This window comes from Nocardiopsis terrae, assembly GCF_014651695.1.
Classification (GTDB): Bacteria; Actinomycetota; Actinomycetes; order Streptosporangiales; family Streptosporangiaceae; genus Nocardiopsis; species Nocardiopsis terrae.
In genome coordinates this window covers 1-56,723 of the sequence record NZ_BMXJ01000005.1, presented here as the reverse complement: position 1 = coordinate 56,723, position 56,723 = coordinate 1, and the positions used below count along the sequence as shown (strand labels likewise).

At 71.5% G+C, this 56,723-nt stretch carries 50 protein-coding genes and 1 CRISPR repeat array; of the genes, 29 read left to right on the top strand and 21 right to left on the bottom strand.

Annotated features, from left to right (window positions below):
- Nucleotides 1-295 precede the first annotated feature (295 nt).
- Nucleotides 296-1,447 carry a S1 family peptidase gene (locus IE195_RS14670; RefSeq protein WP_191271724.1) on the bottom strand — a complete coding sequence of 384 codons (1,152 nt, stop codon included), beginning with the start codon at nt 1,445-1,447 and terminating at the stop codon, nt 296-298.
- 666 nt (nt 1,448-2,113) lie between these two features.
- On the opposite strand from IE195_RS14670, the gene IE195_RS14665 reads away from it, so the two are divergent.
- From IE195_RS14665 to IE195_RS14640, 6 genes are all read left to right on the top strand, one after another.
- Nucleotides 2,114-2,314 (top strand): ubiquitin-like protein Pup, encoded by a 201-nt coding sequence (locus IE195_RS14665; RefSeq protein WP_191271722.1) that lies wholly within the window; start codon nt 2,114-2,116, stop codon nt 2,312-2,314.
- Nucleotides 2,315-2,480: 166 nt separating this feature from the next.
- The gene (prcB, locus tag IE195_RS14660) at nt 2,481-3,326 is read left to right on the top strand and encodes a proteasome subunit beta (RefSeq protein WP_191271720.1); all 846 of its coding nucleotides are present in this window, start codon (nt 2,481-2,483) and stop codon (nt 3,324-3,326) included.
- Between the two features lie 55 nt (nt 3,327-3,381).
- The gene (prcA, locus tag IE195_RS14655) at nt 3,382-4,137 is read left to right on the top strand and encodes a proteasome subunit alpha (RefSeq protein ID WP_191271718.1); all 756 of its coding nucleotides are present in this window, start codon (nt 3,382-3,384) and stop codon (nt 4,135-4,137) included.
- Nucleotides 4,138-4,250: 113 nt separating this feature from the next.
- Nucleotides 4,251-5,609 carry a Pup--protein ligase gene (gene pafA, locus IE195_RS14650; RefSeq protein WP_191271715.1) on the top strand — a complete coding sequence of 453 codons (1,359 nt, stop codon included), beginning with the start codon at nt 4,251-4,253 and terminating at the stop codon, nt 5,607-5,609.
- A 191-nt stretch (nt 5,610-5,800) separates the two neighbouring features.
- Nucleotides 5,801-6,925 (top strand): FKBP-type peptidyl-prolyl cis-trans isomerase, encoded by a 1,125-nt coding sequence (locus IE195_RS14645; protein ID WP_191271713.1) that lies wholly within the window; start codon nt 5,801-5,803, stop codon nt 6,923-6,925.
- Between the two features lie 168 nt (nt 6,926-7,093).
- Nucleotides 7,094-8,140, top strand: coding sequence for a methionyl-tRNA formyltransferase (locus tag IE195_RS14640; RefSeq protein WP_191271711.1), 1,047 nt, complete (start codon nt 7,094-7,096; stop codon nt 8,138-8,140).
- On the opposite strand, the gene IE195_RS14635 is transcribed toward IE195_RS14640, so the two are convergent.
- On the bottom strand, nt 8,127-9,221 hold the full coding sequence (locus IE195_RS14635; RefSeq protein WP_191271708.1) for a DUF3866 family protein: 1,095 nt from the start codon (nt 9,219-9,221) through the stop codon (nt 8,127-8,129). The two genes, IE195_RS14640 and IE195_RS14635, sit on opposite strands and share 14 nt — an antisense overlap.
- A gap of 100 nt (nt 9,222-9,321) precedes the next feature.
- On the opposite strand from IE195_RS14635, the gene IE195_RS14630 reads away from it, so the two are divergent.
- From IE195_RS14630 to IE195_RS26600, 11 genes are all read left to right on the top strand, one after another.
- Nucleotides 9,322-11,364, top strand: a complete 2,043-nt coding sequence (locus IE195_RS14630) for a helix-turn-helix transcriptional regulator (RefSeq protein ID WP_191271706.1) — start codon at nt 9,322-9,324, stop codon at nt 11,362-11,364.
- Nucleotides 11,365-11,424: 60 nt separating this feature from the next.
- Complete coding sequence (locus tag IE195_RS14625; protein ID WP_191271704.1) at nt 11,425-11,610, top strand: hypothetical protein; 186 nt, start codon at nt 11,425-11,427, stop codon at nt 11,608-11,610.
- A 66-nt stretch (nt 11,611-11,676) separates the two neighbouring features.
- Nucleotides 11,677-12,006: a Sec-independent protein translocase subunit TatA gene (gene tatA, locus IE195_RS14620; protein WP_191271702.1), complete on the top strand. Its 330-nt coding sequence runs from the start codon at nt 11,677-11,679 to the stop codon at nt 12,004-12,006.
- A 263-nt stretch (nt 12,007-12,269) separates the two neighbouring features.
- Nucleotides 12,270-13,121 (top strand): twin-arginine translocase subunit TatC, encoded by an 852-nt coding sequence (gene tatC, locus IE195_RS14615; protein WP_191272636.1) that lies wholly within the window; start codon nt 12,270-12,272, stop codon nt 13,119-13,121.
- 153 nt (nt 13,122-13,274) lie between these two features.
- Complete coding sequence (locus IE195_RS14610) at nt 13,275-13,700, top strand: DUF397 domain-containing protein (protein ID WP_191271701.1); 426 nt, start codon at nt 13,275-13,277, stop codon at nt 13,698-13,700.
- Between the two features lie 92 nt (nt 13,701-13,792).
- Nucleotides 13,793-14,689 (top strand): diacylglycerol/lipid kinase family protein, encoded by an 897-nt coding sequence (locus tag IE195_RS14605; RefSeq protein WP_191271700.1) that lies wholly within the window; start codon nt 13,793-13,795, stop codon nt 14,687-14,689.
- A 12-nt stretch (nt 14,690-14,701) separates the two neighbouring features.
- Entirely contained in the window at nt 14,702-17,539 is a 2,838-nt protein-coding gene (locus tag IE195_RS14600) for a DEAD/DEAH box helicase (RefSeq protein WP_191271698.1), read from the top strand.
- A 196-nt stretch (nt 17,540-17,735) separates the two neighbouring features.
- The gene (gene panD / locus IE195_RS14595) at nt 17,736-18,140 is read left to right on the top strand and encodes an aspartate 1-decarboxylase (protein ID WP_191271696.1); all 405 of its coding nucleotides are present in this window, start codon (nt 17,736-17,738) and stop codon (nt 18,138-18,140) included.
- A 152-nt stretch (nt 18,141-18,292) separates the two neighbouring features.
- Entirely contained in the window at nt 18,293-18,559 is a 267-nt protein-coding gene (locus IE195_RS14590; RefSeq protein WP_191271694.1) for a hypothetical protein, read from the top strand.
- A gap of 104 nt (nt 18,560-18,663) precedes the next feature.
- Nucleotides 18,664-19,971 carry an MFS transporter gene (locus IE195_RS14585; RefSeq protein ID WP_191271692.1) on the top strand — a complete coding sequence of 436 codons (1,308 nt, stop codon included), beginning with the start codon at nt 18,664-18,666 and terminating at the stop codon, nt 19,969-19,971.
- Between the two features lie 157 nt (nt 19,972-20,128).
- Complete coding sequence (locus IE195_RS26600) at nt 20,129-20,665, top strand: hypothetical protein (protein ID WP_308428430.1); 537 nt, start codon at nt 20,129-20,131, stop codon at nt 20,663-20,665.
- 67 nt (nt 20,666-20,732) lie between these two features.
- On the opposite strand, the gene IE195_RS14575 is transcribed toward IE195_RS26600, so the two are convergent.
- Entirely contained in the window at nt 20,733-21,593 is an 861-nt protein-coding gene (locus IE195_RS14575) for a ferric iron reductase (RefSeq protein ID WP_191271690.1), read from the bottom strand.
- Nucleotides 21,594-21,832: 239 nt separating this feature from the next.
- Nucleotides 21,833-22,648 carry a DUF2306 domain-containing protein gene (locus IE195_RS14570; RefSeq protein WP_191271688.1) on the bottom strand — a complete coding sequence of 272 codons (816 nt, stop codon included), beginning with the start codon at nt 22,646-22,648 and terminating at the stop codon, nt 21,833-21,835.
- A gap of 133 nt (nt 22,649-22,781) precedes the next feature.
- On the opposite strand from IE195_RS14570, the gene IE195_RS14565 reads away from it, so the two are divergent.
- Nucleotides 22,782-23,558: a TetR/AcrR family transcriptional regulator gene (locus IE195_RS14565; protein WP_191272634.1), complete on the top strand. Its 777-nt coding sequence runs from the start codon at nt 22,782-22,784 to the stop codon at nt 23,556-23,558.
- A 34-nt stretch (nt 23,559-23,592) separates the two neighbouring features.
- Here the strand turns inward: IE195_RS14565 and IE195_RS14560 are convergent, their stop codons facing one another.
- Both IE195_RS14560 and IE195_RS14555 read right to left on the bottom strand, forming a co-directional pair.
- Nucleotides 23,593-24,795, bottom strand: coding sequence for a JmjC domain-containing protein (locus tag IE195_RS14560; RefSeq protein ID WP_191271686.1), 1,203 nt, complete (start codon nt 24,793-24,795; stop codon nt 23,593-23,595).
- 288 nt (nt 24,796-25,083) lie between these two features.
- The gene (locus tag IE195_RS14555) at nt 25,084-27,357 is read right to left on the bottom strand and encodes a prolyl oligopeptidase family serine peptidase (RefSeq protein ID WP_191271684.1); all 2,274 of its coding nucleotides are present in this window, start codon (nt 27,355-27,357) and stop codon (nt 25,084-25,086) included.
- Between the two features lie 172 nt (nt 27,358-27,529).
- Here IE195_RS14555 and IE195_RS14550 point away from each other — a divergent pair, with 172 nt between their 5' ends.
- A complete protein-coding gene (locus IE195_RS14550) occupies nt 27,530-28,027 on the top strand; it encodes a TspO/MBR family protein (RefSeq protein ID WP_191271681.1) in 498 nt (165 codons plus the stop codon).
- Nucleotides 28,028-28,156: 129 nt separating this feature from the next.
- Here the strand turns inward: IE195_RS14550 and IE195_RS14545 are convergent, their stop codons facing one another.
- On the bottom strand, nt 28,157-29,377 hold the full coding sequence (locus tag IE195_RS14545) for an ABC transporter ATP-binding protein (RefSeq protein WP_191271679.1): 1,221 nt from the start codon (nt 29,375-29,377) through the stop codon (nt 28,157-28,159).
- Between the two features lie 620 nt (nt 29,378-29,997).
- Here IE195_RS14545 and lnt point away from each other — a divergent pair.
- Both lnt and IE195_RS14535 read left to right on the top strand, forming a co-directional pair.
- On the top strand, nt 29,998-31,653 hold the full coding sequence (gene lnt / locus IE195_RS14540) for an apolipoprotein N-acyltransferase (protein ID WP_191271677.1): 1,656 nt from the start codon (nt 29,998-30,000) through the stop codon (nt 31,651-31,653).
- 94 nt (nt 31,654-31,747) lie between these two features.
- The gene (locus IE195_RS14535) at nt 31,748-32,362 is read left to right on the top strand and encodes an FxsA family protein (protein WP_191271675.1); all 615 of its coding nucleotides are present in this window, start codon (nt 31,748-31,750) and stop codon (nt 32,360-32,362) included.
- Nucleotides 32,363-32,466: 104 nt separating this feature from the next.
- Here the strand turns inward: IE195_RS14535 and IE195_RS14530 are convergent, their stop codons facing one another.
- Nucleotides 32,467-33,180, bottom strand: a complete 714-nt coding sequence (locus IE195_RS14530) for a potassium channel family protein (protein WP_191271673.1) — start codon at nt 33,178-33,180, stop codon at nt 32,467-32,469.
- A gap of 299 nt (nt 33,181-33,479) precedes the next feature.
- Between IE195_RS14530 and IE195_RS14525 the strand changes: the two genes are divergently transcribed.
- The 4 genes from IE195_RS14525 to IE195_RS14510 are packed head-to-tail and all read left to right on the top strand — an operon-like array spanning nt 33,480 to nt 37,715.
- Entirely contained in the window at nt 33,480-34,076 is a 597-nt protein-coding gene (locus IE195_RS14525) for a (2Fe-2S)-binding protein (RefSeq protein ID WP_191271671.1), read from the top strand.
- Nucleotides 34,076-35,077 carry an FAD binding domain-containing protein gene (locus IE195_RS14520; RefSeq protein WP_191271669.1) on the top strand — a complete coding sequence of 334 codons (1,002 nt, stop codon included), beginning with the start codon at nt 34,076-34,078 and terminating at the stop codon, nt 35,075-35,077. Before IE195_RS14525 ends, IE195_RS14520 begins: the two co-directional genes overlap by 1 nt.
- Nucleotides 35,074-37,329 (top strand): xanthine dehydrogenase family protein molybdopterin-binding subunit, encoded by a 2,256-nt coding sequence (locus IE195_RS14515; RefSeq protein WP_191271667.1) that lies wholly within the window; start codon nt 35,074-35,076, stop codon nt 37,327-37,329. The genes IE195_RS14520 and IE195_RS14515 overlap by 4 nt, the downstream gene beginning before the upstream one ends.
- Before the next feature lie 59 nt (nt 37,330-37,388).
- A complete protein-coding gene (locus IE195_RS14510; protein WP_191271665.1) occupies nt 37,389-37,715 on the top strand; it encodes a nuclear transport factor 2 family protein in 327 nt (108 codons plus the stop codon).
- A gap of 56 nt (nt 37,716-37,771) precedes the next feature.
- Here the strand turns inward: IE195_RS14510 and IE195_RS14505 are convergent, their stop codons facing one another.
- Nucleotides 37,772-38,260: a nucleoside deaminase gene (locus IE195_RS14505; protein WP_191271663.1), complete on the bottom strand. Its 489-nt coding sequence runs from the start codon at nt 38,258-38,260 to the stop codon at nt 37,772-37,774.
- 105 nt (nt 38,261-38,365) lie between these two features.
- Here IE195_RS14505 and IE195_RS14500 point away from each other — a divergent pair, with 105 nt between their 5' ends.
- Together IE195_RS14500 and IE195_RS14495 are read left to right on the top strand one after the other, a co-directional pair.
- Nucleotides 38,366-38,845, top strand: a complete 480-nt coding sequence (locus IE195_RS14500; protein ID WP_191271661.1) for a GNAT family N-acetyltransferase — start codon at nt 38,366-38,368, stop codon at nt 38,843-38,845.
- A gap of 7 nt (nt 38,846-38,852) precedes the next feature.
- Complete coding sequence (locus IE195_RS14495; RefSeq protein WP_191271659.1) at nt 38,853-39,488, top strand: class I SAM-dependent methyltransferase; 636 nt, start codon at nt 38,853-38,855, stop codon at nt 39,486-39,488.
- On the opposite strand, the gene IE195_RS14490 is transcribed toward IE195_RS14495, so the two are convergent.
- The 4 genes from IE195_RS14490 to IE195_RS14475 all read right to left on the bottom strand — a co-directional run bounded on the left by IE195_RS14490 (nt 39,461) and on the right by IE195_RS14475 (nt 45,316).
- Nucleotides 39,461-41,488: a heavy metal translocating P-type ATPase gene (locus tag IE195_RS14490; RefSeq protein WP_191271657.1), complete on the bottom strand. Its 2,028-nt coding sequence runs from the start codon at nt 41,486-41,488 to the stop codon at nt 39,461-39,463. The two genes, IE195_RS14495 and IE195_RS14490, sit on opposite strands and share 28 nt — an antisense overlap.
- Nucleotides 41,481-41,927: an ArsR/SmtB family transcription factor gene (locus tag IE195_RS14485; RefSeq protein WP_191271655.1), complete on the bottom strand. Its 447-nt coding sequence runs from the start codon at nt 41,925-41,927 to the stop codon at nt 41,481-41,483. Before IE195_RS14485 ends, IE195_RS14490 begins: the two co-directional genes overlap by 8 nt.
- A 62-nt stretch (nt 41,928-41,989) precedes the next feature.
- Nucleotides 41,990-42,586 (bottom strand): NUDIX domain-containing protein, encoded by a 597-nt coding sequence (locus IE195_RS14480; protein ID WP_191271653.1) that lies wholly within the window; start codon nt 42,584-42,586, stop codon nt 41,990-41,992.
- Between the two features lie 147 nt (nt 42,587-42,733).
- The gene (locus IE195_RS14475; RefSeq protein ID WP_373295660.1) at nt 42,734-45,316 is read right to left on the bottom strand and encodes an HAD-IC family P-type ATPase; all 2,583 of its coding nucleotides are present in this window, start codon (nt 45,314-45,316) and stop codon (nt 42,734-42,736) included.
- Between the two features lie 251 nt (nt 45,317-45,567).
- On the opposite strand from IE195_RS14475, the gene IE195_RS14470 reads away from it, so the two are divergent.
- Nucleotides 45,568-46,347 (top strand): NRDE family protein, encoded by a 780-nt coding sequence (locus IE195_RS14470; RefSeq protein ID WP_191271651.1) that lies wholly within the window; start codon nt 45,568-45,570, stop codon nt 46,345-46,347.
- A gap of 74 nt (nt 46,348-46,421) precedes the next feature.
- Here the strand turns inward: IE195_RS14470 and cas2e are convergent, their stop codons facing one another.
- The 7 genes from cas2e to casA are packed head-to-tail and all read right to left on the bottom strand — an operon-like array spanning nt 46,422 to nt 52,760.
- A complete protein-coding gene (gene cas2e / locus IE195_RS14465) occupies nt 46,422-46,760 on the bottom strand; it encodes a type I-E CRISPR-associated endoribonuclease Cas2e (protein WP_191271649.1) in 339 nt (112 codons plus the stop codon).
- On the bottom strand, nt 46,760-47,728 hold the full coding sequence (cas1e, locus tag IE195_RS14460; RefSeq protein WP_191271647.1) for a type I-E CRISPR-associated endonuclease Cas1e: 969 nt from the start codon (nt 47,726-47,728) through the stop codon (nt 46,760-46,762). Before cas1e ends, cas2e begins: the two co-directional genes overlap by 1 nt.
- 17 nt (nt 47,729-47,745) lie before the next feature.
- Nucleotides 47,746-48,450, bottom strand: a complete 705-nt coding sequence (gene cas6e, locus IE195_RS14455) for a type I-E CRISPR-associated protein Cas6/Cse3/CasE (protein WP_191271645.1) — start codon at nt 48,448-48,450, stop codon at nt 47,746-47,748.
- The gene (cas5e, locus tag IE195_RS14450; RefSeq protein WP_191271643.1) at nt 48,447-49,220 is read right to left on the bottom strand and encodes a type I-E CRISPR-associated protein Cas5/CasD; all 774 of its coding nucleotides are present in this window, start codon (nt 49,218-49,220) and stop codon (nt 48,447-48,449) included. Before cas5e ends, cas6e begins: the two co-directional genes overlap by 4 nt.
- Nucleotides 49,217-50,350, bottom strand: a complete 1,134-nt coding sequence (cas7e, locus tag IE195_RS14445; RefSeq protein WP_191271641.1) for a type I-E CRISPR-associated protein Cas7/Cse4/CasC — start codon at nt 50,348-50,350, stop codon at nt 49,217-49,219. Before cas7e ends, cas5e begins: the two co-directional genes overlap by 4 nt.
- Nucleotides 50,347-51,165, bottom strand: a complete 819-nt coding sequence (locus tag IE195_RS14440; protein ID WP_191271639.1) for a type I-E CRISPR-associated protein Cse2/CasB — start codon at nt 51,163-51,165, stop codon at nt 50,347-50,349. Before IE195_RS14440 ends, cas7e begins: the two co-directional genes overlap by 4 nt.
- The gene (casA, locus tag IE195_RS14435; protein ID WP_191271637.1) at nt 51,162-52,760 is read right to left on the bottom strand and encodes a type I-E CRISPR-associated protein Cse1/CasA; all 1,599 of its coding nucleotides are present in this window, start codon (nt 52,758-52,760) and stop codon (nt 51,162-51,164) included. Before casA ends, IE195_RS14440 begins: the two co-directional genes overlap by 4 nt.
- A 115-nt stretch (nt 52,761-52,875) precedes the next feature.
- Here casA and IE195_RS14430 point away from each other — a divergent pair, with 115 nt between their 5' ends.
- Nucleotides 52,876-53,034, top strand: coding sequence for a hypothetical protein (locus tag IE195_RS14430; protein ID WP_191271635.1), 159 nt, complete (start codon nt 52,876-52,878; stop codon nt 53,032-53,034).
- Nucleotides 53,035-53,105: 71 nt separating this feature from the next.
- Here IE195_RS14430 and cas3 read toward each other — a convergent pair whose 3' ends face one another.
- Complete coding sequence (gene cas3 / locus IE195_RS14425) at nt 53,106-55,922, bottom strand: CRISPR-associated helicase Cas3' (RefSeq protein ID WP_191271634.1); 2,817 nt, start codon at nt 55,920-55,922, stop codon at nt 53,106-53,108.
- Between the two features lie 163 nt (nt 55,923-56,085).
- A CRISPR array of direct repeats spans nt 56,086-56,663; the repeat unit is 29 nt; unit sequence GTGAGCCCCACGCACGTGGGGATGGACCG.
- Nucleotides 56,664-56,723 lie beyond the last annotated feature (60 nt).

The following is a 56,723-nucleotide window of genomic DNA, read 5'->3' as shown; positions in this document are numbered from 1 at the left end:
GTTCGGTGTGGGGAGATCCGATGACGGGCCCAAAGGCGGTCGCGGAACGTGTCCGCATGGTGGCCCACCTTGAGGTTGTCGGAGCCGAACCGTTACCGACTGAATTCGGACGTGGGGAGCAAGGGGGGTTTTCTGGCCACATCCGGACAGTGGTACCACGTACCAAACGTGTTCGTCCGGACACACAGTCGTAACACCCGTGGTCAGGGGGGCGTGATGGGGCCCTCTGGCGTATGGGGACGCCCCCGCCCGCTGATGCGGACGGGGGCGCCGGGTTGACGGACCGCTGGAGTGCCTAGCTCGTCACGAGGCTGAGGTTCCAACTGCTCAGCGCCGGGTTGATCTCCTGGTAGTAGGTGGTGCCGCCCCAGGTGCAGTTGCCGGAGCCGCCGGAGGTCATGCCCTGGGCCTGGTCACCGGAGATGAACGAGCCGCCGGAGTCGCCGGGCTCGGCGCACACGTCGGTCCGGGTCATGTCGTTGACCGTGCCCTGGGGGTAGCTCACGGACTGGCCGCGGGCCTGGATGGTCCCGCAGTGCCAACCGGTGGTCGAGCCGGAGCGGCACACGGCCGAGCCGATCGGCGCCTGGCTGGAGCCGCCGACGGCCTGGGTGCCGCCGGAGTTGTACATGTTGACCAGGTTGGTCACGGTCCAGTTGGACGTGGCCCGGACGAAGGCGGCGTCGTTGCCCGGGAAGACGGACTCCGCGAAGGTGCCCGACCCGGTGCGGTCCGAGCTCTCGGCGGAGGTGCCGACCGTGCCGCAGTGGCCGGCCGTCACGAATCCGTCGTTGCCCGAGCTGTCGGTGGCCGCGAAGCCGACGGAGCAGCGTCCGCCGCCCATGTAGTACGCGTCTCCGCCGATGATGTCGGCATACAGCTGAGGCGTCTGGTCGGTCTCCTCCACCTGGACGGCGGAGGAGTCCACGCCCGCGGTCTCGATCAGGTCCTCGGCGCCGGCGGTGTCGGTGGCCTCGATGACGACCGTGTCGTTCGCGACGTCGGGGTACCAGCCGACGACGCCCGGCTGGGCGCCGACCGCGTCGAGCTCGTCGATGATCGTGTCGAGGCCTTCGGTGCCGTGTGAGACCACCTCGGCCTCGGCGCCGGCGGCCTCCACGGCTCCGGCTGCGCTGGAGTCGGTGACCAGGACGGTCAGTTCCATGGTGTCGGTGTCGAACACGGAGCCGCCGTAGGCGTCTCCGGCGGCCTCGGCCGCGGTCTCGTCGAGGCCGGAGGCCTCGTGCTGGGCGTCGAGCAGGTCCTCGGCCTCGAACGGGGTGAGGCCGAAGTCCCTCTCAAGCGCTTCCTGCATGGTGGCGGCCTCGCCCTGGGGCGAGGGCTCGGCGGGCACGGTCGCGGCGGTGGCTCCCGGCGTGACCGAGAGCGCGAGACCGAAGGCCAGGGCTCCGGTGCCGATTGCGGAGACAACGGGGGAGGGTCGCATTGATCCCTACTCTCCTTGGGGAATTGACGGGGGTCGGGGTTCGGTTTCCGCGGGGGAGGCCGACCCCGTGTGCTAGCCCCGGACGGGCCGGGGTCACTTCGTTTGCCGAGACATTCGGTAAACGGTCACAAACCATAAGTGAACATCTTGGACAGTAAAAGCCTTGGAAGTTGGTAATTCACCCAAGTGGGAATCGGGTCATAGGATCAGAGGGCAAATAAGTGCTCCTGACTCCGGGTGACGGGGCGTTTGACCTTGACTTTCCGTAGCGGGGTGTATGTGAATCAAGGACACATAAGAATGGCAAGAGGCCTAAAGTGGCCAGATGCGGACACTGACACCCCGTACCATCCGTGACCGTCTGGATGCGTAAACGTAACTCCCTTGGTCAGGGGGTCGTCCTGGGCGAAGGCCGTGTGCTCAATGAGAATGGATGTGCGCACAGCGCCCATGCCTGGAGGCCGTGTGTGCGAAGCGTGCGCAGTGCCCGACCCGGCCCCGGCCGGGGACACGCCCGAGCCGGATCCGCGCCCCCGCTGCGCCCCGTGCGCGCGAACACGGGACGATTCGAGGTAACTAGCGGGTATCGGGCTCCGGGAAGGGGGTTGAGCCGGGTGCTGTTGGGCCAAGATAAGGGCGAGAGCCCCGAACGGGAGGTAGTGAGCGATGGCGAATGACAACGGTGGTCAGAAGCACTCGTCCCGCCGCGACGAGGAGGTCGAGGAGACCGAGGCCGCGACCGAGACCCAGGAGCGCAACGAGCAGCTGGACGAGGACGTCGACGACATCCTGGACGAGATCGACGACGTCCTGGAGAGCAACGCCGAGGACTTCGTTCGGCAGTTCGTGCAGAAGGGCGGTCAGTGACCTCCGGGTTCGCTGACAGCGCACCCGGGTGCCGCTGACCCCGGGGTGCGCGGAGTTAGGGTCAACCCCATCGGCCGGGTCACCCCCCGGCCCGCAGACAGACAGACGGACGACAGGCGCCCCATCCGCCCCCGAGACGGGGTGGGGCGCGAGTGGAGGGAGTCGCGTGTTCGAAGGTTTCGAGGGCGGACGGATGTCGGCCGCTTTCATGAGTGCGGGGACCTCGTCCTTCACCGAGTTTCTTCGGGAGGTCAACCCCGAACTGCTCCCCGGGCAGCACCTGGGCACGGGCGGCGGCACCACCGAGCACCTCACCCCGGACGCGACGACCATCGTCGCCCTGACCTTCCCCGGGGGCGTACTGCTGGCCGGCGACCGACGCGCCACCCAGGGCAACGTCATCGCCAACCGTGACATGGACAAGCTCTACCGGACGGACGAGTTCTCCGCGGTGGCCATCGCCGGTTCGGCCGGAATCGGCATCGAGATGGCCAAGCTCTACCAGGTCGAGCTGGAGCACTACGAGAAGCTGGAAGGCCGTTCCCTTTCCCTGGAGGGTAAGGCGAACAAGCTCGCCCAGATGGTCCGCGGCAACCTCGGCATGGCCATGCAGGGCTTCGTCGTGATCCCCCTGCTGGTCGGTTTCGACGAGAACACCGAACAGGGCAGGGTCTTCAGCTACGACGCGGTGGGCGGCCGCTACGAGGAGCACCGCTACCACTCCATCGGCTCCGGGTCGGTCTACGCCAGGGGCTCCATGAAGAAGCTCTACCGGGAGGACCTGGACGAGACCACGGCGATCAGGGTGGCGTTGGAGTCGCTCTACGACGCCGCGGACGACGACTCCGCCACCGGCGGTCCCGACCTGCACCGCAAGATCTTCCCCCTCGTCGACGTCATCACCGAGGACGGACACCGGCGGGTCTCCGCCGAGGAGGTCGCCCGACTGGCCACGGAGGTGGTCGAGGGGCGGGCCGCCGACCCCGACGGTCCCACCGCCCGGCTGAGCTGAGCCGGCCGCAGCCCCCACGACAGACCTCTCCCGACTAGGTAAGGAACGATCCGCGGTGTCGATGCCGTTCTACGTCGCCCCCGAACAGCAGATGAAGGACAAGGCGGACTACGCGCGCAAGGGCATCGCGCGCGGCCGCAGCGCCGTCGTCCTGCAGTACGAGGGCGGAATCCTGATGGTGGCGGACAACATGTCCCGCACACTGCACAAGATCAGTGAGATCTACGACCGCATTGGTTTCGCCGCGGTCGGCCGCTACCCCGAGTTCGAGAACCTACGCCTCATGGGTGTCCGCTTCGCCGACGTGCGCGGTTACCAGTTCGACCGCCGTGACGTCAGCGGCCGCCAGCTCGCCAACATCTACGCCCAGACCCTGGGCACCGTCTTCAGTGAGAGCCTCAAGCCCTGGGAGGTCGAGATCGTCGTCGCCGAGGTCGGCGACACCGCGGCCGACGACGAGATCTACCGCATCACCTTCGACGGCTCCATCGTCGACGAGCAGGGCTTCGTCGCGGTGGGCGGTTCCTCCGAGCACGTGTCCACCCAGCTCAAGGACCGGTTCGCCGCGGACGCTCCGCTCAGTGCCGCCCTGAACTCGGCCACCCACGCCCTCGCCCACGAGAACGGCGAGGAACGTGAACTGGAAGCCACCAACCTGGAGGTCGCCGTCCTGGAGCGGGACAGGCAGCACCGCAAGTTCCGTCGCATCCACGGCAGCCGCCTGGCCTCCCTCATCGCGGAGGGCAAGCGGGGAACGGCCGAGAACGCCTCCGGCGACGGGAACAGCACCGAGGACGAGGCCGACGAGTGACCTGTAAGCGATGACCACGGTGCGGCGCCGCCCGGGCGCCGCACCGTCCGGGCGGGTGTGGGCGACGCGGCCCCGTCGTCCACCCCACGGTGACGGGAAGTTGGTGAGGCCGCGTGGAACGACGGATCTTCGGGCTGGAGAACGAGTACGGGGTCACGTGCACCTTCCGGGGGCAGCGCCGTCTGTCACCGGACGAGGTCGCCCGCTACCTGTTCCGGCGGGTGGTCTCCTGGGGGCGCAGCAGCAACGTGTTCCTCCGCAACGGCGCCCGCCTGTACCTGGACGTGGGCAGTCACCCCGAGTACGCCACCCCTGAGTGCGACAGCCTCGTGGACCTGGTGGCGCACGACAAGGCCGGCGAGCGCATCCTGGAGGGGCTGCAGGTCGACGCCGAGCAGCGCCTGCACGAGGAGGGCATCGCCGGGGACATCTACCTGTTCAAGAACAACACCGACTCGGCGGGCAACTCCTACGGGTGCCACGAGAACTACCTCGTCGGCCGGCACGGGGAGTTCGGCCGTCTCGCAGACGTCCTCATCCCCTTCCTGGTCACCCGGCAGATCATCTGCGGCGCCGGCAAGGTGCTCCAGACCCCCCGGGGCGCGCTGTTCTGCGTCAGCCAGCGCGCCGAGCACATCTGGGAGGGCGTGTCCTCGGCGACGACCCGCTCCCGCCCCATCATCAACACCCGCGACGAACCCCACGCCGACGCCGAGCGGTTCCGCCGCCTGCACGTCATCGTGGGCGACTCCAACATGAGCGAGACCACCACCCTCCTCAAACTGGGCTCCACCGACCTGGTGCTGCGGATGATCGAGGCCGGTGTCGTCATGCGGGACTACACCCTGGAGAACCCCATCCGGGCGATCCGCGAGATCAGCCACGACATGACAGGTCGTCGCAAGGTGCGCCTGGCCAACGGCCGCGAGGCCAGCGCACTGGAGATCCAGCGCGAGTACCTGGACAAGGTGCAGAGCTACGTGGACCGGCACGGGACCGACGCCGTGGGCAAGCGCATCCTGGACCTGTGGCAGCGCACCCTGGAGGCGGTCGAGACCCAGAACCTGGAGACGGTCTCCCGCGAGATCGACTGGGTCGCCAAGTACCTGCTGCTGGAACGCTACCGGGACAGGCACGACCTCTCCCTGTCCTCTCCGAGGGTGGCCCAGCTCGACCTCACCTACCACGACATCCACCGTGAACGGGGTCTGTTCTACCTGATGCAGCAGCGCGGGCAGATGGACCGGGTCGTCGAGGACCTGAAGATCTTCGAGGCCAAGTCGGTGCCCCCGCAGACCACCCGCGCCCGGCTGCGCGGCGAGTTCATCCGCAGGGCCCAGGAACAGCGACGGGACTTCACCGTCGACTGGGTCCACCTCAAACTCAACGACCAGGCGCAGCGCACCGTGCTGTGCAAGGACCCCTTCAAGTCCGTGGACGAACGGGTGGAGAAGCTGATCGCGGGTATGTGACACCGACGTGCGGGCGGGGCCCCGCGGGCGGACCGGAGACGGTTTCCCGCGGGGCCCCGCTTTCGGAGAGGCCACCGCTCACCCTCCCTCCGGCCGAAATTCCCCGGATGGGTGCTCCCGGGGGGCTGGCCACACTCCGACTGTTCGGTAGTGTGACCCTGTCCTGAGCCGGAAATCAGAGGTTGTGACCCATGCACCGACGTGCTGCCGCCCTCGCGGTGCCAATGACCGCCATCGCCTTGGTGGTCTCCAGCTGCGCATCGATCCCGGAGGAGTGGCGTACCCCCGCCTTCCTCCGCATGAACGACGACGCACTCGACTCGCGGTTGCCCGAGGTCACCGGCGAAGTCGGTGAGGAACCCGAGATCACCTTCCCCGACATCGAGCCTCCGGACGAGGAGATCTCCGGTGTCGTCAGCAAGGGGTCGGGCGAGGACGTCCTCGTCGGCGCGGACGACCTGGTCGTCGCCAACGTCGTCCAGTACCAGTGGACGGCTCCCGGAGAGGGCGAGAAGGTCGAGGGCCAGTCCAGCTACGAAAACGGCGCTCCCGACCTGGTGCGTATGGAGCAGATGCCGGACTACATCACCGAGACCCTGGTCAGCCAGCCCCTGAACAGCCGTGCGGTCTACGTCTTCCCGCCGCTGACCTCCGAGGAGAGGGAGCAGGCCGAGGCGATGGGGCAGCCGGCGCCCGAGGGAGCCAGCGTCCTGGTCATCGACATGGTGGACCGCTTCAGCAAGGGCGCCGTCGTTCCGGGCGAGCAGACCACCAACGGCGGCGGCGACCTGCCCACGGTCACGCAGGACGGCCACAGCCAGCCCGAGATCGAGATCCCCGAGGACACCGAGGCCCCCGAGGACCTGGAGGTCGTCCCCCTCATCGAGGGCGACGGCGCCGAGGTCGAGGAGGGTCAGCAGATCATCGCCCAGTACACGGGCGTGCGCTGGGAGGCCGACGAGAACGGCAACCACCCGGTCTTCGACTCCAGTTGGAGCCGCGGGGGCGACCCCCTGGACGCCACGCTCGTGAGCGGCGAACAGGGCGGCCTCATCGAGGGCTGGGTCGAGGGCATGGCCGGCCAGAAGGTCGGCAGCCGCCTGATGCTGGTCGTGCCGGGTGACATGGCCTACGGCGAGACCACCGAGGAGGCCCAGGGCAGCCCGGCGGGCACCCTGGTGTTCGTGGTCGACATCCTGGGCGCCTACGACAACCCGCCGCCGCCCGAGCCCGCGGAGGAGGAAGGCGGCGAGGAGGCCTCGGACGAGGAGGGCGCCGCCGAGGACGGGGCCGACGAGGAGTCAGCCGAGGAGTGAGGACTCCGGTGGGGTGAGACCCCGGAACTCCGGGCCCCGTGGGCGAGACCGCCCACGGGGCCCTGTCATGGGCGGTACCGACACTCCCGGCCCCCGCGAACGTCCCCGGTGAGTCCGACTCCGAGCGTAGAGTTGATCACTCAGGGTGAGTATGGGCGAGGGGGAACCATGCCAGACCAGCGGCGGTACTGCTACGTGTCCGGGCTGAGCCTGGGTGTTCCGGCGCTGGAGGAGCTCTGCGCCCAGGGACGCCCGCCGGCCCTGGTGGTCTCCTACCCGGCCGAGCTGGCGCACCGCTCCGGCTACTTCGACTTCGAGGAGGTCACCCGCCGTCACGACCTGCCGCACCTGCGGGCGGCCGACATCAACACCGACGAGGTGCGCGACGCCCTGGTGGCGCACCGGATCGACCTGATGGTCGTCGCGGGCTGGTCGCAGTTGGTACACGAGCAGGTCCTGACCTCGCTGCCGTTGGGCGGGGTCGGCCTGCACCCCTCCCCGCTGCCGGTCGGCCGCGGACGCGCCCCCATCCCCTGGACGATCCTGCGCGACATGCGCTCCAGCGCCGTCACCCTCTTCCACCTGGAACGGGAGGCCGACGCGGGCGACATCGTGGACCGGATCTGGTTCGACGTGGCCCCCGACGTCACCGCCACCGGCCTGTACGAGAGGACCGGGCGCCTGCAGTCCGAACTGCTCCTGCGCAACCTGGGCGCGCTCCTGGAGGGGTGTGCGCCCCGCCGCCCCCAGAGCGGCCACGTCTCGGTGTGGCCGCGCCGCCGCCCCAGCGACGGCCGCCTCGACCTGACCGCCGCGGGGCGGGACGTGGACCGGATGGTGCGCGCCCTGGCCGCCCCCTACCCCGGCGCCTTCGCGATGTTCGGCGGGGCCCGGATCACCCTGTGCTCAGGAACGCTGTCCGAGGAGGTCGTGGGTGGTGACCCCGGACAGATCGTCTCCGCGGGCCCCGGGCGTGAATGGGGTGTGACCTGCGGGGACGGCAGTGTTTTCGTGCCCGAGACCGTGCGGGTGGACGAGGGGGTGCTCGCCGACCCGACCTCCCTGGCCATGTTCCGGCCGGGGCGCTACTTCGACGCCCCCTCCGAGCACATGCTGGCCGCGACCCGTCGCACCCCGGTCCCGGGCAACGGGGACGCCGAACACCGCCGCCCCGCCGCCCGGCTGACCGGCGAGCGGGACCTCAACCACCGATGAGGGTGGCGGCGTGGCGCCCCGCGGCGGCCGCGCTCAGGAAGGCGGCCCGGTCCTCCTCCAGCCCGCGCCCCATCGTCGACACCTTGACCGGCAGGGCGAGCAGTTCCTCCTCCAGGCCGGTGACCGGCACCTCCACCAGCGTGTGCCGCTCCGCAAGGCTCCAGGCCTGGTCGCGGACGCACTCGCCGAAGAACCCGGGAAGGCTCGGAACCACCACGTCGGCGGGGGCCAGGGCCACCCGGCCGTAGGCGGTCAGGCTGTGGTGGGACACCCCGCGGTGCCTTCTGCGCTGGTCGGCCTCGCTGATCCGCAGGCTGGCAACCGGGCGCCCGCCCAGGACGGCGGCCGCGTTCACCGCCTCGCCGCAGGCCACCCCGGAGAACCCCCACGGGGTGCCGGTCCCCAGGTTTCCCGGCCCCTGGCAGACCACCGCGACGTCGGCCCCCAGCACGTGCCGGGCCGCGAGCAGCCCCGAGTGCACGGTGACCGCCTCCAGGTCACCGCCGAAGGCCTGCCCGGTCGTCACGCACCCTGCGAGCAGCCCCTCCTCCCGCAGAACCCCGACGAGCTGGGAGAACACGGCAGGTAGGGCACCGCCGTCGAGCATCACGTTGACCACCCGGGCGCCCGGGCGTTCGGCGCGGATCCCGGCGAGGACGGCGGGAAGCGCGGAGTGCAGGTCGGCGACGACCACGGGCATCCCGTCGACCCCCTCGGCCGAGCGCAGCGCCCCGTGGTGCTCGGACCCCTGCTCGTCCGCGCCCAGGACGGTGGCCTGGAGCGGGGTGTAGCGGGCCTTGACCAGGTGTCCGGGGCCCTCGCGGTCGGCGGGCAACCGGTCGGGAAGGGCCACCACCAGGGCGTATCCGCCGGTGCCCAGGCCCAGGTCCAGGGCGCCGGTGTTGAGCAGGACGGTGTCGCCGACCTCGGGTGCGCCGACCAGGTCGGTGTAGGCCAGCGCACGGCAGACGGGGGGCGGTGCCGACCCCTCCCCGCCGGCGCTCACCGAGACCGCGCACAGGCGGACCCCGGGCCACGAGGGCAGGACCTGACGGACTTCACCACGGCGCCACCGGATCATGCTGGGCACGGTACCGTCGGAGCTGAACCGGAGGTGGGAGGACGCGCCCTCGCGGCCCCGCCCGGTCCATCCACCACAGCGGGCAAGAGGAGTGCGGACAATGTCGCGCAGGAAGACCGAACGGCAGCTCAACCTGGTCATCTGCCTGTTGTCCACGCGGCGCCACCTGACCGCGCAGGAGATCCGTGCGACGGTGCAGGGGTACGCCGAGGCCGACACCGAGTCGGCCTTCAAGCGTATGTTCGAGAGGGACAAGCGGGAGCTGCGGGACAGCGGTATCCCCATCCAGGTCGGCACCGGGGACGCCTTCAGCGGGGAGGAGGGGTACCGGATCTCCCGCTCGGACTACGAGCTGCCCGAGATCGAGCTCCTGCCCGACGAGGCGGTCGTGCTGGGCCTGGCGGCCCGGGCCTGGCGCCACGCCTCCCTGGGTGAGGCCGCGGCCAACGCCCTGTTCAAGCTCCGTTCGGCCGGAGTCCCGGTCGACTCGGAGGCGGCCCCGGGACTGACCCCGGCGATGCGGACCGACGAGCCGGCCTTCGGGCCCGTGTGGCAGGCGGTCCGGGACCGGCGGCCGATCTCCTTCGACTACCGCAAACCGGGCCAGGAGCGGGCGCAGCGGCGCGAGGTCGAACCGTGGGGCATCGTGAACCTGCGCGGCCACTGGTACGTGGTGGGCCATGACCGGTTGCGCGACGCCCAGCGGGTGTTCCGCCTCGGGCGGATCCAGGGCGGGGTGGACGTGGTGCGCACCGGGCCCGACGTGGTCGTCCCCGAGGGGGTGGAGCTGCGTTCGGTGGTCTCCCAGCAGAGCGCCGTGCCCGAGCGGACCGCGACCCTGCGCGTGCGCACCGACTCCGCGCACGCCCTGCGCCGCCGTGCGCTGCGCGTGGTCCCGGGGGAGCGCGACGGCGCCGGCAGCGGCTGGGACACCCTCACGCTGCCCTACACCGACACCGGCGGGCTGGTGCGGCAGGTGGCCTCGCACGGTTCACGGGCGGTCGTGGTGGAGCCGCCGCAGGCCCGGGCGGCGGTGGCGTCCCACCTGGCCGGGGTGGTCGAGGGGGCCGCCGCGGCGGAGGAGCCCGGCGCCGTCGGTGCCGCGGAGGGGGAGGACGCCCCCGCCCGGGGCCCCCGCTCCGCCGACCAGCTCCGCCGGCTCCTCATGCTGGTCCCGTACGCGCTCGGCCGCGACGTGCGGGTACCCGAGGTGGCGCGGCACTTCGGGCTCAGTGAGAAGCAGGTGGTCTCCGACCTGAGCCTGCTCTGGATGTGCGGCCTGCCGGGGTACACCCCCGGTGACCTGATCGAGGTGGACCTGGACGCGGCCAAGGAGACCGGTGAGATCATCATCGGCAACGCCGACACCCTGGCCCAGCCGCTGCGGCTCACCGCGGACGAGGCGGCCAGCCTGGTCGTGGGCCTGTCCCTGCTGGAGGCGCTGCCCGAGGCCCAGGGGGTCGAGGGCGGCGCCCTCAAGAGGGTGGGGGAGAAGCTGCGCACCGCAGCCGGGACGGCCGTGAGCAGCCTCGCCGACGCGGTGCAGGTCCGGGTTGAGCTGGACGAGCAGGTCGCCCAGACCCAGCGCCGCTGCGCGGACGCCCTGGGCGCCGGGCAGCGCCTGCACCTGCGCTACCTGTCGGGTTACCTGGACCAGGTCACGGAGCGGGACGTCGATCCGATGGGGCTGGTGGTCCAGGACGGCCACACCTTCCTGGAGGGGTACTGCCACCTGCGGCGGGACGTGCGGCTGTTCCGCCTGGACCGGGTCCTGGAGCTGACCGTGCTGCCCTTCGCGGCCGAGGTGCCCGAGGGGGTGGGCCGACGCGACCTGTCCGGCGGGGTGCTCCAGCGCTCCGAGCGCGACGCCCTGGTGACCCTGGTGCTGGAACCCTCCGCTCGGTGGGTCACCGAGGACTACGTGTGCGAGTCGGCGGTCGAGCTCCCCGGGGGCGGGGTGCGGGCGACCCTGCGCACCCCCGCGCCGGCGTGGGTGGCCCGGCTGGCCCTGTCGTTGGGACGGGAGGGGCGCCTGGTGTTGCCGGAGGGCCTCGCGGAGGAGGTCCGGGCCGAGGCGGAGCGGGCCCTGCGGCACTACGGGACCCCCGGAGAATTGGTTGAGACCACTTCGTCGCCGGAGTGAGGCTCACCTGTTCACCCGGGGGTGGGGTGTAGGTCAGCGCGGAAGGGATATGGTGAGAGCGTGATCGCCCTCGCTGTCCTTTTCGGTGTGTTCTGTGCCGGAGCCTGTACCGTCGGCGCCCTCGCCCTGAGAGCGCGCCGCGAGGCCTGCGCCCTGTCCGAAGAGGTGACACGGGCGGCGGGCGGGTACCAGGCGAGCAGCGCCGACCTGCGTGAGCGCATCAGTCGTGGCGGTGCCGACACATGACGGACCCGCTGACGGACGCGCGTACCATCAGAGGCGCTTGGTCGCGCCCCGTAGAGAGGTAGAACCATGGGACCGTTCAACGGACCTACCATCGCCATCCTGGTGATCGTCGCCATCCTTCTGTTCGGAGCCAAGAAGCTTCCGGACCTGGCCCGCTCCCTGGGTCGCAGTGCCCGGATCCTCAAGGCCGAGAGCAAGGGCCTGGTCGACGACGAGGAGACCAAGGGCGAGGAGGAGCCGAAGGCGCAGCAGGCCCAGGACCAGCAGCCGCAGCAGGCCCCGCAGCCCGACAGCGCCCAGGGCGCCAACCAGCAGCAGGGTTACCCGCAGCTGCCCCCCGGCCAGCGCATCGTCAACGAGTCCGGTGAGCGCAGCAACCAGACCCACAACAACTAAGTGCCGGATCGGCGCCCCCGCTCCGCCGCGGCGTGCCCGGGTGCCGAGAAGGCGGGGGAGGAACCCTCCCGGCGCCCGAACGAAACCCCCCGGGGCCGAGCCGCGGAGCCCGGCCCCCGGTCGGATCCACGCGCGGCACCCGCAGGTGCCGCGCCGGACGGCTGTCGTCAGCGGGGAGTCCGCGCCCTCGGCGCGGGCCCGGATGAGAAGAGAGTGACCGCACGATGAGGTCCCGAAGCCGAACGGCGAACCCGGACGCCCGGATGCCGCTCATGGACCACCTGCGCGAGCTGCGCAACCGGTTGGCCAAGGCACTGCTCATCCTGGCCCTGGGTGCGGTGGTCGGCGCCGTCTTCTACGACCAGGTGTGGAACTTCCTCACCGAGCCCTACTGCTCGCTCCCCGCCTCCCAGGTCGTCGAGGGCGGCGGCTGCTCCCTGATCGTCACCGGGCCCTTCGACGCGTTCTTCGTCGCCTTCAAGGTCTGGCTGTTCGTCGGAGCCCTGGTCACCGCGCCGCTCTGGCTCTACCAGCTGTGGGCCTTCGTCGCCCCGGCGCTGCACGGCAGCGAGAAGAAGTACGCCTACATCTTCGCGCCGCTGGCCGGTCTCCTGTTCGTCTCGGGCGCGGCCCTGGCGTACTCGATCACCGCGCTCGCCCTCCAGATGCTGTTCGGCTTCCTGCCCGAGGACGCGGACCCGTTCCTCACCATCGGCGAGTACCTCAGCTACATGCTCATCATGATGGGCATGTTCGGTCTCGGCTTCGTCATGCCGCTGCTGGTGGTCCTGCTCAACATCGTCGGCATCCTCAGCCACGAGGCCATCGTCAAGTGGCGTCAGGTCATCATCTTCTCCGCCTTCCTGATCGCGGCGGTCGTCACCCCGGCCGAGCCCATCTCGATGCTGGCCCTGGCGGTCCCCCTCATCATCCTCTTCGAGCTCGCCGAGCTGTTCTGCTTCTTCAACGACCGCCGCAGAAGGCGCAACGACCCCGCCGGCGACCTCAGCGACGACGAGATCTCCGACCTCGACGACCAGCCCTCCGACCTGGACTACACGCCCTCCTCACTGGACGATCCCGACTCCGAGGGCGAATCGAGCAAGCGCTCCTGAGACCGTTCGGGAAGCGCTAGGGTTCGGCTGGGAACAGTCGGCGGCAGGCCCGGGCTCCCACACGCCCCTGGTCCGCCGTCGCCCCGGACACCGCTGCCAGAGCGAGCTCCACCCACACCGAGCTCCAGGAACCAGGAAGACCAGGAAGAGCTGATGAGCGAGCAGACCGAGGGCAAGAGGGAACTGCCGCCCGAGGCCATGGGCAACGAGAAGTGGCACGACACCACCCACGCCGTGTGGATGCGTTCCTCCCTGTCCAAGCCGGACTCCGAGGCGGTCGTCGAGGTCGCCGAGTTCGACGACGGCTTCCGCGCGGTGCGGGACGGCAAGTCACCGGAGAAGGGCACCCTGTTCTTCACCCCCGCCGAGTGGGAGGCCTTCGTCCTGGGGGCCCGTGACGGCGAGTTCGACATCCCCGAGGAGTACCTCACCGAGGAGGAGATCGCGATCCAGCGCGGTCAGGCCGAGGTCGAGGCGACCTGGGTGCCCTCCCCGCTGAACACGCCGGAGGCGATGGAGGAGTACCATCGCCGCCAGCGTGAGGAAACCGAGCAGGGGTCCGCGACCCGGGACGACTGAGCGGCGCCTGCGCCCGGGCGCGGGTGTGCGGGTACCTCACCCGGCCCCGTACACCCCTTTGACCCCGGATCCGGGTAGTTAAGGACCGGCATATGCCCCCTCACATCGCCCTTCTGGTCAACCCGGCCTCAGGCCGGCGCCGCGCCGCCGTCATCGCGGTGCGCCTGAAGGCGGCCCTGCGCGACGCGGGCGCGCGTGTGCACGTCTACACCGGCCGCTCCGCGGCGGACAGCCGTCGCCTGGCCCGCCTGGCCGCCGCGGACCGCCCCGACGCACTGGTCGCGGTCGGCGGTGACGGCCTGGTGCACCAGGCACTCCAGGGCGTGGTCGGTACCGGCGTGCCCCTGGCGGTGATCCCGGCGGGAAGCGGCAACGACGTGGCCCGTGCCTTCGGCGTCCCGCGCGGCTCCGCGCACAAGGCGGCCGAGGCGATCCTGGCCGGCCGCACCCGCCCCAGCGACGTGGTCCGCCTGACCACGGCCGACGGCACCCAGCGCTACTACATGAGCGTTCTGGCCTGCGGTTTCGACGCCCGGGTCAACGAACGGGTGAACAACTTCCGCTTCGGTGCCGGCCGTGCCGGCTACCTGGTCGGGCTCCTCGCCGAACTGCGCTCCTTTCAGCCCGTCGACTTCGAGATCGACATCGACGGACACCGGATCGCCGAACCCGGCATGCTGGTGGCGGTCGGCAACACCAGTGCCTACGGCGGCGGCATGCACGTGTGCGCCGAGGCCGTCCCCGACGACGGGCTGCTCGACGTCGTCTTCGTCAGGCAGGGGCCGCTCGGCCGCTTCCTGCGCATGTTCCCCAAGGTCTTCACCGGAAGCCACCTCGGTCTCGACGAGGTGGTCTCCGTGCAGGGGCGCACCGTCACCATCCGGGGCGACGCGGGGGCGGCCTACGCCGACGGGGAACGCATCGGACCGCCGACACTGGTGTGCGAGGTGGTGCCCAAGGCGGTCGAGATGTTGGAGCTGACCTCATAGGCTGGGAGACCTATGAGTAGTCACTCCGAGCGTTACGCCGCCTTCCGTCGGCGCCAGAGCGCCTCCAGCGCCGCGATCGAGGCCTTCCAGGGGCTCTACGGGTTCGAGTTCGACCCCTTCCAGATCAGGGCCTGCAAGGCTCTGGAAGGCGGACACGGGGTGCTGGTCGCCGCGCCGACCGGATCCGGCAAGACCGTGGTCGGCGAGTTCGCCGTGCACCTGGCCCTGGCCGAGGGCACCAAGTGCTTCTACACCACGCCGATCAAGGCCCTGTCCAACCAGAAGTACAACGACCTGGTCAAACGCTACGGCGCCGACCAGGTCGGGCTGCTGACCGGTGACAACAGCGTCAACGGTGAGGCGCCGGTGGTCGTGATGACCACCGAGGTGCTGCGCAACATGCTCTACGAGGGTTCGTCCACCCTGGGCGGACTGGCCTACGTGGTCATGGACGAGGTGCACTACCTCGCCGACCGGTTCCGCGGCGCGGTCTGGGAGGAGGTGATCATCCACCTGCCCGAGTCGGTGCGCATGGTCGCCCTGTCCGCGACCGTCAGCAACGCCGAGGAGTTCGGTGAGTGGCTCCAGCAGGTACGCGGCGACACCACCGTCATCGTCGACGAGAAGCGGCCCGTTCCGCTGTGGCAGCACGTCATGGTGGGCAACCGGATCCACGACCTGTTCGTCGAACAGCAGGAGGAGCCCGAGGACGCCGAGGAGGGGGGCGGCCGCAGCCGGCGCAAGCGGGAACGGCGCCGGCTCCAGCACCGGCGCCCCCAGGAGATCCGGGTGGGCGGGCAGAAACTGCTCATCAACCCGTACCTGAGCCGTACCGCCGAGGACGACGCGCGCACCACCCAGTTGGCCAACCGGCGCCGCCACCCGCAGACCAGGGCCCGCGGCAACGTGCGTCCGCGCACCCGGTTCGCCCCGCCCACACGGCCGATGATCATCGAGGAACTGGACTCCGAGGGGCTCCTCCCGGCGATCACCTTCATCTTCAGCAGGGCGGGCTGCGACGACGCCGTCCGCCAGTGCGTGGCCTCCGGCCTGGTGCTCACCACCCCCGAGGAGGCCGACCAGATCCGTGAGTACGCCGAGACGCGCTGCGCGGACATCCCGCGCGCGGATCTGAGCGTGCTCGGCTTCGACTCCTGGCTGCGCGCCCTGGAGGCGGGGATCTCCGCGCACCACGCGGGCATGCTGCCCACCTTCAAGGAGATCGTCGAGCACCTGTTCTCCAAGGGTCTGATCCGGGCGGTCTTCGCCACCGAGACGCTGGCCCTGGGCATCAACATGCCCGCCCGCACCGTGGTGATCGAGAAGCTCGACAAGTGGAACGGCGAGACCCACGCCGCGCTCACCCCCGGCGAGTACACCCAGCTCACCGGGCGGGCCGGGCGGCGGGGCATCGACGTGGAGGGGCACGCGGTCGTGGTCTGGCAGGCCGGGACCGACCCCGAGTCGGTGGCCAGCCTGGCGGGCACCCGCACCTACCCGCTCAACTCCAGCTTCCGGCCCTCCTACAACATGGCGGTCAACCTGGTCGGCCAGGTCGGCCGCCGGCGCAGCCGCAACATGCTGGAGGCCTCCTTCGCCCAGTTCCAGGCCGACCGGGCCGTGGTCGGACTGGTCAGGCAGCTGCGCAAACACGAGGAGGCCCTGGAGGGCTACGCCAAGGCGGCAGAGTGCCACCTGGGCGACTTCATGGAGTACGCGGGGCTGCGCCGGGCCCTGAGCGACCGTGAGGCCGCGCTCGCGAAGAACCGTTCGGCCCAGCGCCGGGACGAGGCCCTGGAGAGCCTGGAGCGGCTGCGCACCGGCGACATCATCCGCATCCCCTCGGGCCGCTTCTCCGGGCACGCCGTGGTCCTGGACCCCGGGTTGCGCCACGACCTGCCCGCTCCGCTGGTCCTGACCGCGGACAAGCAGGTCAAGCGGGTCAACGCCAGTGACTTCAACATCCCGGTGCACCCCTCGGGGCGGATGCGCATCCCCAAGTCCTTCTCCGCGCGTTCCCCGCGCTCGCGCCAGGACCTGGCCTCGACCCTGCGCAACAAACTCAGGGAGCAGGGCACCGACCCCTCCTACGAACGACGGGGCGGCCGTCGCGACCAGCAGGAGGACCCCGAGGTCCGCCGGCTGCGCTCCGCACTGAAGAAGCACCCCTGCCACGGCTGTTCCGACCGTGAGGACCACGCCCGCTGGGCCGAGCGCTACTTCCGGCTGCAGAAGGAGACGGAATCGCTGCGCCGCCGTGTGGAGGGGCGGTCGCACGTCATCTCCCGTACCTTCGACCGGGTGTGCGGTGTCCTGGAGGACCTGGAGTACCTGTCGGGCGACGAGGTCTCCGAGGAGGGCGGCAAGCTCGCCAAGATCTACTCCGAACTGGACCTGCTGGTCGCCGAGTGCCTGCGCCGGGGCGTGTGGGACGACCTCAACCCGGTGGAGCTGGCAGCGTGCGCCGCGGCCCTGGTCTACGAGGCGCGCCGGAACGACGACGCCTTCCCGCGCCTGCCGGAGGGAAAGGTCGAGGAGGCCCTCACCGAGATGGTGCGGCTGTGGGGGGAGCTCAACGAGGTGGAGGCCCGGAACCGGGTCTCGTTCCTGCGCCAGCCCGACCTCGGCTTCGTGTGGACCGCGCACCGCTGGGCGCGCGGTGACCGGCTCGACGCGATCCTGCGCCAGTCGGAGATGACCGCGGGGGACTTCGTGCGCACCGCGAAGATGCTGGTGGACATGCTCAGCCAGATCGCGGGGGCAGCCGCCGACCCCCAGATGCGGTCCAACGCCCGCAAGGCCTCGGACCTGGTCCGCCGCGGGGTGGTCGCCTACTCCTCCTTCAACTAGGTCCCCGGCCCCGACCGCGGTGGCCCCGCTTCCGGTGTCCGCGGGGCCCGCGGAACAACCGGGCGGGGGCGGGCGTTCGAGGCGTAACGGGGCCCCGGTGGTCGAATCGGGTCACCGGGGGCACCATCATGGGATAAGCACGGGACCCCGAACGGGGCCTGTAGTCCGCAAGACGTCCTGAAACGAGGCTTCAGCAGTGCTGCGCACCCTCATGAACGGCAAGATCCACCGTGCCACGGTCACCCAGGCCGACCTGCACTACGTGGGCTCGGTCACCATCGACGCCGACCTGATGGACGCCGCCGACATCGTCGACGGCGAGCAGGTCCACATCGTCGACATCGACAACGGAAACCGCCTGGTCACCTACGCCCTCGTCGGTGAGCGGGGCAGCGGCGTCATCGGGATCAACGGCGCGGCGGCGCGTCTGGTGAGCCCCGGCGACCTGGTCATCCTCATCGGTTACGCCCAGGTGGACGAGAGGGAGCGTGCCGACCACGTCCAGCACATCGTGCACGTGGACCGCGACAACAAGATCGTCGCACTGGGCAACGACCCGGCTGAGCCGGTCCCCGGCAGCGGTCTCGTCGCCGGTCGCTGAACCGTATCCGCAGTGCCACGAACGCCCGTGCCCCGGCACGGGCGTTCGTGTTCGGCGGGTTCCGCCGCGGGCCGGGGAGGCCGGGAAACCCCGCAGCCTGGCCGATTCCGGCCTGATCGGTCCTCCGGACGCCGGGTATGCCCAGAGGCGGCATGGACGAACGGGACGAGGAACGGCGTCGGGTCGCCGAACACATCGAGTGGCAGAAGCAGGGAGCGTGGGTCGTCCTCTGGGGGGTCTACACCCGGTGCTTCTGGGCGTACGCCTGCTGGCCGGTGATCCCGGAGGGCGGGGTGGTCGTCCACGCGCAGGACCCCGACCTGCTGTACGCCGAGATGCGCTACGTCGAGCGCGAGCACGACTTCCTGCGGTGGCGGTACGGCAGGGGGAGGTCTCGGGCCGGGCTTCCCGGTGGGTGAGCGGCCCGCACCCCGCAATTCATCCCTTTTGCCCCGCATGATCCGTGGAAATGCCAGCGAGCTACGATTCGTCTGTCAGGCGGATGAATCGGAGTGTCGGTCCAGTGTCCACAGGAACCACCCGGGGCGGGAACGCCCTCACCGAGGCGGGACGAACCAGGCTGCAACGGCGTACCGTCCTGGTCCTCATGATCGCCCAGGTCGTCGGCGGTATCGGTATGGGCGCCATGCTGGCCGTGGGCGCGCTCATCGCCCTGGACCTGAGCGGTTCGGACACCTGGTCCGGGATGGCCACCACCATGATCACCCTGGGTGCGGCCGTCTTCGCGCTGCCCCTGGCCGCCACCGCCGCCCGGAGGGGCCGTCGCCCCGGTCTCGCCCTGGGCTGGCTCCTGGGCGCCCTGGGCGGGACCGTCGTCATCGCCGCCACCGTGTGGGAGCTGTTCGCGCTCTTCCTGGCCGGGATGGTGCTGATCGGTGCGGGGACCGCCACCAACCTCCAGGCCCGGCACGCGGCGGCCGACCTGGCCACCGAACGCACCCGCGGCCGCGACCTGTCCGTCGTGGTCTGGGCGACCACCGTGGGCGCCGTGGTCGGCCCCAACCTGATCGGCCCCACGGGTGGCCTGGCCGAGTCCCTGGGGCTGACCGACCTCCTGGGCCCGGTCCTGCTCACCACGGCCGGTTTCCTGGGAGGCGCCGCCCTCATCGGCGGGCTGCTGCGCCCCGACCCCCTGCTGGCCGCCACGGCAGAGGCCGAACGGGTCGAACGCGACCGGGGCGGGGCCCCGAAGGCGAAGCTCACCCTGGCCGACGGCCTCCGGGCGATCGGCAGCAGCCCGGACGCGCTCCTGGCCGTGGTCGGCATCGTGGCCAGCCACACCGTGATGGTCGCGGTGATGACCATGACTCCGGTGCACATGTCGCACCACGGGTCCGCGCTCACCGTCATCGGGCTGACGATCTCCCTGCACATCGCCGGCATGTACGCGTTCTCCCCGCTCGTGGGCTGGCTCGCGGACCGTTTCGGGCGGGTCCCCGTGCTCCTGGCCGGGCAGGTGGTCCTGCTCGCGGCCACCGCCGTCTCGGGCACCGCGGGGCACGACGAGGCGCTGGTGACCACCGGCCTGGTCCTGCTCGGTCTGGGCTGGTCCTTCGGCCTGGTGTCCGGCAGCACCCTGCTCGCGGAGTCGCTCTCCGCCGAGGTGCGACCGCGCGCCCAGGGCTTCAGCGACCTGGCGATGAACCTGGGCGGCGCGTCGGCCGGCGCGTTCTCCGGCGTGGTCCTGGCGATGGCGGGGTTCGGTGGCCTGAACGTGTTCGCGGCCCTGTTCACCGTCCCGGTGTTCGTGCTCGCGGTCCGTGCCCTGCTCTCCCGCGGCCGTGCCGACCGGGACCTTCGCGCGGACTGACCGGGCGGCGCTACCGGCCCGGGGCAAACACATCCGGACCTTTACCGGAAACGCCCGGTGAGCTTTCCTCAAACCTCTCTTTACGCGGTTACGGTGCAGTTTCGAGGCGTCCGCCGAGGGAGGCGGGCTCGTGCCGCCGGACGAAGGGGTGTTCTCATTGAGTGACCGGGGACCCGAGGAGGGGGCCGGGGAGCGGCCGGAACGGGATCCGGTGAACCACCGTCCGCCGGAGGAGTGGCGGCCGGGCGACCCCGGTGACCCGAGCGGGGGCGGTCCGCAACCGCCCGGGGAGCCGGAACACGGATCCACCGCGTGCGAACCCCCTCCCGGCGACCCCCGGCCGTACGTCGGCCCGCCCCCGGATCAACTGCCCCACGGGTACCCGACGGGGCACCCCACCGGTGCGCAGCCCGGACCGGTGGACCCGGGGGAACTCTCGGAGGGGCCGAACGGGCCGGCTCAGGCCGGGTACGAGCACGCGGGCTACGCCCCCGGTTACGGCGAGTACCCCGGAGCGCCGGGCACGTACCAGACCCCCGGCGGGTACGGCGGCCCGGGCGGGTTCCGCCCGCCACCGCCCAGGCAGACGCCGTGGGGCAAGATCATCGGGATCGGCTGCGGTGTCCTGCTCCTGCTGCTCCTGGTTCTGGGCGGTTGTGCCGCGCTGGTCCTGATCGCCGCAGGCGGCTCCTAGACGGACGCCGACGAGACCGGTGCGCGGCCCCGGGACGGAACACCAGCGGCGCGATGCCGGGGCCCTGTCAGGGGGCCAGCGCCGGATCGCGCAGCCACTCCGTCAGGTCCTCCCGGCGTTCGCTGTCGCACTTGAGCGGGCAGGTGGTGCAGAAGCCGTGCTCGGGGTCGCCCTTGTAGTCGAAGCAGCAGGTGCCCCGGACCGCCCAGGTCCCCCTGGGGTGGTCGGGCGCGAACGGGAACAGGCGCGGGCGCTTGCGGGTGACGGCCCCCGCCGCGACCACGGCGTCACCCAGCCGGGTGGCCAGCTCCCAGGCCTGCTCGGCGTCCCGGCCCAGGTACCGGGCCGGATTGAGCATGTAGAAGTGCAGGGTGTCGAGCACCCAGCCCCACAGGGTGCGCTTGCCCGCGCGGGAGTGCGCGTGCAGTGCGTCGATGAGGGGCTCGAAGGTGGCGAACAGTCCTTCGGCGGTGAGCCGCAGCTGTTCGTCCTCGTCACGGGCGAGCACGGTGTCGGGGTGGCCGGCGGCCGGGTCGTCGGGCAGCACCGCGGTGCGGACGTCGGTCACGACGGGGGTGCCGAAGCGGGAGCGGACGGTGTCCCAGGGCAGGTGGAGCGTGTCCGGTGTGAACAGCGGCCCGCGGCCGGTCAGGTACAGGGACGCGGCGGCCATGAAGACGGGCTCGCGCAGGGTGACCCGCAGGAAGTTGGTGGCGGCCGGAAGCCGGTGGCCGGGTCCGTGTTCGGTCCGGAGCTTGTCGAACAGGACCGGAATCCAGCCGTGGTCGGTCATCGAGGTGACGCTGTGCTGCTGTACGCCGTCCGCCTGTCGGCCGTGGAGTTCGGCCAGGCTGGTGATCTCGGGCAGCGGCGCGAACTTCAGCCGCGAGCAGACACCGCGGAGAGCGTCGAGCGGATCTGGAGTCACCTGGCAACCCTTCGTCGCATAGCGTAACCGTCAAGTCCGGGGGCGGTGTGGTCGCAGCTACCACCGGGGGACGGGTTCACCTGCGCCTCTTAAGTGAGGCTATCCTAACGAATCTTGTGGTTGCAATGTGACGGGGCACTTGTTTGCCGAAACCTGGACGCTCGTTGTTCGGCCCAAGGTCAGGTCAGAGCGGGTGGACCGCCCTGGTCGCGAACAGGTGCGAAAATTGTGACGTGTGTTCAGGCTGAGTGGTCCGGTTCGGCGGGCGAAGCGGGCGAGGCGGTCCTCTTGTCGGTGGTCCGGGCCCGGCGACTGCGGCGACGGGGTTTGCGGTACTTGATCCACCACTCCACGAACAGCAGGGGCAGAATCCACGACAGGAAGCCCGACGCGGCGCCGAGGTCGAGCGACATCGCCTCGAAGTCGCCTCCGTAGACCGTGTCCACCCGCGGCGCCGTGATCATCACCAAGAGGACGTGCAACACGCGGTTGAACGCGATGCCGTAGACCAGGGCGAAGCTTCGCAGCATCCACTCGCGGTGGTCGGCGAACCGCCGTCGGCGCGCCTTCACGTAGCCCAGGACGGTGAAGGCCGACCACAGTGCGGCCCAGACGAAGCCGCTGATCTGCGCGCTCGCGCCGGCTTCGCTGAAGGGTGCGATGAGCATGGCCGGAACCCCGACGAGGGGGAGTCCCGCCAGGACGTACACCCGTCCGCTCCACCGGTGCACTGCCGGGTGGCGGGTGCGTAGCCACGGCCACACCTGGAGGATCACCAGCAGCGTGATGAGCGCTCCGCCGAAGACGTGGATGACGAGTACCGGAAAGTACCAGGACGGGCTCTCCGGAACCGGCAGGCGTGAATCGGCCGGGTCCAGGCTCAGGTAGGGCGGGACGGCGAAGAGCAGGAACGTGACGCTGAACAGGGCCAGAGGCAGGATCCACGGCCGCTCCCACCAGCGGGCGGGGGAGGGTTTCGGCGGCGGGCGCCGCGACGCGGTGTCGGTGGGCGGGGCTGCCGTGAGGTGTCGTGAGTCGGAGGTGGTTCGAGTCATATCGCGTACCTCGCAAACTGTGTATCGTCTACACGTATAAGTTTAAGTGATACACAGTTCTAGGATGGGTGTCAACCGAGAAGGCGGACCGGAGCCGCGGTTCGCGTACGGCGACGCCGACGACTGGTGGAGTATGACGAGCGAACAACAGCCGACGACCGGAGTCACCCGCGAGGTCGAACTCCTGTGGGGGCTGCGGAAGGGAGCCAAGCGCGGGCCCAAGCCCAAGCTCAGCCGTGCGGCGATCGTCGACGCCGCCATCGCGCTGGCCGACGCCGAGGGGTTGGACGCCGTCTCCATGCAGCGCGTCGCCAAGCGGCTCGGATACACGACCATGTCCCTGTACCGGCACGTGGACAGCAAGGACGACCTGCTCACCCTCATGTGGGACGTCGCCATGTCCGAACGCCCGCCGGGACCGCGCACCGACGGCGACTGGCGGGCCGGAATCGAGGCGTGGTGTCAGGGGGTGGCCGACCAGTACCGGGAACACCCCTGGTACGTCTACATTTCGAAGCCCGGCCCGCCCACCGGGCCCAACGGGCTCAGGTGGATGGAGGCGGGCCTGCGCGAACTCAACTCCTCCGGACTCACCCCCGCCGAGTCGCTCCAGATCCTGTTGCTGCTCGACACCACGCTGCACGACCTGCTCCGCATGGACAACGACAGGGAGCTCGCCGCGCAGAAGAGCGGTATCCCCTTGGACGAGTCCGAGCGGGAGTGGTTGGCGAGCCTGCACCAGGTCCTCGACCCGCAGGAGTTCCCGACGATCACGAGGACCATCGACGCGGGCACGTTCGAGAAGGGGCCTCCGGACGCCGCTCTGTCGGAGGAGCTGCGCTTCCCCGTCCAGCGCATCCTCGACGGTGTGGAGGCTTATGTGCGCGCTACCGGCGGGAACCGCCGGTAGCCGCCCCGGCCGGTCGGCCGGGGCCGGAAAGAGCTCAGCGGACCAGGACCAGGTGGTGGCGGCTCAGCGCGGACACCACCCGGGCGCACTCCTCGACCCTCACGCCCGCCCGCTCGGCCAGCTCCGCCACCGACAGCTCCCGGTGCTCGGCGATCGCCGCCAGGACCGGTTCGGTCACCGCGGGGAGCCGGTACCGCTTCCCGGAGACCGTGAGTGCGACCCGCTCGCCCTCACGCTCCACCGGCGGCGGCAGGATCGGGACGAACTCCACCCGCGCCCCGGCCGGCGGGACGTCCTCCGCCACCGCCCAGGGGAGGGAGAACGACGTACGGCGGGGGAAGCGCGCGTCGCGCTCGGCGAGGAAGGCGTCCAGGTCCGCGTCCTCGGCCAGTTCCACCAGCCGGGCCACCAGTTCGTGCCGGTGCTTGCGGCGTTCCTCCGGGGCCGCGAACCGGGGCAGGTCCCGCCGGAACGACTCCTCCGCGAACAGGCTCCGCACCAGGGCGTCCGCCCAGTCGATTCCGGTCGCCCGGGTGAAACCGAAGGTCAGATGCATGCTGACCTCCCCGGTCCCGGTCACCGTGTGCCACCAGCCACGCGGCACGTGGATCACCTGGCCGGGCCGCAGCACCCCCTCCCACACCGTGTGCAGCCCGCCGTCGGCGTCCCGGGGCGGGGTGTGCGAGTGGTCGGTGTCGTTCTTCATCGGGTGCGGGCGCGAACCCGGTCCGTGCACCTGCCAGTGCTTGGTCCCCTCCACCTGGACGATCACCGTGTCGTGGTCGTCCCAGTGGGTGTCGAACCCCCGGGACTCGCCCCAGATCAGGTACAGGTTGGCCTGCGCGCGTTCACGGGTGAGGCGCATGAGGTCGTCGGCGGCCGCGCCCACCGGCGGGTGCATCCGGTCCATACCGTCCAGTACCAGGCTCGCCCCGGCCCGCAGCTCCCGGTACAGCGACTCCGGGCGCACGATCCGCCGGGCGGTCCGCGAGGCCGTGCCCTGCTCGGTGTAGCGGTCCAGCGGTACCGGGGACCCGTCCCGGTGCAGCCGCAGCCGGGGCGGTTCCGGGGCGCATGCGGCCAGTAGACCGTTGAGGTCCTCGAAGGTCAGGAGCGAGCGTACGGCTTCCGCGCCAAGGTCGGCGAAGACGAACTCCTCCGACAGTCGGGTGGTCAGTGCGTCGCGGCCCACGACGTCGCACAGGGTTCCGGTGAACAGGCTGCCGGGATCGGTCACGGCTGTCCTTTCCAAGACGGTTCGAGGGGCGCGCGGACTCCGGGAGGGGGCGGGGGCGTGCGGTGAGGGGGGAGGGGCCCGCCCGGCCCGGGACGCGGTGGCCGGGCCGGGCGGGATCGGATCAGATGAAGTCCGAGCTGGAGTCGGTGCCGTCACTGTCGCCGCCCGCGGTGATGTCGCGGGAGGTCACCTCCGCCAGGTCCTCGACCTCAACCTCGATGGGGTCCATACCGCACCTCGCTTTCTGTGTGCCGTTGATCCTCATGACCAGGGCTGTCCCGTGCGCCGTCAGCGCCCGGTCAGCCCCGTCCTGTGGGCCGCGAACGCGTGTGCGTCGGCGGCCAGCCCGACCGCCCTGCTGACCGAACGCGGGCCGTGCCCGACATCGCGTTCGTAGCGCAGCAGGGCGGCGGGGCGCTCCCAGCGGTCCCCGGCGGCCGCCAGCAGGGCCGCGCACATCTTGCGCGGGTGGGCGGCGTCGGTCCGGGTGTCCCCGTCGAAACCGGTGAGCAGGACGCTGGGGTACCGCAGCCCCGGTGTGCGCAGGGCGCCGTCCAGGGCCCGGTGGTAGGGGGAGTAGGACATCAGGGCGGCGAAGTCGTCCGGATCGGACACCGTGCCGAACTCCCGGGTCCACATCCGGCCCAGCCCCATGCGTTCGAAACGGGCCATGTCCGCGAGCGGTGCCGAGGCGATCACCGCCGCGCACAGGTCCGGGCGTGCGGTGGCCGCGGCCAGTACGAGCAGCCCGCCGGCCGAACCGCCGGACAGGCAGAGCTGGTCGCGCGTGCACCGGCCGGTGCGCACCAGGGCGTCGGCCGAGGCCACCAGGTCCTGGACCGCGCGCGGTTTGTGGCGGCCCGAACCCTCCAGGTGCCACCGGCGCCCCGCGTCTCCGCCCCCGCGTACGTGGGCCACGGCGTACCGGCCGCCCGACAGCAGCCAGGCGAGGACGGTCGCGCTGAACCCGAACTGGCGCGGGCGGCCGAAGCCGCCGTAGGCGTGCAGGATGGTCGGTCCCGGGGAGCGCTCCCCCGAGGCGTCGAAGACGGTGACGGGGACGCGGGTGCCGTCCTCGGAACGGCACCAGACCACGGTCCGCTCCACGGCGGGGGAGGGCGGGGCCCCGGCCGTCACGGAGCGTCCGGCGGCTTCCTGCTCCCCCGAGGAGCCCCGTGCGTCCGGGCCCGCCCGTGCGTCCGAGGCGCCCGGTGCGTCCGAGGTGTTCGGAGGCGGCGGCCGGAGGGCGGGCCAGGGGGCGGGCTCGTGGGAGCCCGGGGCCAGCCGCAGCACCCTCTGCTGGGTCGCCACGTCCGCGTAGCCGAAGTACAGGGTGCCGTCGGGGGCTGCGACGGGGCCGGAGACCATGCCCTCGCCGGGCAGTTCCACCGTGCGGCCCCGGGCTCCGGCGGCGGTCCCGTGCACGGTCGCCTCGCTGGTGCCCAACCGGGTGCGGACCACCAGCAGCGCGGTGCCGTCCGCGCCCCCGTGCGGGCAGAAGGCGTCCAGGACCGCCCCGGGGTCCTCGGCGACCACCTCGCGCCAGTGCTCGGGGGAGAGGCCGCTCGCGGGCGCGGCCGGGTCGAGGGCGCAGATGCGCCGGTGCGGCGCGTCCAGGGTGGTGCGCAGGTACAGCAGACCGTCCGGCCCCAGCCGGGCCTCGGTCTCGGCCTCGGGGCCCGCCTGGACCGGTCGGAACTCGGGCCGCTGCGGCGGGGAGGCGGTCAGGTCGGCCAACCACAGGTCGGTGCGGTGCCCGGTGCCGTGGCTCTCGGTGACCAGCAGCCACCGCTCACCCAGCACCCGTACGCCCGGGACGGTGCCGGCGCCGGCGCAGGAGTACACGAGGGACTCGGCACCGTCGGCGACCCGGCGCAGCCACACGCCGCGCACCCCCCGGGCACCGTCGCGGCGCACGTAGTAGAAGGAACGTCCGGGCCCGGGCAGCCAGGCCACGTGCGAGTAGCGGACCCCGGTCACGGTCGGTCCGACGGGGGCTCCGGTGTCCACGCGGAGCACACGCAGTTCGCCGCGCTCCACCCCGCCGGAGGAGGTCTGGAGGGCGACCAGGCGACCGTCGGGGCTGGGTTCCCAGGCGTCCAGGGTGGTCCGTCCGGTGGGGTCCTCGGCGCAGGGGTCGTGGACGGTGCGCGGGGAGGGCGGCGGATCGAGCGGTGCGCGGGGGGACGCGGGACCGGTGGCGTCGGCGGAGACGGGGGGATCGGCTGGGCCAGGGGCGTCGGGCCACACGACCAGCCGCGGATGCTCGCTTCCGGCCGGCCGCACGGTGCCGAACAGGGCCCCGGGCCGGTGGACCGGCGGGGACCACAGGTCGGTGTCCACGAGCGTGCGGATGCGTTCGGCCAGGTGCTCCCTCAGCGGCCAGGTGGCCGCCTGGCGGCGGTACTCCCGGTCGCGCTCCGCCAACCAGCGGAGGGTCTCGGGGGAGTCGGCCGTCTCCAACCAGCGGTAGGGGTCGGGCACGGGGCGGCCGTGCAGGGTGTCGACGACCGACAGTGGCTCGGGGGCGAGGGCGGCTCCGGGGGCTCGGTTGCGCACCATCACATGTTTCAAGCGCGCCGACACGACGGTCAAGGAAGAGATTCCTGCTCCCCGGGCGAAGGAAATGTCACCGAAAGGGAAGGTTTGTGTGCTGGGCCTGGGAGGACCGCCGGGGTGGCCGGGACCGGATCACGGGTAGGTCCCCGAAGAGTCCGCGTCCGAGGAGGAACAGATGGAGAGCACCGTACGAACCGCCCCCGCACCGCGCCGGTCGCTGCTCGCCGCGGTTTGCTTCGCGGCCGCGGTACTGGCCACCGCGCTGGTCGGCGGCCTCGCCGCGGCCGGTTCCGCGGGCGTCTACACCGACCTCGAACTCCCCGCCTGGGCGCCGCCCGCCTGGCTGTTCAGCCCCGTCTGGATCGCCCTGTACGTGCTGGTGGCCGTGGCGGGATGGCTCGTGTGGCGCGCTGCGGGGACGCGGGGGGCCGCGTCCTTCCTGGCCGTCTACGCGGTCCAGCTGGTGTTGAACGCCGCCTGGACACCGCTGTTCTTCGGAGCCGCCCTGTACGGGGTGGCGCTGGCCGACATCGCGCTCCTGACCGCGGCGGTGGCCGCGACCCTCCTGCTGGCCCTGCGGCACAGCCGGGCGGCGGCGCTCCTGTTCGCCCCCTACCTGGCGTGGGTGGCCTTCGCCACCGCGCTCAACGCGGCGATCTGGGCCGCCAACTGAGGGAGCCCGCCCGCAGGGCGCAGGACGCGGCGGGTGCCGGAGGCGGGCCGGGAACCGGACCGACCGAAAGGGGGCGCGGGCGGTGCCCCGGAGGATGGGGGCACCGCCCGCGCGGCCTGGTCGGCAGGATCAGGAGTTGTCGGGGTGGCCGATGGCCAGGCCGCTCTCCTGGTCGAAGAAGTGCAGCTGGCTGACGTCCACCGCCAGGCTGATCGTGCGGCCCGGGCGCACGTTGCTGCGCGGGCTCACCCGCGCGGTGAACAGCGAACGGCTGCCGCCCAGCGACAGGGCGGAGTCGGAGGCCTCCTCGCCCTCTCCGGCGGCGTCCTTGGCCAGGGCCGTCGCGTCCTCGTGGCGCACCGGCGGGGCGTCGACGCCGAAGATCACGTTGATCTCGGTGCCCAGCTCCTCGGTGACGCTGGCGGTGACCTCGATGCGCGGGCCGGTGTTGCCGTCGAACTCGGCGTCGTTGAAGTCGGAGGGGCGGATGCCCAGGATGAGGGAGCGGTCCAGGTACTCGCTCAGCTGCGGGCGCTCCTTGAGCAGGCTCGCCGGGACCGGGAGCGCGTGGTCGGCGAACTTGAGCACCGCGCCCTCGCCGTCACGGGCCAGCTCGGCGTCGACGAAGTTCATCGCGGGGGAACCGATGAACCCGGCCACGAAGAGGTTGACGGGGGCGTCGAAGAGGCGCTTGGGGGTGTCGACCTGCTGGAGGCGGCCGTCCCGGAGCACCGCGACCCGGTCGCCGAGGGTCATCGCCTCGATCTGGTCGTGGGTGACGTAGACGGTGGTGACGCCGAGGCGCTCGTGCAGCTGGTTCAGGGAGGCCCGCATCTGCACGCGCAGCTTGGCGTCCAGGTTGGACAGCGGCTCGTCCATGAGGAAGGCCTGCGGTTCGCGCACGATGGCGCGGCCCATCGCCACACGCTGGCGCTGACCGCCGGAGAGCGCGCCCGGCTTGCGCTTGAGGTAGGGCTCCAGGCCGAGCATCTCCGCGGCCTCGCTGACGCGGCGGGCGATCTCGGCCTTGGGTACCTTGCGCAGCTTCAGGCCGAAGGCGAGGTTCTGCTCGACGCTCATGTGGGGGTAGAGCGCGTAGTTCTGGAACACCATCGCGATGTCGCGGTCCTTCGGCGGCCGGTCGTTGACGACCTCGTCGCCGATGACCAGGGAGCCCGCGGAGATCTCCTCCAGACCCGCGATCATGCGCAGCGCGGTGGACTTGCCGCAGCCGGAGGGGCCGACGAGCACCATGAACTCGCCGTCGTTGATCTGCAGGTTCAGGTCGTCGACGGCTTTGACGTCACCGCCGTAGATCTTGTCGACGTTCTGGAGGGCGATCTCCGCCATGGCTGTGCTCCCGCGTTGGGTCGGTGTTCTGGGGTGTCCGTTGGCGGGTGGATCTCGTGGCTGAGGACCCCCCACCCCGGCCCGCTGGTCGAATTTGATCGAAGCGGACTGGTTTGTTGATCACATCAGACAGGATCATGATCGAAATGTCCATAGCGTCTTCGATTTCGATCTGATTGCGGTCAGGCGCAAACCACCCCCGGTCAGCTGGCGCGCCGGGCCCAGGTGCGTTAGCCTGTCCGACGGTTCATCACTTTCTCCCCTCCCCCCGCTTGACGCGGTAGCCACGACACGGCGCCCGGGTTGAGGCAACGGGTCGGGGAGTCTGGGTAACCTAACGACCAGTCCAGCACTGGACGGACCGGTTGTGCGGCCCCCGCTCGTCCGATTGGACGCTGCATCACGCGCCAGGTGCAGTTGGGATCGGGTGAGGGGCGGAGTACCGCGACCGGGCGGGGGGTTGGACCCGGAAAAGGCCCGAACATCCAGTAGACAACGGTCTTCCGAGCTCGCCGCCGACGGGACGGAGCCGGTCCGAAGGGTGGCTCGGGCCTTTTCCGCGTCCCCCCAATATGCTGACCGCCAGGTCCCTCATCAGACAGCGGAAAGCGAGCACCCACGTGGTTGCCGAGTACAAGGGTTCGGAGTCCGCTCCGAGCCCGGACGATCCCTCGCCGGACACCACGGCGTCGGATTCCGAGGCACCGACCACGGTGTGGTCCCCCCTGGCCCCGGGGTACCGCTGGGGACGGCTCGACCTCCTCTGGCGGGCTCTGGCCGCGGTCGGAGCGGGCCTGGCCCAACTCCTCGCGCTCCCGCCGTACGGCCTGTGGTGGCTCGGCCCGCTCAGCGCCGCGCTCCTGATCCTGGCCGTCGGCGGGACGCGGCCGCGCCGTGCCGCCTGGCTCGGGGCCCTGTCCGGGGCCACCCTGATGGTGCCCCTGGTGCGCTGGCAGGACATCTTCGGTATCGACGTGTGGCTGGCCATCGCCGGGGCCGAGACCGTCTACTTCCTGCCCATGGCCATGGGCATCGCCCTGGTCGTGCGCCTGCCCCACTGGCCGCTGTGGACCTCCGCCCTGTGGGTGGCCCAGGAGGCCGTACGCGCCCGCTGGCCGCTCGGCGGCTTCCCCTGGGGCAAACTCGCCTACGCCCAGCCGGACACGCCCTTCTCGGGTTACGCCGCCCTCGGATCCTCGCCCCTGGTCACCTTCTCCGTCGCCCTCACCGGCTCCGTGCTGCTGTGGACCGTCCTGCGCGCCGTACCGGCCCGGGGGAGGCCACGGATGCTCGTCTCCGCCGTCGGCCTGGCCGCCGCTGCCGCGGTCCTCCTGGGCGGCCTCCTGGCCCCCGCGATCGGACGCCCGGCGCCCCTGGAGACCGTCAACGTCGGCATGGTCCAGGGCAACGTGCCCAACATCGGTGAGATGTCGGTCCTCGGTGAGCGCATGCAGGTGCTCCGCAACCACGCCGACGGCGTCCACGAACTCGCCGAGGCGGTACGCGGGGGAGAGTACCCCGAGCCCGACATGGTGCTGCTCCCGGAGAACGCCAGCGACATCGACCCCTTCCGCGACCCGGTCGCCGAGCAGACCATCGACGATGCCGCCGCCGACATCGGGGTCCCCCTCCTGTGGGGCATGAGCCGCTTCAACGACGACGGGACCCGCTACGTGCAGAGCGTGGTCTGGGACCCCGAGACCGGACCCGGCGAGGTGTACCGGAAGCGCTACCTCGTCCCGTTCGGCGAGTACATCCCCTACCGCGACTTCTTCACCCGGTTCGTCTCGCGGCTGGAACAGGTCAGCTCCGACGCCGTCCCCGGCACCGAGCCCGGCGCCCTCGACATCGCCGGCACCACCCTGGCCGTGGGGATCTGCTTCGACGTCGCCTTCGACCCGCCGGTGCGCGAGTCCGTGGCCGCGGGCGGGCAGATCATCGTGATCCCCACCAACAACGCGAACTACAACTTCACCGGCCAGTCCGACCAGCAGCTGGCCATCACCCAGCTGCGCGCCGTCGAACACGGCCGCCCCGCCGTGGTGGTCTCCACCAGCGGGATCAGCGCCGTGGTGGAGCCCGACGGCACGGTCGCCTACGAGTCGCCCGAGGCCGAGCCCGACATCCACGTGGCCGAACTCACCGCCATGGACGGGCCCACCGCCGCGACCCGGCTCGGCGCGGTCCCCGAGGCGCTGATCGCCGCGATCGGACTGGGCGCCGTCGTCGCCTCGGTCATCGCGGGCCGCCGCGTACGCGTGAAGCGGAGTGCGTGAGGTTCCCGGCCCGGGGGAACCATTCACACCGCGGACACGTTCTTCCCAGCAGGGGACACCCGCCTTCGGCCCACGACTCTGAGGATGGTTCACGATGCCGCTGCTGACAGTGCTGGCGTTGATGGCACTGCCCTTCGCCGAAGTGGGACTGATGATCTGGGTCGGCGGTCAGATCGGCGTTCCATGGACACTCGCCGCCCTGGTCTCGCTGATGGTCCTGGGCGTGGCGGTGCTCCGGCACACCGGCCGGGCCTTCCGCGAGGTCGTCCAGCAGGCGGACGAGGCGATGCGCACCGGCGAGCAGCCCCGCAAGGGCCTGCTCGACCCGCTGATGCTGATGGCCGGCGGCATCCTGCTGGTCGTCCCCGGCTTCCTCACCGCCGCGGTCGGCCTGCTGCTGGCCACCCCGTTCACCCGCCCCGCCCTGCGCTGGGCGTTCGCGGGATGGGCGGCCCGCCGGATGCGCAGGATGCAGGAACGGGTCAACGAGGAGTTCGCGGCCCGCGGTGCCACCATCCCGAACCAGGGCCCCTTCGGCCCCGGCGGACCGGGGGCCTCCGGCCCGGCCGGGGACCCCTTCGGCCGCAGCCCGGGCGGCCCCGCCCGCGGCGGCCGGAACCCGGGCGCGGCCGAGCAGGACCGCCCCGCCGCCAACCGGGGGCGCGTCATCCAGGGCCGGTTCGAGCCCGACGAGGACGACAGGAACTGACCTGACCGCTCCGGGCGCCTTCGCGCGTCCGGGGGAGCACCGGCAGAGCCCGCCGCGGGTCACCCCCGGCGGGCTCTGCCGCGTACGGCCCCCTTCCCGTGGTCTCACCCGTGCTCCTCGGGCGGATCCGGTTCGGAGGGGCCGGAGGTTCCCGGTCCGGCCGGGGAGACGTAGGCGCCCACGATGCGCGCGATGACGGTGGCCAGGAACAGGGTGCCCGCCACCGCCTCGGCGGTGGCCAGCGAACGCGCCCAGGGGGTGACCGGGACCAGGTCGCCGTAGCCCAGGGTGACCAGGGTGACGAAACTCAGGTAGGTGAGCCCCTGCCAGCCCACCGGCTCGTCCGGGGCGAGGGAGTCCTCGAACGCCCCCGGCCACAGCACCTCAACGACGCCGAACAGCGCCGCGAACACACCGCCCAACAGCAGGTAGGCGCAGATCGCCGCCATGATCAGCTGCGGTCCCTGGTTCCGCCGGTACCGGTTCCGGAAGACGAACGCCAACAACTCCAGCATCAGGTAGCCCTGGAACAGCACGATGGTGGTGAAGAGCCCCAGCCGGGGGAGGGAGTCCCCGGGGTCCAGGGCCGACCACAGCCCGAAGGTCAGGAACACCGCCGAGAGCACGGCCACGGGAAGCAGACGCGAACCCGCGGGCCGCACGACCCGCACCCCCAGGAACACCACGACCGGGTACAGCAGCGAGTACACCACCGCCCACAGTGTCCCGTGCAACGTGAGCGGGTACGCGAAGTGCAGCAGCACCGCGGCGGCCAGGAACTCGGCCAGGGACCGCGACAGCCCCGGTCGACCACGCACGCCGACCCCCTTCCCCTCGTCCGGCGACACCCCCGTACGAACACCGCCGGTCGCGGGGAGGTTAGCCCGGGGGCGGTCCCGGAGGCGTGAGCTACGGGAGTTGTTTGCCCGACCTTGGAGCTCCATCGGCACGCGGTAGACCCCTCAGCTGGAAACATCCCCAAGGAGTGGCACCACCACGGCCTCCCGTCCCGGCCGCGCACCCGCCGGGCGGAAGGCCGCGAGAAAGCATCCGCGCTTCACAGGGGGAATCCCATGCCCAGCCGCCGCTTCCGCCGTCCCGACAGTGAGGGGGCCTCATGACCCCGCCACAGGAGGGACGCACCGGCCTCGCCGGCCTCGCCGGCCACACCGTCCCGCGGCAGGCCACCGCGGCCGAACGCGACCGGGGGGAGATCGGTCCCGAACCCGCGGACGTCCTCCTCACGGTCAACGGCACGGTCCACCGGGTCCGCCTGGAACCCCGGGTCAGCCTGCTGGACGCCCTGCGTGAACGCCTGGACGTCACCGGCCCCAAGAAGGGCTGCAACCAGGGAGCCTGCGGTGCCTGCACCGTCTGGGTGGACGGCCACCGCGTGCTCGCCTGCCTCACCCTGGCCGTGGCCTGCGAGGGCCGCGAGGTCACCACGGTCGAAGGGCTGGCCGACGGGGACGAACTCCACCCCATGCAGGAGGCCTTCGTCGACAACGACGCCCTCCAGTGCGGCTACTGCACACCGGGCCAGCTCATGTCGGCCGTCGCCCTCATGAAGGAGGGCCACCACCGGGACGACGCCGAGATCGCCGAGTGGATGAGCGGCAACATCTGCCGCTGCGCCGCCTACCCCAACATCCGGCGGGCCATCCGTCAGGTCCGTGACTCCGGCGGCCGGGCCGAACAGGAGGGGGAGAGCTGATGCGTTCCTTCGCCTACTCCCGCGCCGCCGACGTGGAGTCCGCCGTCGCCGACGTCTCCGCCGACCCCACCAGCGAGTACCTGGCCGGGGGCACCACCGAGGTCGACATGCTCCGTCTCGGCGTGGTCCGCCCGCGCCGCGTCGTCGACATCAACGACCTGCCCATCGCCGCCATCGAGGAACTGCCCGACGGGGGCACCCGCCTGGGCGGCCTGGCCAGGATGAGCGACGTCGCCGCCCACCCGGTCGTCCGCGAGCGCTACCCGATGGTCACCGAGGCACTGGAGAAGGGGGCCTCCGCGCAACTGCGCAACATGGCCTCCATGGGCGGCAACCTCATGCAGAGGGTGCGCTGCTCCTACTTCCGTGACGGTGACCGCGCCTGCAACAAACGCGAACCCGGCAGCGGCTGCGCGGCCCTCGACGGCGTCAACCGCACCCACGCGGTCCTGGGCACCAGCGAGCACTGCATCGCCGCCCACCCGTCCGACGCGGCCGTGGCCCTGACCGCCCTGGACGCGGTCATCCGGCTGCGCGGCCCCGAAGGGGAGCGCACGGTCGCCTTCGACGACTTCTTCCTGCTGCCGGGGGACGCACCCGAGCGCGAGCACCCGATCGGACACGGTGAACTCATCACCGCGATCGACCTGCCCGTGCTGCCCGTGGCGCGCACTTCCCACTACCTGAAGGTGCGCGACCGCGAGTCCTACGAGTTCGCCCTGGCCTCCGCCGCCGTCGCGCTCGGCACGGAGGGCGGCACCGTCACCGAGGCCCGGATCGGCCTGGGCGGGGTCGCCACCAAACCGTGGCGGGCCCGGCGCGCCGAACAGGCCCTGGCCGGATCCGAGGCCGGGCCCGAGGCGTTCGCGCGCGCCGCCGACGCCGAACTCGCGGACGCCGTGCCGCGGGGCATGAACGGATTCAAGGTCGAACTCGCCAAGCGCACCATGGTCCGGGCCCTGACCGAGGTCGCGGCCCGGACCCGAGGAGGGACGGCATGAGCATCCCACCCCAGATCGGCCGGGGCGTGCCCCGGGCCGACGCGCACGCCAAGGTCACCGGCGCGGCACGCTACTCCGCGGAGCACCGCCCGACCGGGGCCGTGCACGCCGTCCTGGTCTGCTCGCGGGTGCCCAGCGGCCGGATCACCGGCATCGACGCCTCACGGGCCCTGGTGTCCGAAGGCGTCCTGGCGGTACTCAGCCACCTGAACCTGCCCAGGGTCGCCGCGCAACCGCGCCTGATCCCGTCCCTGGCGGGTACGACCGCGCACGGGCAGAGCTTCTTCCCCATGCAGGACGAGCGGATCCACTACGCGGGACAGCCCGTCGCCATGGTCGTCGCCGACACCCTGGAACGGGCCGAACACGCCGCCGAACTCGTCGGGGTCGACTACGCCGAGGAACCCTGGACCACCACCGTCGACCAGGGCCGCGACCGGGCCTACGAGGCCGAGCACATCTTCGGGGGCTTCGTCCCCGGCCGGACGGACCGCGGGGACGTCGAGGCGGGCCTGGCCGAGGCCGAGACGGTGCTGGAGAGCACCCACCGGTTCGCGGCCAACCACCACAACGCGATCGAACCCTCCGCGGCCACCGCCGTGTGGGAGGACTCCAAGCTCACGCTGTACGACACCACGCAGGGGCCCACCGCCACCCGGCTCACCGTCGCCGAACTGCTGGGCGTCCCGCCCTCGAACGTGCGGGTGGTGTCCGAGTTCGTCGGCGGCAGCTTCGGCGGCAAGGCCATGATCTGGGCGCACCCCACCCTGGCGGCGATGGCCGCCCAGCACGTGCGCGCCCCGGTCACCCTCGCCCTGACCAGGGCCCAGACGTTCAGCAACACCGGCCACCGCGAGGAACAGGAACACACCCTGACGCTGGGTGCGCGCTCGGACGGCACCCTGACCGCGATCCGCTACCGCAAGCTCTCGCCCACGTCGCACTTCGACGACTGGGCCGAGCCCTCGCTGGGGCCGGCAGCCCAGCTGTACGCGTGCCCCAACTTCGAGGGCGTGTACGACCTCGTCCGGGCCAACACCATGACACCCACGTTCATGCGCGCCCCCGGAGAGGGCACCGGAGCGTTCGTCATCGAGACGGCCATGGACGAGCTCGCCCACGAACTGGGCCTTGACCCGCTGGAACTGCGGTTGCGCAACCACGCCGACACCGACCCCGAGACCGGGAACCCCTGGTCGAGCAAGGGGCTGCGGGAGTGCTACGCGCGCGGCGCCGAACTGTTCGGCTGGCACTCGCGCGACCCGCGCCCGGTCCAGGGCGCCCGGCGCGAGGGCGACTGGCTCCTGGGCACCGGCATGGCCAGCGCCGTCTATCCGGTGTACTCCGTCATGAACCCGCAGCGGGCCCGGGCCAGGGTGTACGCCGACGGCCGCGCGGTCGTCGAGACCGGCTGCTCCGACATCGGCACCGGTGCCGCGACCGTCATGGGCCAGGTCGCCGCCGAGGCCCTGGGTATGCAGTCCGAGGCCGTCACCGTGCACTACGGGGACACCGAGCTGCCCAACACGGTCGCGGCGGTCGGCTCGGCGGGCGCGGGGGCCGTCAGCGCCGCGGTGCACACCGCGGCCCGCAAGCTGCGCGACCAGCTGGTCGCGCAGGCCCTCGCCGACCAGGGCTCCCCGCTGTACGGCGCGGACCCGGACGAGATCGAGGTCCGGTCCGGGCGGATGTCCCTGCGCGGGTCCCCGGGCACCGGAGAGGCCTACGGGGAGATGCTGGGTCGCAACATGACCTTCGACGCCGAGGCGGTGGGGTCGTGGCAGCCGCCGGGCCGGGACAGCGGCTACGGCACGGCCACGTTCGGCGCCCAGTTCGCGGAGGTCGCCGTCGACCCCGGCCTGGGGCTGGTCAGGGTGCGCCGGATGACCGGGGTGTTCGCCCCGGGCCGCGTGCTCAACCGCAGGACCGCGCACAGCCAGCTCATGGGCGGCATGCTGTGGGGCCTGGGCCAGGCGCTGCTGGAGGCCACCCACATGGAGCCCAACCAGGGCCGCTGGGCCAACCCGAGCCTGGGCGAGTACCTGGTGCCGGTCAACGCCGACACCCCCGACGTCCAGGTGGAGATGCTGGAGGTCGAGGACCGGGTGGTCAACCCGCTCGGGGTCAAGGGCGTCGGTGAGATCGGCCAGGTCGGGGCCGCGGCGGCGATCGCCAACGCGCTCTTCCACGCCACCGGCCGCCGCTTCCGCGACCTGCCCATCACGATCGAGTCGGTCATGGCACCGGCCTGAGACGTCAGTACAGGGGCTGAGGAGCCCGTGACCGCGCCGTGTACCCGAATGGAGACAGAATGAGTGTGAGTGTTCCCGAACCGGTGGCGTCGTTCATCGACAGGGTCAACGACCACGACGAGCAGGGCTTCCTGGACTCCTTCACCCCGGACGGGGTGGTGGACGACTGGGGACGCGAGTTCCGGGGGCGCGACGCCATCAGGCGGTGGAGCGACGAGGAGTTCATCGGGGCGCGGGGCGTGCTGGACGTGCAGTCGGCCCAGCCCACCGGGGAGGGCGTCACCGTGGTCGGTGACTGGCGGTCCAACCACGCCAACGGGCTCAGCTCGTTCGCGTTCACGGTCGAGGGGGACCGGATCGCCCGGATGACCATCCGCGAGGGCTGAGCCGGGGCACGGGCCGCCCGGGGACCACCGGGCGGCCCGGCCGACACGTTCCCGGTTCACCGCCCCGACGCCCGGCCGTGCAGGCGGGCGTGCAGGGAACGCAGTTCCTCGGCGAAGGAGTCCACCGGGCCCTCCACCGGGACGCCGGGGGCGACCTCGTTGATCGGCAGCGCCCGCACGGGACCGGGGCCCGCACCCCACTCCGCCAGCCAGGAGGCCAACTGCGCGGAGGAAGCGGCGTACACGATCCGGCCCAGACCCACCCAGGCGTGGGCGGCCGAGCACATCGGGCAGTGCTCACCGGAGGTGTACACGGTCGCCGCCGCCCGCTCGGCGGGGGAGAGGCGCTCCGCGGCCCAGCGGGCGATCGCGAACTCCGGGTGCCGGGTGGCGTCGCCCCCGGCCACGTGGTTGTGGTCCTCGAACAGCACCGTCCCGTCCGAGCCCACCAGCACCGATCCGAAGGGCTCGTCCCCCTCGTCCAGTGCCCGCGCAGCCAGGTCCACCGCACGCCGCAGGTGCCGCAGGTCGGTCTGGTCCACCATGGTCGTCCTCCTTCTTCCCAGGTCGGCGCCACCGTACCGCGCGCCCCTGCGGCGCCCCGGTAAATCCCTGGCTGGTCGGGCCCGCGCCTGGCTAGGCTGCCGCCCATGGACATCAGCATCCGCCGCTACGCCCCCGAGGACCGTGAGGCCGTGGTCGCCCTGGCCCTGCGCGCCTGGGAGCCCGGTTACGCCGCGCTGGAACGGACCCTCGGGACACGGACCTACGAGCGTGTGGTCGGGGACTGGCGACAGGCGCACAGCCGCGACGTCCGGGAGGACCTGGCGGCGGAGGAGGCGGACGTGTGGGTGGCGGTGACCGACCGGGTCGCCGGGTTCGTCACCGTACGGCTCGACAGGGGGGAGCGCTCCGGCCTGGTCCACATGCTGGGGGTCGATCCCGACCAGCAGGGGCGGGGCGTGGGTTCGGCGCTCACCGGGTTCGCGGTGGAGCGGATCCGGGAGGAGGGCATGACCCTCGCCGTGATCAGGACCGGCGGCGACGAGGCCCACGCCCCGGCGCGCGCCGTCTACGAGAAGGCCGGCTTCGTCCCCTCGCCGGTGGTCCACTACTACCGGAGTCTGTGAGCCACCCGTGCACAGTGCCGACTTCCTGGCGGCCACCCGCGCCTCCTACGACGCCATCGCCGAACCCTACGCGGCCCGCTTCCACGACGAGTTCGCGCGCAAGCCCCTGGACCGGGCACTCCTGACCGCCTTCGCCGAGACCGTCACCGGCCCGGTCGCCGACGTCGGCTGCGGCCCGGGCCGGGTCACCGCCTACCTGCACTCCCTGGGGCTGGACGTGTTCGGGATCGACCTGTCCCCGGGGATGCTCGGGCTCGCCCGCGCCGCCAACCCCGGGCTGCGCTTCGTCCGGGGGTCGATGACCGACCTGGACCTGCCCGACGCCTCCCTGGGCGGACTCGTGGCGATGTACTCCACTATCCACGTACCCCTCGAAGACCTGCCCGGGGTCTTCGAGGGGTTCCGCCGGGTCCTGTGCCCGGGCGGGCAGGCGTTCGTGGTGTTCCAGGCCGGTGACGAGACCGTGCACTTCGACGAGGGCTTCGGGCACGGCGTCGACCTCGACTTCCACTTCCGCCCGCCGGAACTGATCGCGGACCTGCTGGAGGGCGCCGGACTGAGGGTGACCAGCCGCACCGTGCGCGAGGCGCAGGAGGGCGAGCGCTCCCGGCACGCCTACCTGTGGGCCCGCAGACCGGACTGAGCCGGGGCCGGGCCGCCGACCGCCCCCTCCGGGCCGTCCCCGACAGCACGGGTCCGCTCCGGCCGGGCCCTTCCGGCACGCATGCCGTTGGCGATGACCACGACCTCCGCCACCTCGTGCACCAGGACCACCGCGGCCAGGCCCAGCACCCCGAACAGGGCCAGCGGCATCAGGACGCCGATGATGGCCAGCGACAACCCCAGGCTCTGCCACATGATGACCCGGGTGCGGCGGGCGTGCGCCAGGACCCGGGGCAGGTTGCGCAGGTCCTCGCCCATCAGGGCGACGTCGGCGGTCTCCACGGCCACGTCGGTGCCCATCGCGCCCATGGCCACGCCCAGGTCGGCGCCGGCCAGGGCAGGGGCGTCGTTGACCCCGTCGCCGACCATCACCACCGGGCCGTCGGCCCGCAGCTCACCGATCACCCGCGCCTTGTCCTCGGGCAGCAGCCCGGCGTGGACCTGGCCGGGGTCGATCCCGGCCTCGGCGGCCAGGGCGTCGGCGGTGGCCCGGTGGTCCCCGGTGAGCATCGCCACCCGGTAACCGGAACGCCGTAGTTCGGCGACCACCCCGGCCGCCTCGGGGCGCAGTTCGTCACGGACGGCGAGCGCCCCCGCGACCGAGCCCCCCTCCTCCACCAGGACCACGGTGGCCCCCGCGCCGAGCAGCCGCTCCACCTGAGCTCCGAGGGGGCCGGGGTCGACCCAGCCCGGGCGTCCCAGCCGCACGGGGGCGCCGTCCACCCGGCCGGTCAGGCCGGATCCGGGCACCGCACGCACGTCCTCGGCCGGACCCGGGGAGGGGTGGGCGGCCAGGACGGCGCGGGCCAGCGGGTGCTCGCTGCGCGCCTCCAGGGCCGCAGCCAGCTCCAGCACCTGTTCGCGGGTGCGGCCGGGGGCGGGAACCACCTCCACCACGGCCGGGTCGTTACGGGTCAGGGTGCCGGTCTTGTCCAGGGCGACGACCCCCACCCGGCCCATCGCCTCCAACGCCGCACCGCCCTTGACCAGCGCTCCCTGGCGGGAGGCGGAGCCGATCGCGGCGACCACGGTGACCGGGACGGAGATGGCCAGGGCGCAGGGCGAGGCCGCGACCAGCACGACCAGTGCCCGTTCGAGCCAGGTCAGCGGGTCACCGAACAGGGAGCCGAGCACCGCCACCAGTACGGCGGCGACCATCACCCCGGGCACCAGCGGCCGGGCGACGCGGTCGGCCAACCGCTGTCCGCGCCCCTTCCGGGCCTGCTCGGCCTCCACGATGCGCACCACGCGCGCCAGGGAGTTGTCCTCGGCCCCCGCGGTGACGGTGACCTCCAGCGGGCCGGTGCCGTTGACCGAACCGGCGTACACCCCGTCTCCGGGGCCGACCTCCGTCGGTACCGACTCCCCGGTGACGGCGGAGGTGTCCAGCCAGGTGTGCCCGGAGGCGACCGTGCCGTCGGTGGCCAGCCGTTCCCCGGGGCGCAGGACCAGGGTCTGGCCGAGGCGGAGCTCCTCCGGTGCGACGGTCTGCTCGACCCCGTCGCGCAGCACGGTCGCCCGGGCCGGGACCAGGTCCAGCAGGGCCCGCAGTCCGCGCCGGGTGCGGGCGACGGCGTACTCCTCCAGGCCCTCGGCGATGGTGAAGAGCACGGCCAGCATGGCTGCCTCGCCGACCTCGCCCAGGGCCACGGCGCCCGCGGCGGCGACGGTCATCAGGGTGCCGACCCCGATCCGGTTCCGACCCGCGCCCTTGCGGAACAGGCGGCGCAGCGTGGCGGGGACGAAGGTCCGGGCGGCGACCACCAGGGCGGCGGCCTTCAGGAGGAGGACGACGGCCTCGGGGGCGCCGAGCCAGCCCGCGGCGTACCCGGCCAGGAGCAGTGGTGCGGCGACGGCGGCGTACCGGATCTCGCCGACCTGCCACAGTCGGGTGGGTTCCGCTGTTTCGGTGGTTCCGGACCCCGGGGAAGTGGGGGTGTTCGCGGGAGTGGGGTCGTCACCGCAGCAGGCGTCACTCATCGCGCACCGCCGTGCCTGTTCTCGTTTCCGGACCGGCTGCCGTGCCGGAGGGCTCGGGGGCGAGCTCGGCGGCGCCCGCAGCGTCGGTCCCGTAGGTGGGGCACAGCGCCACGGCCCGGCCGGTCGCGGCCAGGAGGGTCTCGGCGGCCGAGAGCAGGTCCATCAGCTCGGGCCGGCTGAGCGAGTAGAACACCTGCCGCCCCTCGGGGCGGCCGTCGACCAGCCCGCAGTCGCGCAGGCAGGACACGTGCTTGGAGACCGTGGACTGGGCCAGGCCGAGCTGTTCCACCAGATCGGTCACGCGCGCCTCGCCCCTGGCGAGGCGCTGCACGATCGCGAGCCGGGTGCTGTCGGAGAGGCTGTGGAAGAGGGCCTCGGCGGCGCTCAGCCCGGGGTCCGGGCAGACCCTCTCCGCACAACCGTCATTGTTCATCGTCATACGACGATCATATTCAGTTTTGGCGATGAAAGCTAGGGGGCGCCGTGCGGACCGCCGCGGACTCAGGCCCGGGCCGCCTCCCCGGCGAGCTCGTGCCTGACCGCCGCACGGCTGGTCGCCAGTGTCTGGGAGATCTTCGCCGCCAGCCGGGCCGAGGGAACGGCGGTGTGCGGACGCCAGGCCAGGGGGTCGGAGGCGCCGCCCACGGGCACCATGGTGGCGCTGGCCCGGTACAGGTACAGGAAGGTGAAGTGCTCGTGAGCGGGCTCGCCCAGGACCGGGTCCTCCGGCACCCGGTGGCTGTCCAGGTCCAGCAGGAGCGGTTCCCCGGCGGACTCGACCTGCTCGGGGAGCAGTCCGGTCGCCTCCGTCAACCTGTTCCGCGACGCCTCGTCCAGCGCGCCGTCGTCACCGGTCAGGTGCCCGCCGGGCAGGCGCCAGGACCCCTGTTCCCCCTCCCGGACCATCAGCACCCGCCAGCACGGGTCGAGCACCACGGCCCCCGCGGTCACGTGCCCGACGCGCAACTCCTTGGCCGAGGAGAGCTCGTGCCCGTCGTCCAGGGCTCGCACCAGGGGACCGGCCGCTTCGACCTCCCTGGGGAAGCGTTCCAGATAGCCGTCCAGCACGGCGCGGATGTGCGTGTTCGGGATGCTCAATGTGGCTCCTGTCGCTCCAGACACGTGGCGCACCCAGGATCGCGGCTCGGCCCGGTGCGTGAACAGTTCCCACGCTGACCGGCGGCGAGGTGGGATCCGAACACCGAGGGGCCTACCGCGGTTCCGCGGCAGGCCCCTTGCTCCAGGTCAGGGCGTTGACGCGGCGGCCTCCCGCTCCTGCGCCTCCTTCTCGTCGGCCTGTGCCTGGGATCGGGCCATCATCCGGTCGTCCACCACACGGATCACCGTGATCACCGCGATCGCCACCCCGGCCACGACGAGCCCGGTGAGGACCTTCCCCGGGTCGCTCACGTCCAGATCGAAGAACCACTGCCCCCACGGCGTCACCATGGCCAGGGTCAGCAGACCCACCATGGAGCCCACCAGCAGCACCTTCCACCACACGTACGGTTTGGCCACCAGCAGCAGGACCCACAGCGTGGTCGCGCACAGCGTGATCACCACCGCCGTGCGGTCCGAGGGGTCGGGCACCGTCCGCCCGCCGAGCACCAGCAGGTAGGTCGTCACCGCCGCCAGCCCCGCCACCATCCCGGAGGGGACCGCCAACCGGAGCGTGCGCAGGACGAACCCCGGCCGGGCGATGTCGGTGTTGGGCGCCAACGCCAGGAAGAACGACGGGATACCGAACGTCACCGCGTTGATCAGGGTCGCGTGCCTGGGAAAGAAGGGGTAGGCCACGGCCAGCAGGCCCACGATGATGGCGAGCGTCATCGTGTACACGGTCTTGGTCAGGAACAGGCTGGCCACCCGCTCGATGTTCCCGATCACCCGGCGCCCCTCGGCCACCACCCGGGGCAGGACCGCGAACCGGTTGTCCAACAGCACCAGCTGGGCCACCGAACGCGAGGCCGGGCTGCCCGACCCCATCGCCACCCCGATGTCGGCCTCCTTGAGCGCCAGCACGTCGTTGACGCCGTCACCGGTCATCGCCACGGTGTGCCCCCGCTCGCGCAGGCCGCGCACCATGTCGCGCTTGCGTTCGGGCGTCACCCGGCCGAACGCCGACCGGTCCTCCACCTCCCGGGACAGTGCCTCCGGTGCCTCGGACAGCTCCCGGGCGTCCACCGGCCGGTCGGCGCCGACCAGCCCCAGTTCGCGGCCGACCGCGCCGACCGAGGCGGCGTGGTCCCCGGAGACGATCTTGACGCCCACGCCCTGCTCGGAGAAGTAGTCCAGGGTCGGAGCGGCGTCCTCGCGCACCCGCTGGTCCAGCACCACCAGCGCCACCGGCTCCACCGTGCCCGGAGCGGTCTCCCCGTCCACCCGGACCGAGGCCCGCGCCAGCAGCAGGACCCGTAGCCCCTGGGCGCCCAGCCGGGCGGCCTCGGCGACGGCGGGCGAGCCGGGCTCGGCGAGGACGTCGGCGGCCCCCAGCACCCAGTTCTCCTCACCCGCGGGTGTGAGCAGGCTCGCCCCGCTCCACTTGCGCGCGGACGAGAACGGGGCCAGGGCCGTCACGGTCCAGTCCGGGGCCCGCTGCCCGGTGGCCGCGCACCCCTCGGCGATCGCGGCCATGCTCGGGTTGGGGTCGGGGTCGCAGTCGGCCAGCGCGGCCAGCACCAGGGCCGGGGAGACCGGAGCGCCGTCCCCGTCCCCCGCGCCGCCGTTCGGCCGCCCGTTCCCCCGGGGCCGCTGTCCGCCCAGGTCACGGATCTGGGCCAGTTTCATGCCGACCTCGGTCAGCGTGCCGGTCTTGTCCGTGCACACCACGTCCACGCGGGCCAGGCCCTCGATCGCGGGCAGCTCCTGCACCAGGCAGCGGTGTCGGCCCAACCGGATCACCCCGACCGCGAACGCGATGCTCGTCAGCAGGATCAGCCCCTCGGGGATCATGGACACCAGTGCCGCCACCATGCCGCGCAGCGCGTCCGCCAACGGGCCCGAGATTCCGCCCGAGACGGGTTCGTCCAGCGCGACCTGGCCGTTCATGAACAGCTGGCTGTAGACCAGCAGGGCGCCGATGGGGAACAGGGCGAAGGTGATCCACCGCAGGATCCGGTTGATCCCGGACCGCAGTTCCGACCGCACCAGCGAGAACCGGCTCGCCTCCTCGGCCAGGCGCGCCGCGTACGCGTGCCGACCGACCTTGGTCGCCCGGAACCGCCCGGACCCGGCCACCACGAAACTGCCCGACATCACCGTGTCCCCGGGCTGTTTGAACACCGGGTCGGCCTCGCCGGTCAGCAGCGACTCGTCGACCTCCAGGCCTCCCGCCCAGGTCACCACACCGTCCACGACGACCTGGTCGCCGACACCGACTTCCAGGACCTCGTCCAGGACGATCTCCTGGGTGGCGACCCGCACCGTGACACCGTCGCGCACCACCCGGGGGCGTGCCGCGTTGACGATCGCGAGCCTGTCCAGGGTGCGTTTGGCGCGCAGCTCCTGGACGATGCCGATCAGCGTGTTGATCACGATGACCATCGCGAAGAGGCCGTCCTGCACCGGGCCGATCACCGCGATGATCGCGAACAGCACGGCGATCATCGCGTTGATGCGGGTGAAGACGTTCCCGCGGATGATCTGTCCGACGCTGCGACTGGCCCGGACGGGGACGTCGTTGGTCCGACCGCCCGCGACGCGCTCGGCCACCTCCTCGCGGGACAGCCCCGGTTCCGGGGGCGGGCCCGTGAGCGCGGACCGGGCCGGGGAGGGCTCGGTCACTGTCGGGGTCGGACCGCGTTCGGTCCGGTCGGCTTCTTCGGGCACGGATGACTCCTGGTCGGTGAGGAGGGCTGGACCGGCGGGGACCCCGGTCACACAAGCCCCAGTGTCAACGCTCACCAGAGTAGGGAGAAACCGGAGTGCAGGGGTCCGCCAGCTCGGAAACCTCGGGGCCGGCCGTCCTCTTCGGCCGGAAACCGAAGGATCTGGGAGGGGAGCCGCGTACCGCACTGGGCCGACGGGGATCCGCGTCGTAGAGTCCCTGGCAAGGGAACTGAACGCGTGGGAGACAACAGATGTGCACCGTCATCGTCGGTTTCGATCCGGGCGCCCGGACACCGCTGGTCATCGCGGCGATCCGGGACGAGATGCGTTCGCGCCCCTGGGACTGGCCCGCGCGGCACTGGCCGGAGCGCCCGGAGCTGGTCGGCGGCCGTGACCGGCTCGCGGGAGGGACCTGGCTGGCGGTCGACCCGCGGCGCGAACGGGTGGCCGCGCTGCTCAACGGTTGGCCCTGGGACGGCCGGATGCCCTGGGAGGGCTCCTACCCGGCCAGCCGGGGTGATCTGCCGCTGAAGGCCCTGGCCACGCAGAACCGCGACCCTCTGGCAGGGGAGGACCCCACCGGCTACGCGCCCTTCCACCTGCTGGACGCCGACGCGCACAGGGCCGCCCTGTACAGCTGGGACGGGCGGTGCCTGGACACCCGGGCGTTGCCCCGCGGGGTGACCACGATCGTCAACACCGGTCTGGACGCCGAGGACCCCCGGGTGGACCGGCACACCCCCGAGTTCGCCCGCACCCGCCCCGATCCGGACCTGGCCACGGCTGAGGGGCTCGGGGTCTGGGGCGAGTGGCCGGACCTGATCACCGAGGCCGCCCGCTCAGAGCCCCGCTCCGCGGGTACCACTCCGGGCGGCGACCCCTCGGGCCTGATCGCCCACGCCGAACTCGGGGACGGTCTTGTCTGGGCCACCGGCTCGGTCACGCTGATCGCTTTGGACCGGGACACTGTTCGGTACGCGTTCACCGAGGACCCGGCCGATCCGGACGCCTGGCGGATGATCGAGGTCTAGGCAGGGGCGGAGCCTGTGTCACGTGCGTGGGGCTTACCTTCACGACCTGTGGAAACGCGAGGGGCCGTCTCGCCTCACCACCCCTCGGGTAGTTCCTGCCACTCCGGCTCCCCACCGTCCTCGTCCGGTCGTGCGAGGAACTGCACCAGTTGGAGCCCGTCGAAGTCCACCACCTGACGACGGCGCTCACCGGCCGTCAGGATGACGAACCCCTGCTCGTTGTCCGCGGTGTGCAGACACACCGCGGCGCCCTCACCCACGGTTTCGCTCACGGCCGTCCACAGCCTCTCCCGCACGCGCGCGCTCATCGTTCCCACGTAGAGCCCCGCCTTCGGCTCCACCATCCACCGGGACAGGGACCCCCGCACACGGTCGGGAACCGCCGTCGTGGAGATCACCACCATCGTGCCCATCAGACGCCGTCCTCGGCGTAGTTCACACCACCGGCCACGGAACCCGCTGTGGGGTCCCACAGGTCCACCACCTGCCAGCGGTCGGGTGAGGTGTCCTCCTCTTCGTCCGCGTCGAGGTCCGGGGCGAGGAGCCGCTGGATGTCGCGCACGATCCTGGGGATCATCCGGTACAACTTCAGCTCGCTCCGCAGCCGGAACCGGGCCGTGCCGTCCGGGCCGGTGGAGTCGTGCAGGGAGAAGGCCAACGGGATCGTTGTCTCCGCCTTGTACAGGTCGGCGACGTCGTACACGAACGAGCGCTGACTCCCTGTGTGCACGAACCCCAGCGCGGGCGAGCACCCCAGGTGCGAGACGACCGAGTGCACCACCCCGTACAGCGCGGCGTTGCCCGCGGACAGCGCCTTGTTCACCGGGTTCTGCTCGTCCCACGACGCGGGGTCGTAACTGCGCTTGAACGGCTTCACCCGGTGCTTGGCGGCGAGTTGCCGGTACAGCGCCTTCATACGCTGCCCCTCCAGCGCACGCAGCCGCTCGATGCTCGTCCCCTCCTCCACCTCCTCCCCGAAGCGCAGCTCGTACATGTGCTGTGCCACGTCCAGGCGGCGGGTGTCATCGGCGTAGGCGCGCACCTGGCGGTCCAGCCACAGCGTGGTCCTGGCCTCGGGGGTCAGGTTGCCGTAGTGCAGGATTCCACCTGCCCCCGAAGCCACCACGGTCGTTCCGTGCCGCATGAAGGTGGCCAGGGCAGGGGCCGTGATCGACGTCCCCGGCCCCAGCAGGACACAGGCCAACGCGGCCGTCGGGATCGGAACCCGGTGCACTGACCCCGCGCCCGCCGCGACCTCGGCGCACACCCCGGTGTCGGTCTGCACGATCCGGCAGATGTCCACGTACAGGAACGACAGGTTGTCCGAGACCCGGGGCAGCATCGCCAGGGTCGGCCGGGCCAGCGCCTTGCGTGCTGCCATCTCACCGTTCACGGAGGTCACCACCCCGCCGGGGCGAGGCTGAGCATCCCGCAGCCGAAGGATTTGCCCCGCCCGATCCCGTTGCGGACCGCCTCGCGTAGCGCGTCGGGATCGCGGACCACCGCGTGCCCGTCGAACCTGGTCACGTGGATGCGCACACCCCGTTTTCCGGTGCGGCCCTGGTCCAGGGAGGGGACAGCGCCCGAGCTGACGACGTCGCTCAGGTCGAGCCCGTGGCGCTGCGCCCGTTCCCGCCACCACTGTTCCGCCTGTTCACCGAAGAGCGGCCTCGTGTACGTGCGCTTACCGGGTTGGGCCAGCTCACCGAGCCGTTCGGCTCGCTTCCCCAACCGTTCGGCGTTCAGATCCGACTTTCCCAACCGCTTGCTGGGGGCTGCCGCGATGCGGTAGCGCACCTCCGTGCCCTTCTCCAGCCCTTCCAGGAAGGGGGTCAGGTCCCGTTCCACCATCGACCCGAACCCGGCACCCAGGGCGTCCGCATTCAGGGATCCGGAGCTCTGAACCAGCAGTACGGGTGCGCCCCGCGTCTCCTCCACCCGGAACAGCAGACCGGCGCGCTGGCGGGGCGACTCCACCCGCTCCTCGCCCAGGCTGTGCGCGGCCAGGCCGATCACGAGGCGGTGCAGTTCCCCCGCGCTGCCGAAACAGGACCGGGCCCGGCGGGAGCCCAGGTCGGGGACGATCTTCGTGAGCCAGGTCAACGATGCTCCTTGACGTAGCGGAACAGGCGTTCTTGGTAGTCGCGCCACCCTCGTGAGACCAGGGAGACGGGAACCGGGACGGAGTCCACCCGCACCTCCCGGCTCGCATACAGGCGCCGGTGTGAGTCGAAGGAGCGCGGCACGTCGTTGAGCGTGGCACGGCTCTGCGCACGCACACGTTCGGAACCGCTCTCGCTGCCCGCGCCGCCCTCCACCACGAGGTCGACGGCCACGGACTCCGCTCCCACGGGCACGCGCAGCCGGGGGAGCGGCACCCCGCCCCGCAGCTCCGCCACCGGGTCGGTGACATCACGGCGGAGCAGGAACAGAGGATCGGGAACGAAGGACCGCCTGCCCAGGTAGGTCTGCCAGTGCGGCGAAGCCAACGCCGTGCCGATGCCCTCGGTCCCCGGACCGGTGACGGCCACGGTGAACACCGCGTCGGCCAGGAAGGCCTTCCTGGTGACGATCGTGGTGGTGTTCTCCGGGCGGCGTTTGCCCTCGGCGGTGGGCACCGTGCGTCCGCGCGGCAGCCCTCCGCCGACCGTCTGGAAATCGCTCATGCGCAGCCCCGGGGAGTCCACACGCACGGTCAGCCGCAGGTCGTCGTACCGTTCCAGCGGCTCGCCGCGTCCCACTCCCTGAGCGGCGGCGAACATCCCCACCAGCCCCGACCTGCTGGGGTAGGGGAGGGTGTCGCGTTCACCGAAGGTGCTGTGCTCCCCCCAACTCTGCATGGGGCCGGCGAGCCGCAGGAGCAGCCCGCTCACGAGCCGACCGGCCCGTAGGCGCCCGCCACGGCGCTCTCGACCAGGGCCGGGAAACCGGTAGCGCGGGCACCCAGGTGTTCCACGGGCTTGGTGTCGATGCCGGTGTGACACTCGGTGACGATGGTGTCGGGCCACCACAGCTCCCCGATCCTGCCCGCGTACTCGGAGAGGCGGTCGCGCGAGGCGGCCGCGAAACCGGACTCGCCCCGTACCGCCGACTCGAAGGCGGGGGCGAACGACACCGGCCGGTCCGAGCGCACCGCCACATAGGCCAGGTCGGGCAGGGTGGCGGCCGCGGTCGCGTTCTGTTTGCCCGAGGGCACGGTGGACAGGAAGGCCCGGACGAACTCCGTCACCAGTTCACGGGCCGTGTCCGTGTCTCCGTCCAGGTTGCGGGCCAGGCCCGCGAGGTCGATGTTGGCGTAGCGGTAGAACGTACCGGTGCTGAACTGGCCCGCGTTCATGTGGCCGCTGCCCCGGTCGTTCTCCTTCGGCACGTCGTCCACGGCGGTGAAGAAGTCGACCTCCACGCTGGTGCCGTGTGTGGTGAAGGCGTGGGCGAACTGCACCGCGCCGTCGACCTCGGTGCTGGGCAGTTCGGCGAGCATGCGCCCGAACAGGTTGACCGTGGCGTTGCGGCTCCTGAGCACGTCCACGATGGCGTCGGCGGGCAGGACCGCCTTGGGGCTCTTCTTCGCCGACTCCTTCGCGATCTCCTCCCGGTGCTCGGCGGCGATGTCGGAGAGGGCGTCGATCGCGGAGACGGGCAGGTAGAACAGCACGGAGGTGACCGGGGGTTCGCCCTCCTTCTCCTTCTCCAGCTTGATCCCGCCCTTGGCCGCGGACAGGACGATCTGGCGGCCCCCGTTCTCGGCCAGCTTCGCGTCCCAGCCCCGTGCCACGAGCCGTTCGGCGATCTGGCCGGTGATCCGGCGGGTGCGCACGGCCGGGTCGCCCAGGTTCTCCTCGACCTGGTGGCGAACCGTTCGCTTCCAGCTCTGGCTGGAGATCCTCGTCCGCTCCGCGCCGCCGTAGACGACCGACTTGGGGGAGCCCAGGTCGTCGCGGTTGACGTTGGAGTAGGGGAGTGTCTGGAGGACGTGGACGTCCAGGAACTTCGGCGTGCTCATGCGGCGCTGCCCTCTTGGTTGGTGTTCTCGGTGGTTTCGGTGTTCTTGGACGCGGTGTGTCTGGCTGTCCCGAGGGAGCGGTGGAACCCCTGGGCCCACTCCTTGGCCACACGGTCGCGCTCGCCGCCCCAGCGGGCCAGGTCCAGGACCAACTGCCCCCAGTCGGTCCGCGCGCCCTGCACACGGGCGTGCGCCAGCAGGCGGGGGAGCTGGGCGTGTACCCCGTCCAGGGACTGGCGGCACAGCAGGTGCAGGCGCTGCTCGGTGGCGTCGGCGTTGCTGATCAGTCCCTCACCCACGGCCGTGCCGAGGGTGGAGCCCAGTCCGTAACGGCCCCCGGGGCCTTGGCCTCCCCCGGGCTCGGAGGGTTCGGGAACGTCGTGTGACTCGGCCGAGTCCTGGGGAACGAATGCCTCGGTTTCCTCGGAGGCAGGCCCTTCGGTTTCCCTCACCCCGTCGGCACCACCCCGCTCCTCAGCGGCCCCTGAGCCCGGACCGTGTTCGGCGTCCCGGTCCCGCACCTGGCGGGGTTGGGCGGCGATGAGGGTCGCGACGGCGTAGAAGGCACGCTCCACGGCCTCCCCCGGGGTCGGGCTCCAACCTGGGCGGGGGCGTTCGTGCAGATCGCCGAGGTAGGGGGTGACGAAGGCGTGCAGGGGCAGCATGGCCGGATCCTCCACGCGACGCCCCACGCCCCGGCGCAGAGTGGCCCGGACCGCGGGTTCGTCCGCGACCCGTCTGGTGAGATCGCGCGCCATGCGGTCGGCCGCGCTGCGGATCTCGGTACGGATGTCGTGCTCGGTGGAGCTGCTCATGCGGCGTCCTCTTCGTCGTTGCGTCCACGGGTCCACCCGTCGAGCAGGCGGCGGCGGTGTTGTTCGACCGCCTTCGCCACCCGGGGACGGAAACAGTAGGAGGCGGTCACCTCGTCGTAGGCCCTCAAAGCCAGCACGATGAAGCCGTTGCCCGGCCCGGTGGAGTCCTCGTCCATGACGGTCCTCCAGAACAGCTCCTCGGCGGTGGACCAGTACCGCGCCGACCCGGCGCGCAGCCACGGGCCCGTCCCGGTCTCGGTTCCGCCGGTCCCGCCTGAGGGGCTGTTGCTCTCCTTCCACGCGGAGGTCAGCGCGTCCCGGAGCCGCCGCCCGCTGCGTTCGGCCGCCTCGCGGGTGGCCCTGATCCTGGTGAGGGCGCGGGTGTTGTCCTCGGCGGAGTCCGAGGACTCCTGCAACCACCGCAGCACCGCGGGGGTGCGGGAGGTGAACCACTGCCGGTCGCGGGTCTGGCCGTCCTGGTCGAAGCCGAAGGCGCGCAGCCGCAGCGCCTCGCGCAGTTCGAGGGGCAGGCGGCTCCTGCTGGTGAGCTGGGTGAACAGCTCGGGGCGGAAGCGTTCCTGGGTGCTTTCCGCCAGGAGCGACTCCAGGTCGCGCCAGACCGCGCGGGAGGCATCGGCAGGGCGCGCGTACTTGCGTCCGTCCTTGCTGGTCAGGTGGATGAGATGGGGGTCCGTGGGTGCGACCTGGCGCTCTCGGAGCGCCCAGGTGACGTGCGCGTCCACCACCTGTGAGCCGTCGGTACCCGGGGTGAGCAGTACCGCGTGGCGGAACTGGTTGACCAGGAGCCCGGCGAGGCCGGTGGACTCCCCGGGCAGGCCCAACGGGTCGGGGAGTTGGTCCCGTTCCCACGGGGCGGGTTCGGGGCTCGCACCCTCGGTCTCCTCCTCGTTCGGGAGGGGAACGTTGACTACCAGGCTCTCGAACAGGTTCCGGCCCATCGGGTGGAAGGAGACGGTGCCGCGCAGCGGACCCGCGGTGCTGTTGGCCTCGGAGCGGCCGTCGACCGTGCGCGAGGTGCAGCGCCCCGAGGGGCCGTAGCCCAGGGTGGCCAGGAGGTGCCAGGAGGCTTCGTCGGGGGAGAGCGGAACCGGGTCCAGGTCGTGGTGGTGGCCGCCCAGCCACACCTGGTTCTGCCCGGCGGTCCGCCCCCAGGCGAGCTTGTTCACCCCGGACGACTTGGCGCACTCCTCTCGCAGCCGTGGGTCCTGGAGCCAGGGGCGCTCGGGGTGGAAGAGGTCGAACCGTTCCTTGAGGGGGCTGAGGTAGGCGTCCACATCCGACTCGGAGAACTCTCCGGCATTGAGGATTTCCCGGCGTCGCTGCTGCCATTCGGAGGCGCCTTCGGAGGTGTCCAGGCCGGTGACCCGGGCGGTGATGAGCGCTAGCACGCGCCACAGTTGCGCGGAGGCAGGAGGCAGGGGGAGTTCGACGTCGGAGAACTCGTGCGCGCGGCACAGCAACTCACGTAGGCCGACCGGTGGACCGGCGGTCCCGTCGGGGAGACGCACGGGAAGCCACGGTTCGGTGGTCAGGTCGAAGGAGGGATGATCTTTTTCTTGTCGCTGGTCAACCATGATAGAGATTGCCTTACTGATGTTCTTCACGCATGTGGAGATGGGCCGGGTCTCACGCGAATCGGTAAGACAGGCTGTCATTAGCCCCACGCACGTGGGGGTGGATGGAGTTGGGATGCTGACCTCCAGTGAAAGTGCCCTGGTGGTCAGCATCACCTCAGCCCAAGAACCTGCTGAGATCCAGCAGAGTTGCGACGAGCAGACCGCTGATGAACCAGCCGATGCTTCGCATCGCGTCCTTGTCGAACGAAACCTGCATGTTCCACCCATCTAGTCGTACAACGAACCTGACCCCTGCCTTCCAAGGGTCAGCCTCTCATACTCGAAGGGTCTAACGCGCATCGGTTATTTTTCTTTGGCCTCCTCCAAGCCGTTCACCGTGCTGAGGAACAGCGCACGCTCACCCAACCGGGCGGGGGTGACGGTGCCGTCGTCAGCGACTCCGTGCACGAGCATCACCAGGTCGCGCAGGTGGAACTCCTCGGCCCAGGACTCTGGCACCCGGTTGGCCTCGGCCAGAGGGGGCTGGGTGTGGTGGTCCGCGCGCAGGGGAATCGTCCGGGAGATCACCGCCCGCAGGTCCTCGTGTTCGACCCGCCCGCGTGGACCCGGTTCGGGGAGCGGACGTGTCTGCTCGGAGTCCAGCCAGCGTCGCCCCCACCGGTCCTCGTAACAGCACAGGACCCGGACCGAGTCGGCGCCGAACCTCGTCGCGAGGAAGTGCTCGCCGAGTTCGAAATCGACGGCCGTGAGCGGATGCAGGTCGTCCCCCAACTGTTTGACGGTGGGGATGACCGCGTTGCGGCCGTGTGCGCGCAGCGCCATCTCCTCGCCGAGACGGCGGATGTCGATCGCCACGTCCTCGATGAGCGTCTCGTCGTCGTGGAGGTCGTCCACCAGCGTCTGCACGTCCTCCGGAACACGAACCGGCGCGCTGGCCCTGCGCCGCAGCAGGTTGTGTGTGCGCATGAGCAGGGAGGGCGGGTACACGAACCCCCACGATCGCGGGAGGTGCTTGGCACTGTCCTCCTCCGCCGGAACCAGGACCGCCATGCGCGGTCCACGGGACCAGGGCGGACGGGCGACGGTGCCCAGGTGTTCGTGCCGCCAGCACCGGCCCGCGCGTTGCAGGAGCAGGCCGACCGGCGCCAGGTCGGTGACCAACAGGTCCACGTCCAGGTCCAGGGACTGTTCGATGACCTGGGTGGCCACGACGACCGCGGATTCGGGGCGTTTTCCCTGTTCCGCGCCCTCCTTGCCGAACCGCGTGATGATCTGGTCGGTGATCGCGGTCCTCTGCTCCTGCGGGAACCGTGCGTGCAGGAGGTGGAGTTCCGGGGCGCGGCCCCCGGCGGCATCGACCTTCGCGAACCATTCGGCCAGCAGGTCCCGGGTTGCCTGGGCCTCCGCGACGGTGGTGCAGATGACCGCCGCGCATCCGCCCTCCTCCACCAGAGGCGCCAGTTGTTCGTGGAGCACGGCGGCGCGGTCCGCCCGGCCTCCGTCCAAGGGGACAGGCGCGAGGTCGACTGTCAGGGGGCGCCGCTCGGTGGTGGGGACGGGCTCCGGGTTGGCGGAGACCGCTCCGGTGCCGGGGTGCACGTGGAGCCATCCCGGGTACTGGATCGAGGGCACGGGTCTGGGCTCGGAGCGTCTGCGCTTCCGGCCCCGGGAACCCTGGAGGTAGGCCTCCACCAGCGCGTTGGCGGTGGAGTGGTGCACGGTGGCCGACAGCAGGACGACGGGGGTGCCGAAGGCGCCCAGCCAGTGCAGCAGGCGTTCGAGCAGGGTCTGCATGTACGGGTCCACGGAGTGCACTTCGTCGATGACCACCACTTTCCCGGCGAGCCCGAACATGCGGACCGCGTTGTGCCGGGAGGGGAGCGCGGCCATGAGTGCCTGGTCGATCGTGCCCACGGACCAGGAGGCCAGGAGCCCGCGTTTGTTGCCCAGCAGCCACTCGGTGATGTCGAAGGCGGAGCGGACCGCGCCAGAACCTGAGTTTTCGCGGGTGCCTGACAGCACGGTGGAGGTGCCGGGCGGGGGTGGTGCGGGTGCGTAGTCCGGGTTCAGCCAGGCCATGGAGTGCAGGAGGGCGAGCGGGGCCGAGGTGGTGGCGCGACGGGTCGCGTACTCCCTGAGCCGGGTGTGCATGTGGTCGGCCGTGGCCATGGTGGGAAGGGCGACGAAGCGTCCGTCCCGGCCGGTGGCCTTACCCAGAAGATCGGAGGTGTGGAGGGCGGCCTCGGTTTTGCCCTCGCCCGGGGGAGCGGTGATCAGGACCAGGCCGCCCTCCGTGCAGAGTTTCGGCAGGTGGCGGGCGAGGGATTCCTGGAGGCCGTTGGGTGTGGTGAGGTTGGGGAAGGACTCCGTGAAGGTCGCAGGGGAGACGGTGAGAGGGCCTAGACCCGCGGAGGTGACGAGTGCGGGGAGTGCGGCGCGTGAGCGCTCGTAGTGTCCTCGCAGAGAGGCGCGGCTGCCATCGGCGGGTGGGGTCCTCAGCTGTTCCAGGATGAAGTGTTCCTGGCTGACCAGCCAGTCCGCGAGGATGACGAGCCCGCAGATCAGGGCGGCTGCGGGGGTCTCCAACCGAGACGGTGGGGCGGGTGCCCCGGAGAGTTCATGAGCCAGGAGCATGGCGCGTTCGCGCTGCTCCTCCCAGAGGCCCTGCGCGAACCCGAACCCGGTGAAGGGATCGCGGAACTCGTCCAACGGGGCGGGGTAGACGCCGTGGTGTCCGCCCAGGAGTTGAGCGACAAGAGCGGCGACGTACTCGTCGTCGGTGTAGCCGAGTTTGGGGAGGGCTGTCGTGAGCCATTCCGCGGTGACGAGCGCGTGGCCCTTCTGCTCGCCGGGTTCGGTTGGGTAGGCGGCGAGGTCTGTGGGGACCTGCTCCTGGAAGTGCCGTACGAGTTTCCCGGTGTCGTGGCACCCGGCCCAGAAGGCGATCAACGAGCGAGCGTGCGGTTCTGCTACTCCCAGTCCGGTGCTGATGCGGTGTCTCAGACCTTGAGGGAGGCAGGCGTCCCAGATCTCCAGGGCAGCGGCGACGCTGTCGAGTGCGTGGCAGACGTAGGGGTATCGCTGGCCGTGAAGGCCGCGTTCTTTGGCCCAGAGCCTGAGATCGAAGTAGGAGGGGGTGTCGGGAGGAACCGCGGTCACGGGGGTGCGCTCCGTGGGTGTGTAGTGGAGTATGTGAGGCGACGCTAGTTCCCTGGCGGTTGGATGCGGGGCGTTTTGTGGTTTGTGGCCGAGTTCGGCCAAATTCCTACTCCTGGGTAGGTCTCGCGGAGATAACGCCCTGCGTTTTCGCAGGTCATTAACTGTGAGCCCCACGCACGTGGGGATGGACCGCCGGTCATGGCGCGCGCCACCGCGGCCGTGTCGTGAGCCCCACGCACGTGGGGATGGACCGAGCTTGTACCGGCCGGAGGTGTACACGCTCCAGTGAGCCCCACGCACGTGGGGATGGACCGGAGACCGCGCCCCGCTCCCATCCCTTCTCCACGTGAGCCCCACGCACGTGGGGATGGACCGGGCACGGGCCAGCTCCGGGACGGGGACATCCTGTGAGCCCCACGCACGTGGGGATGGACCGTCAACGCGGAGCCCAGATCGGGGAACCAGCCCGTGAGCCCCACGCACGTGGGGATGGACCTCCCCGAGGGCGGCCCCGAGTTCGAGGGCTTCGGTGAGCCCCACGCACGTGGGGATGGACCGTCCCGGTTGAGGAGTGGGACCCGTACCTCACCGTGAGCCCCACGCACGTGGGGATGGACCGCAGACGAAGAGCACCCCGCACCGACTGGTGTGGTGAGCCCCACGCACGTGGGGATGGACCGCTGTACCCGATGTCGTCCCAGCCGCGGCTGGGGTGAGCCCCACGCACGTGGGGATGGACCGCCGCCCAGGTCACGATCGAGACCGCCCCCGACGTGAGCCCCACGCACGTGGGGATGGACC

What these genes read in the sequence shown, in the direction of transcription:
- IE195_RS14670 (WP_191271724.1), bottom strand. Translation starts at nt 1,447, where the DNA reads ATGCGACCCTCCCCCGTTGTCTCCGCAATCGGCACCGGAGCCCTGGCC.
- IE195_RS14665 (WP_191271722.1), top strand. Translation starts at nt 2,114, where the DNA reads ATGGCGAATGACAACGGTGGTCAGAAGCACTCGTCCCGCCGCGACGAG.
- IE195_RS14645 (WP_191271713.1), top strand. Translation starts at nt 5,801, where the DNA reads ATGCACCGACGTGCTGCCGCCCTCGCGGTGCCAATGACCGCCATCGCC.
- IE195_RS14640 (WP_191271711.1), top strand. Translation starts at nt 7,094, where the DNA reads ATGCCAGACCAGCGGCGGTACTGCTACGTGTCCGGGCTGAGCCTGGGT.
- IE195_RS14635 (WP_191271708.1), bottom strand. Translation starts at nt 9,221, where the DNA reads ATGATCCGGTGGCGCCGTGGTGAAGTCCGTCAGGTCCTGCCCTCGTGG.
- IE195_RS14630 (WP_191271706.1), top strand. Translation starts at nt 9,322, where the DNA reads ATGTCGCGCAGGAAGACCGAACGGCAGCTCAACCTGGTCATCTGCCTG.
- tatA (WP_191271702.1), top strand. Translation starts at nt 11,677, where the DNA reads ATGGGACCGTTCAACGGACCTACCATCGCCATCCTGGTGATCGTCGCC.
- tatC (WP_191272636.1), top strand. Translation starts at nt 12,270, where the DNA reads ATGCCGCTCATGGACCACCTGCGCGAGCTGCGCAACCGGTTGGCCAAG.
- IE195_RS14610 (WP_191271701.1), top strand. Translation starts at nt 13,275, where the DNA reads ATGAGCGAGCAGACCGAGGGCAAGAGGGAACTGCCGCCCGAGGCCATG.
- IE195_RS14605 (WP_191271700.1), top strand. Translation starts at nt 13,793, where the DNA reads ATGCCCCCTCACATCGCCCTTCTGGTCAACCCGGCCTCAGGCCGGCGC.
- IE195_RS14600 (WP_191271698.1), top strand. Translation starts at nt 14,702, where the DNA reads ATGAGTAGTCACTCCGAGCGTTACGCCGCCTTCCGTCGGCGCCAGAGC.
- IE195_RS14590 (WP_191271694.1), top strand. Translation starts at nt 18,293, where the DNA reads ATGGACGAACGGGACGAGGAACGGCGTCGGGTCGCCGAACACATCGAG.
- IE195_RS14570 (WP_191271688.1), bottom strand. Translation starts at nt 22,648, where the DNA reads ATGACTCGAACCACCTCCGACTCACGACACCTCACGGCAGCCCCGCCC.
- IE195_RS14565 (WP_191272634.1), top strand. Translation starts at nt 22,782, where the DNA reads ATGACGAGCGAACAACAGCCGACGACCGGAGTCACCCGCGAGGTCGAA.
- IE195_RS14555 (WP_191271684.1), bottom strand. Translation starts at nt 27,357, where the DNA reads ATGGTGCGCAACCGAGCCCCCGGAGCCGCCCTCGCCCCCGAGCCACTG.
- IE195_RS14550 (WP_191271681.1), top strand. Translation starts at nt 27,530, where the DNA reads ATGGAGAGCACCGTACGAACCGCCCCCGCACCGCGCCGGTCGCTGCTC.
- IE195_RS14545 (WP_191271679.1), bottom strand. Translation starts at nt 29,377, where the DNA reads ATGGCGGAGATCGCCCTCCAGAACGTCGACAAGATCTACGGCGGTGAC.
- IE195_RS14535 (WP_191271675.1), top strand. Translation starts at nt 31,748, where the DNA reads ATGCCGCTGCTGACAGTGCTGGCGTTGATGGCACTGCCCTTCGCCGAA.
- IE195_RS14525 (WP_191271671.1), top strand. Translation starts at nt 33,480, where the DNA reads ATGACCCCGCCACAGGAGGGACGCACCGGCCTCGCCGGCCTCGCCGGC.
- IE195_RS14520 (WP_191271669.1), top strand. Translation starts at nt 34,076, where the DNA reads ATGCGTTCCTTCGCCTACTCCCGCGCCGCCGACGTGGAGTCCGCCGTC.
- IE195_RS14515 (WP_191271667.1), top strand. Translation starts at nt 35,074, where the DNA reads ATGAGCATCCCACCCCAGATCGGCCGGGGCGTGCCCCGGGCCGACGCG.
- IE195_RS14510 (WP_191271665.1), top strand. Translation starts at nt 37,389, where the DNA reads ATGAGTGTGAGTGTTCCCGAACCGGTGGCGTCGTTCATCGACAGGGTC.
- IE195_RS14505 (WP_191271663.1), bottom strand. Translation starts at nt 38,260, where the DNA reads ATGGTGGACCAGACCGACCTGCGGCACCTGCGGCGTGCGGTGGACCTG.
- IE195_RS14500 (WP_191271661.1), top strand. Translation starts at nt 38,366, where the DNA reads ATGGACATCAGCATCCGCCGCTACGCCCCCGAGGACCGTGAGGCCGTG.
- IE195_RS14490 (WP_191271657.1), bottom strand. Translation starts at nt 41,488, where the DNA reads ATGAGTGACGCCTGCTGCGGTGACGACCCCACTCCCGCGAACACCCCC.
- IE195_RS14485 (WP_191271655.1), bottom strand. Translation starts at nt 41,927, where the DNA reads ATGACGATGAACAATGACGGTTGTGCGGAGAGGGTCTGCCCGGACCCC.
- IE195_RS14470 (WP_191271651.1), top strand. Translation starts at nt 45,568, where the DNA reads ATGTGCACCGTCATCGTCGGTTTCGATCCGGGCGCCCGGACACCGCTG.
- cas2e (WP_191271649.1), bottom strand. Translation starts at nt 46,760, where the DNA reads ATGGGCACGATGGTGGTGATCTCCACGACGGCGGTTCCCGACCGTGTG.
- cas1e (WP_191271647.1), bottom strand. Translation starts at nt 47,728, where the DNA reads ATGGCAGCACGCAAGGCGCTGGCCCGGCCGACCCTGGCGATGCTGCCC.
- cas7e (WP_191271641.1), bottom strand. Translation starts at nt 50,350, where the DNA reads ATGAGCACGCCGAAGTTCCTGGACGTCCACGTCCTCCAGACACTCCCC.
- IE195_RS14440 (WP_191271639.1), bottom strand. Translation starts at nt 51,165, where the DNA reads ATGAGCAGCTCCACCGAGCACGACATCCGTACCGAGATCCGCAGCGCG.
- casA (WP_191271637.1), bottom strand. Translation starts at nt 52,760, where the DNA reads ATGGTTGACCAGCGACAAGAAAAAGATCATCCCTCCTTCGACCTGACC.
- IE195_RS14430 (WP_191271635.1), top strand. Translation starts at nt 52,876, where the DNA reads ATGCTGACCTCCAGTGAAAGTGCCCTGGTGGTCAGCATCACCTCAGCC.